Annotated in this window: 46 protein-coding genes and 1 pseudogene (1 of these 47 cut by a window edge); 27 read left to right on the forward strand and 20 right to left on the reverse strand. The window is 57.4% G+C overall.

What is annotated here, in order from left to right; genetic code table 11:
• Positions 1-45 precede the first annotated feature (45 nt).
• The 11 genes from KDX30_RS02565 to KDX30_RS02615 all read left to right on the forward strand — a co-directional run bounded on the left by KDX30_RS02565 (position 46) and on the right by KDX30_RS02615 (position 13,575).
• Positions 46-516 (forward strand): F0F1 ATP synthase subunit B, encoded by a 471-nt coding sequence (locus tag KDX30_RS02565; protein WP_027901592.1) that lies wholly within the window; start codon positions 46-48, stop codon positions 514-516.
• 12 nt (positions 517-528) lie between these two features.
• Positions 529-1,065, forward strand: coding sequence for a F0F1 ATP synthase subunit delta (locus tag KDX30_RS02570; RefSeq protein WP_027901593.1), 537 nt, complete (start codon positions 529-531; stop codon positions 1,063-1,065).
• Between the two features lie 21 nt (positions 1,066-1,086).
• Positions 1,087-2,631: a F0F1 ATP synthase subunit alpha gene (atpA, locus tag KDX30_RS02575; protein ID WP_027901594.1), complete on the forward strand. Its 1,545-nt coding sequence runs from the start codon at positions 1,087-1,089 to the stop codon at positions 2,629-2,631.
• Positions 2,632-2,681: 50 nt separating this feature from the next.
• The gene (atpG, locus tag KDX30_RS02580) at positions 2,682-3,542 is read left to right on the forward strand and encodes a F0F1 ATP synthase subunit gamma (RefSeq protein ID WP_027901595.1); all 861 of its coding nucleotides are present in this window, start codon (positions 2,682-2,684) and stop codon (positions 3,540-3,542) included.
• Between the two features lie 27 nt (positions 3,543-3,569).
• Positions 3,570-4,949 (forward strand): F0F1 ATP synthase subunit beta, encoded by a 1,380-nt coding sequence (atpD, locus tag KDX30_RS02585; RefSeq protein WP_027901596.1) that lies wholly within the window; start codon positions 3,570-3,572, stop codon positions 4,947-4,949.
• 44 nt (positions 4,950-4,993) lie between these two features.
• Positions 4,994-5,419, forward strand: a complete 426-nt coding sequence (locus KDX30_RS02590; RefSeq protein WP_027901597.1) for a F0F1 ATP synthase subunit epsilon — start codon at positions 4,994-4,996, stop codon at positions 5,417-5,419.
• A gap of 116 nt (positions 5,420-5,535) precedes the next feature.
• Positions 5,536-6,903, forward strand: a complete 1,368-nt coding sequence (glmU, locus tag KDX30_RS02595) for a bifunctional UDP-N-acetylglucosamine diphosphorylase/glucosamine-1-phosphate N-acetyltransferase GlmU (RefSeq protein WP_231674879.1) — start codon at positions 5,536-5,538, stop codon at positions 6,901-6,903.
• Positions 6,904-7,150: 247 nt separating this feature from the next.
• Positions 7,151-7,918, forward strand: coding sequence for a DeoR/GlpR family DNA-binding transcription regulator (locus KDX30_RS02600; protein ID WP_231674880.1), 768 nt, complete (start codon positions 7,151-7,153; stop codon positions 7,916-7,918).
• 10 nt (positions 7,919-7,928) lie between these two features.
• A complete protein-coding gene (gene glmS, locus KDX30_RS02605) occupies positions 7,929-9,764 on the forward strand; it encodes a glutamine--fructose-6-phosphate transaminase (isomerizing) (RefSeq protein WP_027901600.1) in 1,836 nt (611 codons plus the stop codon).
• A 305-nt stretch (positions 9,765-10,069) separates the two neighbouring features.
• A complete protein-coding gene (locus KDX30_RS02610) occupies positions 10,070-11,059 on the forward strand; it encodes an AAA family ATPase (protein ID WP_231674881.1) in 990 nt (329 codons plus the stop codon).
• Between the two features lie 188 nt (positions 11,060-11,247).
• The gene (locus KDX30_RS02615) at positions 11,248-13,575 is read left to right on the forward strand and encodes a S8 family peptidase (RefSeq protein ID WP_231674882.1); all 2,328 of its coding nucleotides are present in this window, start codon (positions 11,248-11,250) and stop codon (positions 13,573-13,575) included.
• A gap of 615 nt (positions 13,576-14,190) precedes the next feature.
• Here KDX30_RS02615 and KDX30_RS02620 read toward each other — a convergent pair.
• Positions 14,191-14,649, reverse strand: coding sequence for a hypothetical protein (locus tag KDX30_RS02620; protein ID WP_231674883.1), 459 nt, complete (start codon positions 14,647-14,649; stop codon positions 14,191-14,193).
• A 582-nt stretch (positions 14,650-15,231) separates the two neighbouring features.
• Between KDX30_RS02620 and KDX30_RS02625 the strand changes: the two genes are divergently transcribed.
• The 4 genes from KDX30_RS02625 (at position 15,232) to KDX30_RS02640 (ending at position 18,523) form a co-directional block, all read left to right on the forward strand.
• Positions 15,232-16,224, forward strand: a complete 993-nt coding sequence (locus KDX30_RS02625; protein ID WP_231674884.1) for a DUF2157 domain-containing protein — start codon at positions 15,232-15,234, stop codon at positions 16,222-16,224.
• On the forward strand, positions 16,221-17,249 hold the full coding sequence (locus KDX30_RS02630; protein WP_231674885.1) for a DUF2157 domain-containing protein: 1,029 nt from the start codon (positions 16,221-16,223) through the stop codon (positions 17,247-17,249). The genes KDX30_RS02625 and KDX30_RS02630 overlap by 4 nt, the downstream gene beginning before the upstream one ends.
• Before the next feature lie 248 nt (positions 17,250-17,497).
• On the forward strand, positions 17,498-17,935 hold the full coding sequence (locus KDX30_RS02635; RefSeq protein WP_231674886.1) for a DUF3592 domain-containing protein: 438 nt from the start codon (positions 17,498-17,500) through the stop codon (positions 17,933-17,935).
• Positions 17,936-17,944: 9 nt separating this feature from the next.
• A complete protein-coding gene (locus KDX30_RS02640; protein WP_049826731.1) occupies positions 17,945-18,523 on the forward strand; it encodes a hypothetical protein in 579 nt (192 codons plus the stop codon).
• Between the two features lie 108 nt (positions 18,524-18,631).
• Here KDX30_RS02640 and KDX30_RS29625 read toward each other — a convergent pair whose 3' ends face one another.
• The 3 genes and pseudogenes from KDX30_RS29625 to KDX30_RS02650 form a co-directional block, all read right to left on the reverse strand.
• On the reverse strand, positions 18,632-19,495 hold the full coding sequence (locus tag KDX30_RS29625; RefSeq protein WP_406643711.1) for a methyl-accepting chemotaxis protein: 864 nt from the start codon (positions 19,493-19,495) through the stop codon (positions 18,632-18,634).
• Positions 19,490-20,260, reverse strand: a pseudogene (locus tag KDX30_RS29630) (MCP four helix bundle domain-containing protein); the annotation flags it as partial. The gene KDX30_RS29625 and the pseudogene KDX30_RS29630, both read right to left, overlap by 6 nt.
• Before the next feature lie 222 nt (positions 20,261-20,482).
• Positions 20,483-20,824: a hypothetical protein gene (locus KDX30_RS02650; RefSeq protein WP_099270164.1), complete on the reverse strand. Its 342-nt coding sequence runs from the start codon at positions 20,822-20,824 to the stop codon at positions 20,483-20,485.
• A gap of 405 nt (positions 20,825-21,229) precedes the next feature.
• On the opposite strand from KDX30_RS02650, the gene KDX30_RS02655 reads away from it, so the two are divergent.
• Positions 21,230-22,249, forward strand: a complete 1,020-nt coding sequence (locus KDX30_RS02655) for an AraC family transcriptional regulator (RefSeq protein ID WP_231674888.1) — start codon at positions 21,230-21,232, stop codon at positions 22,247-22,249.
• 45 nt (positions 22,250-22,294) lie between these two features.
• Here the strand turns inward: KDX30_RS02655 and KDX30_RS02660 are convergent, their stop codons facing one another.
• Positions 22,295-22,960, reverse strand: a complete 666-nt coding sequence (locus tag KDX30_RS02660; protein WP_122708575.1) for a GntR family transcriptional regulator — start codon at positions 22,958-22,960, stop codon at positions 22,295-22,297.
• Positions 22,961-23,214: 254 nt separating this feature from the next.
• Here KDX30_RS02660 and KDX30_RS02665 point away from each other — a divergent pair, with 254 nt between their 5' ends.
• From KDX30_RS02665 to KDX30_RS02685, 5 genes are read left to right on the forward strand one after another with little or no spacing between them, the layout of a single operon-like run.
• Positions 23,215-24,447, forward strand: coding sequence for an NRAMP family divalent metal transporter (locus KDX30_RS02665; protein ID WP_099270161.1), 1,233 nt, complete (start codon positions 23,215-23,217; stop codon positions 24,445-24,447).
• 30 nt (positions 24,448-24,477) lie between these two features.
• Entirely contained in the window at positions 24,478-25,236 is a 759-nt protein-coding gene (locus tag KDX30_RS02670) for a LamB/YcsF family protein (RefSeq protein ID WP_231674889.1), read from the forward strand.
• Positions 25,237-25,243: 7 nt separating this feature from the next.
• Positions 25,244-26,038: a putative hydro-lyase gene (locus KDX30_RS02675; protein ID WP_122708577.1), complete on the forward strand. Its 795-nt coding sequence runs from the start codon at positions 25,244-25,246 to the stop codon at positions 26,036-26,038.
• A gap of 9 nt (positions 26,039-26,047) precedes the next feature.
• Entirely contained in the window at positions 26,048-27,652 is a 1,605-nt protein-coding gene (locus KDX30_RS02680; RefSeq protein ID WP_231674890.1) for a 5-oxoprolinase subunit B/C family protein, read from the forward strand.
• Positions 27,649-29,385 carry an ATP-binding protein gene (locus KDX30_RS02685; protein ID WP_231674891.1) on the forward strand — a complete coding sequence of 579 codons (1,737 nt, stop codon included), beginning with the start codon at positions 27,649-27,651 and terminating at the stop codon, positions 29,383-29,385. The genes KDX30_RS02680 and KDX30_RS02685 overlap by 4 nt, the downstream gene beginning before the upstream one ends.
• Before the next feature lie 318 nt (positions 29,386-29,703).
• On the opposite strand, the gene KDX30_RS02690 is transcribed toward KDX30_RS02685, so the two are convergent.
• The 14 genes from KDX30_RS02690 to KDX30_RS02755 all read right to left on the reverse strand — a co-directional run bounded on the left by KDX30_RS02690 (position 29,704) and on the right by KDX30_RS02755 (position 47,631).
• Entirely contained in the window at positions 29,704-30,267 is a 564-nt protein-coding gene (locus tag KDX30_RS02690) for an ankyrin repeat domain-containing protein (protein ID WP_231674892.1), read from the reverse strand.
• Between the two features lie 63 nt (positions 30,268-30,330).
• Positions 30,331-31,857 carry a catalase KatB gene (gene katB, locus KDX30_RS02695; protein ID WP_099270154.1) on the reverse strand — a complete coding sequence of 509 codons (1,527 nt, stop codon included), beginning with the start codon at positions 31,855-31,857 and terminating at the stop codon, positions 30,331-30,333.
• A 141-nt stretch (positions 31,858-31,998) separates the two neighbouring features.
• The gene (locus KDX30_RS02700) at positions 31,999-32,787 is read right to left on the reverse strand and encodes a substrate-binding periplasmic protein (RefSeq protein WP_231674893.1); all 789 of its coding nucleotides are present in this window, start codon (positions 32,785-32,787) and stop codon (positions 31,999-32,001) included.
• A gap of 134 nt (positions 32,788-32,921) precedes the next feature.
• Positions 32,922-34,814: an acyltransferase family protein gene (locus tag KDX30_RS02705; RefSeq protein WP_231674894.1), complete on the reverse strand. Its 1,893-nt coding sequence runs from the start codon at positions 34,812-34,814 to the stop codon at positions 32,922-32,924.
• 37 nt (positions 34,815-34,851) lie between these two features.
• The gene (locus KDX30_RS02710) at positions 34,852-36,165 is read right to left on the reverse strand and encodes a hypothetical protein (RefSeq protein WP_231674895.1); all 1,314 of its coding nucleotides are present in this window, start codon (positions 36,163-36,165) and stop codon (positions 34,852-34,854) included.
• Between the two features lie 2 nt (positions 36,166-36,167).
• Positions 36,168-37,475 (reverse strand): hypothetical protein, encoded by a 1,308-nt coding sequence (locus tag KDX30_RS02715; protein ID WP_231674896.1) that lies wholly within the window; start codon positions 37,473-37,475, stop codon positions 36,168-36,170.
• Positions 37,476-37,961: 486 nt separating this feature from the next.
• Entirely contained in the window at positions 37,962-39,584 is a 1,623-nt protein-coding gene (locus KDX30_RS02720; protein WP_231674897.1) for a glucan biosynthesis protein D, read from the reverse strand.
• Between the two features lie 480 nt (positions 39,585-40,064).
• Complete coding sequence (lpdA, locus tag KDX30_RS02725) at positions 40,065-41,465, reverse strand: dihydrolipoyl dehydrogenase (RefSeq protein ID WP_231674898.1); 1,401 nt, start codon at positions 41,463-41,465, stop codon at positions 40,065-40,067.
• A 278-nt stretch (positions 41,466-41,743) separates the two neighbouring features.
• The gene (locus KDX30_RS02730) at positions 41,744-42,673 is read right to left on the reverse strand and encodes a phosphatidate cytidylyltransferase (protein ID WP_027902502.1); all 930 of its coding nucleotides are present in this window, start codon (positions 42,671-42,673) and stop codon (positions 41,744-41,746) included.
• Complete coding sequence (locus KDX30_RS02735; RefSeq protein ID WP_099270147.1) at positions 42,673-43,293, reverse strand: lysophospholipid acyltransferase family protein; 621 nt, start codon at positions 43,291-43,293, stop codon at positions 42,673-42,675. The genes KDX30_RS02730 and KDX30_RS02735 overlap by 1 nt, the downstream gene beginning before the upstream one ends.
• A 9-nt stretch (positions 43,294-43,302) precedes the next feature.
• Positions 43,303-43,758, reverse strand: coding sequence for a hypothetical protein (locus KDX30_RS02740; protein ID WP_231674899.1), 456 nt, complete (start codon positions 43,756-43,758; stop codon positions 43,303-43,305).
• Between the two features lie 149 nt (positions 43,759-43,907).
• Positions 43,908-45,260 (reverse strand): phosphatase PAP2/dual specificity phosphatase family protein, encoded by a 1,353-nt coding sequence (locus KDX30_RS02745; RefSeq protein ID WP_264760180.1) that lies wholly within the window; start codon positions 45,258-45,260, stop codon positions 43,908-43,910.
• On the reverse strand, positions 45,218-46,975 hold the full coding sequence (locus KDX30_RS02750) for a bifunctional alpha/beta hydrolase/class I SAM-dependent methyltransferase (RefSeq protein ID WP_231674901.1): 1,758 nt from the start codon (positions 46,973-46,975) through the stop codon (positions 45,218-45,220). Before KDX30_RS02750 ends, KDX30_RS02745 begins: the two co-directional genes overlap by 43 nt.
• Before the next feature lie 11 nt (positions 46,976-46,986).
• Positions 46,987-47,631, reverse strand: a complete 645-nt coding sequence (locus KDX30_RS02755) for a CDP-alcohol phosphatidyltransferase family protein (RefSeq protein ID WP_231674902.1) — start codon at positions 47,629-47,631, stop codon at positions 46,987-46,989.
• A gap of 396 nt (positions 47,632-48,027) precedes the next feature.
• Between KDX30_RS02755 and hflK (KDX30_RS02760) the strand changes: the two genes are divergently transcribed.
• From hflK (KDX30_RS02760) to cfaB, 5 genes are all read left to right on the forward strand, one after another.
• The gene (gene hflK, locus KDX30_RS02760) at positions 48,028-49,980 is read left to right on the forward strand and encodes a protease modulator HflK (protein WP_231674903.1); all 1,953 of its coding nucleotides are present in this window, start codon (positions 48,028-48,030) and stop codon (positions 49,978-49,980) included.
• Positions 49,981-49,991: 11 nt separating this feature from the next.
• The gene (gene hflC / locus KDX30_RS02765) at positions 49,992-51,041 is read left to right on the forward strand and encodes a protease modulator HflC (protein ID WP_122398218.1); all 1,050 of its coding nucleotides are present in this window, start codon (positions 49,992-49,994) and stop codon (positions 51,039-51,041) included.
• Positions 51,038-52,105 carry a protease modulator HflK gene (gene hflK, locus KDX30_RS02770; RefSeq protein WP_231674904.1) on the forward strand — a complete coding sequence of 356 codons (1,068 nt, stop codon included), beginning with the start codon at positions 51,038-51,040 and terminating at the stop codon, positions 52,103-52,105. Before hflC ends, hflK (KDX30_RS02770) begins: the two co-directional genes overlap by 4 nt.
• Positions 52,102-54,039 carry a cation-translocating P-type ATPase gene (locus KDX30_RS02775; protein ID WP_231674905.1) on the forward strand — a complete coding sequence of 646 codons (1,938 nt, stop codon included), beginning with the start codon at positions 52,102-52,104 and terminating at the stop codon, positions 54,037-54,039. The genes hflK (KDX30_RS02770) and KDX30_RS02775 overlap by 4 nt, the downstream gene beginning before the upstream one ends.
• 273 nt (positions 54,040-54,312) lie before the next feature.
• Positions 54,313-55,497, forward strand: a complete 1,185-nt coding sequence (gene cfaB / locus KDX30_RS02780) for a C17 cyclopropane fatty acid synthase CfaB (RefSeq protein WP_231674906.1) — start codon at positions 54,313-54,315, stop codon at positions 55,495-55,497.
• Between the two features lie 180 nt (positions 55,498-55,677).
• On the opposite strand, the gene cls is transcribed toward cfaB, so the two are convergent.
• Positions 55,678-57,117 carry a cardiolipin synthase gene (gene cls, locus KDX30_RS02785; protein ID WP_231674907.1) on the reverse strand — a complete coding sequence of 480 codons (1,440 nt, stop codon included), beginning with the start codon at positions 57,115-57,117 and terminating at the stop codon, positions 55,678-55,680.
• A 169-nt stretch (positions 57,118-57,286) separates the two neighbouring features.
• On the opposite strand from cls, the gene KDX30_RS02790 reads away from it, so the two are divergent.
• Positions 57,287-57,671, forward strand: partial view of a DUF3617 domain-containing protein gene (locus KDX30_RS02790; RefSeq protein ID WP_027902491.1) — the 5' portion only. It continues 137 nt past the right edge of the window; only the first 385 of its 522 coding nucleotides appear in the window; it begins with the start codon at positions 57,287-57,289; its stop codon lies beyond the right edge, outside the window.

Here is a 57,671-nt window from a genome sequence, read left to right on the forward strand (position 1 = left end):
TCGAGGTGATTGGTGTGATGGACAACGAACGAGCGAGGTGTTGGCGTGAACATTAATGCAACCCTGATTGGTCAGTCCGTTGCGTTCTTCATTTTTGTGCTGTTCTGCATGAAGTACGTTTGGCCTCCGGTCATTGCGGCTTTGCACGAACGTCAGAAGAAGATCGCTGATGGACTGGACGCTGCCAGCCGAGCAGCTCGCGACCTGGAGTTGGCCCAAGAGAAAGTGGGTCATCAACTGCGTGAAGCTAAAACTCAGGCAGCCGAGATCATTGAGCAAGCCAAGAAACGCGGTACTCAGATTGTCGACGAAGCCCGTGAACAGGCCCGTGTCGAAGCTGACCGTGTGAAGGCTCAGGCTCAGGCCGAGATCGAACAGGAACTGAACGGTGTCAAAGACGCGCTGCGTGCCCAATTGGGTAGCCTGGCAGTCGGCGGTGCTGAGAAGATCCTGGGTGCCACAATCGATCAAAACGCGCACGCGGAGCTGGTTAACAAACTGGCTGCTGAAATTTAAGCGAGGGCGATCATGGCAGAACTGACCACGTTGGCCCGACCTTACGCTAAGGCAGCCTTCGAGCACGCCCAGGCCCACCAGCAACTGGCCAATTGGTCAGCCATGCTCGGCCTGGCTGCAGCGGTGTCGCAAGATGACACCATGCAGCGCGTACTCAAGGCCCCGCGACTGACGAGCGCAGACAAGGCCACCACTTTTATTGAAGTGTGTGGCGACAAGTTCGATGCCAAGGCACAGAATTTCATCCACGTCGTTGCTGAAAACGACCGTCTCCCGCTTCTGCCGGAGATCGCCGAACTGTTCGACCTGTACAAGGCCGAGCAGGAAAAATCGGTCGATGTGGATGTCACCAGTGCTTTTGCATTGAACCAAGAACAGCAAGACAAACTCGCCAAGGTTCTCAGTGCACGGCTCGGCCGGGAAGTGCGCCTGCATGCTGCGGAGGATGCCACCCTTATCGGTGGTGTCGTAATCCGAGCCGGCGACCTGGTTATCGATGGCTCAGTTCGCGGCAAACTCGCGCAACTAGCCGAAGCATTGAAATCTTGAGTTTGAAGGGGCAGCAGAGCAATGCAGCAACTCAATCCTTCCGAAATAAGTGAAATCATCAAGGGTCGCATCGACAAGCTCGATGTAACCTCCCAAGCCCGTAACGAAGGCACTGTCGTCAGCGTATCTGACGGCATCGTGCGGATTCACGGTCTGGCCGACGTAATGTACGGCGAGATGATCGAGTTTCCGGGCGGCGTCTACGGTATGGCGCTGAACCTTGAGCAAGACTCTGTAGGTGCTGTGGTACTGGGCGCTTACACGACTCTGGCTGAAGGCATGAGCGCCAAGTGCACTGGCCGCATCCTCGAAGTTCCGGTTGGTAAGGAACTGCTGGGTCGCGTAGTCGACGCACTGGGTAACCCAGTTGACGGCAAAGGTCCGCTGAACAACACCGAGACCGATGCGGTCGAGAAAGTTGCTCCAGGCGTGATCTGGCGTAAGTCGGTAGACCAGCCTGTACAGACTGGCTACAAGGCTGTCGATGCCATGATTCCTGTCGGCCGTGGCCAGCGTGAGCTGATCATCGGTGACCGTCAGATCGGTAAAACCGCTCTGGCCATCGACGCAATCATCAACCAGAAAGACAGCGGCATCTTCTGCGTATACGTAGCAATCGGTCAGAAACAATCGACCATCGCCAACGTTGTTCGCAAGCTCGAAGAAAACGGCGCACTGGCTAACACCATCGTCGTGGCTGCAAGTGCTTCTGAATCCGCTGCGCTGCAATTCCTTGCACCGTACTCGGGTTGCACCATGGGTGAATTCTTCCGCGACCGCGGTGAAGACGCGCTGATCGTTTATGACGATCTGTCCAAGCAAGCAGTGGCTTACCGCCAGATTTCCCTGCTGCTGCGCCGTCCACCAGGCCGTGAAGCTTACCCAGGCGACGTGTTCTATCTCCACTCCCGTCTGCTGGAGCGCGCATCGCGTGTTTCCGAAGAGTACGTAGAGAAGTTCACCAAAGGCGCAGTGACCGGCAAAACCGGTTCCCTGACCGCATTGCCGATCATCGAAACCCAGGCTGGCGACGTTTCCGCGTTCGTTCCGACCAACGTGATTTCCATCACCGACGGTCAGATCTTCCTGGAATCGGCCATGTTCAACTCTGGCATCCGTCCAGCTGTGAACGCCGGTGTTTCGGTATCCCGTGTGGGTGGTGCCGCTCAGACCAAGATCATCAAGAAGCTCTCCGGTGGTATCCGTACCGCTCTGGCTCAGTACCGTGAACTGGCAGCATTTGCCCAGTTTGCTTCTGACCTGGACGAAGCGACCCGTAAGCAACTTGAGCATGGTCAGCGCGTTACCGAGCTGATGAAGCAGAAGCAATACGCACCAATGTCGATTGCTGACATGGCGCTGTCGCTGTATGCCGCTGAGCGTGGGTTCCTGACCGACATCGAAATCGCCAAGATTGGCAGCTTTGAACAAGCGCTGATTGCTTACTTCAACCGCGATCACGCCGATTTGATGGCGAAGATCAACGTGAAGGGTGACTTCAATGACGAAATCGACGCTGGCATGAAAGCCGGTATCGAGAAGTTCAAGGCCACCCAAACCTGGTAAGCCGCAGCGGGGGCCGAAAGGCTCCCGCTTGCTAACCTGATAGGTGTTACATGGCAGGCGCAAAAGAGATTCGCAGCAAGATTGCGAGCATCAAAAGCACGCAAAAGATCACCAGCGCCATGGAAAAAGTGGCGGTCAGCAAAATGCGCAAGGCTCAAATGCGCATGGCTGCTAGCCGTCCTTATGCGGAGCGCATCCGCCAGGTGATTGGTCATCTGGCCAACGCTAACCCGGAATACCGCCACCCGTTCATGATCGAGCGCGCTGTAAAGCGTGTTGGTTATGTCGTAGTGAGCAGTGACCGTGGTCTGTGCGGTGGCTTGAATACCAACCTGTTCAAGGCTTTGGTCAAGGACATGGCGGTAAACCGTGAAAACGGCGTAGAGATCGATTTGTGCGTGGTTGGCAGCAAAGGTGCGGCATTCTTCCGCAACTTCGGCGGTAACGTCGTCGCTGCGATCAGCCACTTGGGCGAAGAGCCGTCGATCAATGATTTGATCGGCAGCGTCAAGGTGATGCTGGATGCCTACCTGGATGGCCGTATTGATCGCCTGTCCGTGGTATCCAACAAGTTCATCAACACCATGACCCAGCAGCCAACGGTGGAGCAATTGATTCCGCTGGTGGCGACCCCGGATCAGAAACTCAAGCACCACTGGGACTATCTCTACGAACCCGATGCCAAAGAGCTGCTTGACGGCTTGATGGTTCGCTACGTTGAGTCGCAGGTGTACCAGGCGGTGGTCGAGAACAACGCAGCTGAACAAGCAGCGCGGATGATCGCGATGAAGAACGCCACAGACAACGCCGGTGATTTGATCAGTGATTTGCAGCTGATCTACAACAAGGCGCGTCAGGCAGCGATCACCCAAGAGATCTCGGAAATCGTCGGCGGCGCTGCCGCGGTTTAACGGTTCAAATATTAGAGGAACCAGCTAATGAGTAGCGGACGTATCGTTCAAATCATCGGCGCCGTGATCGACGTGGAATTCCCACGCGATAGCGTACCGAGTATCTACAACGCGCTGGAAGTCAAAAGCGCGGCAGGGACCACTCTGGAAGTTCAGCAGCAGCTGGGCGACGGCGTGGTTCGTACCATTGCGATGGGCTCCACCGAGGGCTTGAAGCGTGGTCTGGAAGTTTCAGACTCTGGCAAAGCCATCTCCGTACCGGTCGGTAAAGCGACTCTGGGCCGGATCATGGACGTGCTGGGCAACCCGATCGACGAAGCTGGCCCGATCGACACCGAAGAACGCTGGGGCATTCACCGTCCTGCGCCGTCCTTCGCTGAACAGGCTGGTGGCAACGATCTGCTGGAAACAGGCATCAAGGTTATCGACCTGGTTTGCCCGTTCGCCAAGGGTGGTAAAGTCGGTCTGTTCGGTGGTGCCGGTGTAGGCAAAACCGTAAACATGATGGAACTGATCCGTAACATCGCCATCGAGCACAGCGGTTATTCCGTGTTCGCCGGTGTGGGTGAGCGTACTCGTGAGGGTAACGACTTCTACCACGAGATGAAGGATTCCAACGTTCTGGACAAAGTGGCACTGGTTTACGGTCAGATGAACGAGCCGCCGGGTAACCGTCTGCGCGTAGCACTGACCGGCCTGACCATGGCCGAGAAATTCCGTGACGAAGGTAACGACGTTCTGCTGTTCGTCGACAACATCTACCGTTACACACTGGCCGGTACTGAAGTATCCGCACTGCTGGGCCGTATGCCTTCCGCAGTAGGTTACCAGCCGACCCTGGCTGAAGAGATGGGCACGCTGCAAGAGCGCATCACTTCCACCAAAAACGGTTCGATCACTTCCATCCAGGCCGTATACGTACCAGCGGATGACTTGACTGACCCGTCGCCAGCGACCACGTTTGCCCACTTGGACGCAACCGTCGTACTGTCCCGTGACATCGCTTCCCTGGGTATCTACCCAGCAGTAGATCCACTGGATTCGACTTCGCGCCAGCTGGACCCGAACGTTATCGGCCAGGAACACTACGACACCGCTCGCGGCGTTCAGTACGTGTTGCAGCGCTACAAAGAACTGAAGGACATCATTGCGATCCTGGGTATGGACGAGCTGTCGGAGACCGACAAACAGTTGGTTAACCGTGCTCGTAAGATCCAGCGCTTCCTGTCGCAACCGTTCTTCGTGGCTGAAGTCTTCACTGGTGCATCGGGTAAATACGTTTCCCTGAAAGACACCATTGCTGGCTTCAAAGGCATCCTCAACGGTGACTACGACCACCTGCCAGAACAGGCGTTCTACATGGTCGGCGGCATCGAAGAAGCGATCGAGAAAGCCAAGAAACTGTAATCCCAGCGCCCGGCAACGGGCGCTAATCAGGTCGAGGCAAGCAAATGGCTATAACAGTCCATTGCGATATCGTCAGCGCGGAAGGGGAAATTTTCTCCGGTCTGGTCGAGATGGTGATTGCGCACGGCAACCTGGGTGATATTGGTATCGCTCCAGGCCACGCGCCGCTGATCACTGATCTGAAACCAGGTCCGATCCGCTTGATCAAGCAGGGCGGAGCAGCCGAGGTGTTTTACATCTCGGGCGGTTTCCTCGAGGTTCAACCGAACATGGTCAAGGTGCTTGCCGACACTGTGCAACGTGCTGATGACCTGGACGAAGCCTCTGCTCAGGCAGCCGTAAAGGCAGCCGAGAAGGCCCTGAACGAAAAAGGCGCAGATTTCGATTACGGATCTGCAACTGCTCGTCTGGCCGAGGCCGCAGCCCAGCTGCGTACCGTTCAGCAAATTCGCAAGAAGTTCGGCGGCTAACCCCGTCTTCTTCTGCGCGATTGAGAAAAAGGGTAGCCTCGGCTACCCTTTTTCTTTTTTCAGGATCAGCCGACGCTTGTGGATAAGTGACGCGGCGCGCCTCAGTTGGAAATCTCATGTCTCTCGATATCGTTATTCTCGCGGCAGGCCAAGGCACTCGCATGCGCTCGGCACTGCCCAAGGTTTTGCATCCGGTTGCCGGTGATTCAATGCTCGGCCATGTTATCCACAGCGCCCGGCAATTATCGCCGCAGCGTATCCATGTGGTGATTGGGCATGGTGCGGATATCGTCCGTGAGCGCCTGGCCGCCGATGATTTGAATTTCGTCATGCAGGACAAGCAACTGGGGACCGGACACGCCGTTGCTCAGGCATTGCCGGAACTCACCGCCGAGACCGTGCTGATCCTCTATGGCGATGTACCGCTCATTGAAGTTGAAACCCTTCAGCGTTTGCTGAAACAGGTCACTGCCGAACAACTGGGCCTGCTGACCGTAAACCTCGACGATCCAACCGGTTACGGCCGTATCGTGCGTGACCAGCAGAATCTTGTACGTGCCATTGTTGAACACAAAGATGCGACCGAAGCCCAGAAGGCTATAACCGAAGGCAACACCGGCATTCTTGCGGTCCCGGGCAAGCGCTTGGCGGACTGGCTGGGACGGCTATCTAACAACAACGCTCAAGGCGAGTATTACCTGACTGACGTGATTGCCATGGCCGTCAACGATGGTCTGGTGGTTGCCACTGAGCAGCCCCATGACGCCATGGAAGTTCAGGGCGCCAACGACCGCAAACAACTTGCCGAGCTGGAGCGTCACTATCAACTGCGCGAAGCTCGCCGCCTGATGGCGCTGGGCGTAACGTTGCGCGATCCAGCTCGTTTCGATGTACGCGGTGACGTGACAGTAGGGCGCGATGTGCTGATCGACGTTAACGTCATCCTCGAAGGTCGGGTCGTCATTGAAGACGACGTGGTCATCGGCCCAAACTGCGTGATCAAAGACAGCACCTTGCGCAAAGGTGTGGTGATTAAAGCCCACAGCCATATTGATGGCGCGATCATGGGCGAGGGCAGTGATGCTGGTCCATTCGCGCGTCTGCGTCCGGGCAGTGTGCTGGGGGCCAAAGCGCATGTGGGTAACTTCGTAGAGCTGAAAAATGCTCAGTTGGGCGAAGGCGTCAAAGCCGGTCACCTGACTTACCTGGGTGATACGGTGATTGGCGCACGTACCAACATTGGTGCAGGGACCATTACGGTTAACTACGACGGGGTCAATAAACACAAAACCTTGATTGGTGAGGATGTGTTCATCGGGTCCAACAACTCATTGATCGCGCCTGTGGCTATAGGTGACGGTTCCAATACTGCAGCTGGTTCGACCATCAATTTGAATGTGGATAAGTCGCAGCTGGCTGTTGCCCGCGCCCGCCAGCGTAATATTGATGGCTGGAAACGCCCGGTTAAAATCAAGAAAGACTGAAGTTATCCACAGGACGGCTACTGATTCTCTGTCGCGGTATAGCTGAAATTAAGCTGTCGCGAAGCAAACGGAGACCTGTAGGAGCGCGCTTGCCCGCGATTCAATCTGTCAGTCGATGAATATATCGCCTGTGCTGACGCCATCGCGGGCAAGCGCGCTCCTACACGGATCACATCAAGCTTGACGTCTTCCTTCGAATAGGTTTTGATTGCCTTCGTTATCTTACGAATCGAAACTTAAGTCAGCCATGTCGAAACGCAATACACCTCAAAGACGCCACAATATCCTTGCATTGCTCAGCGAGCAGGGCGAAGTGAGCGTGGACGAGCTGGCTAAGCGCTTCGAAACTTCTGAAGTTACGGTTCGCAAGGATCTGGCTGCACTCGAAAGTAATGGACTGCTCCTGCGTCGCTATGGCGGTGCGGTCACGTTGCCTCAAGAACTGATCAGCGAAAGCTCCCAGCCTGTCTCCAGGTACAAGCAAGCCATCGCCCGTGCCGCCGTGCAGCGCATTCGCGAGCATGCGCGAATCATCGTCGACAGTGGCAGCACCACTGCCGCATTGATTCCCGAACTGGGCCAGCAGCCAGGCCTTGTAGTGATGACCAACTCCCTTCATGTGGCCAGCGCATTGAGCGAACTGGAGCATGAGCCTGTTCTGTTGATGACCGGTGGTACCTGGGACCCGCATTCAGAGTCCTTTCAAGGCCAGGTCGCGGAGCAGGTGCTGCGTTCTTACGACTTTGATCAGTTGTTCATCGGTGCCGACGGCATCGATCTGTCTCGTGGTACCACCACTTTCAACGAGTTACTGGGGCTGAGCCGCGTCATGGCTGAAGTCGCCCGCGAAGTAGTGGTGATGGTCGAGGCGGACAAAGTGGGCCGCAAGATACCCAATCTGGAGCTGCCCTGGAGCAGTATCCACACCCTTATTACTGATGATCGCCTGCCATCCGAGGCGCGCGAACAGATAAAAGCCCGCGGCATAACCTTGATTTGCGCCGCTGTCAGCTAGGAGAAAACTTATGTGTGGAATTGTCGGCGCAGTCGCTGAACGCAACATCACCGCCATCCTGGTCGAAGGCCTCAAGCGTCTGGAATACCGCGGCTACGATAGCGCTGGTGTTGCGGTGTTCAGCAATGCCGGTGTGCTCGATCGCCGCCGTCGTTCCGGCAAGGTCAGCGAACTGGAGCAGGCGCTGGCAGGCGAACCACTGCTGGGCCGTCTGGGTATCGCCCACACCCGTTGGGCAACCCACGGCGCACCCTGCGAGCGTAACGCGCACCCGCATTTTTCCGGCGATGAACTGGCAGTTGTCCACAACGGCATCATCGAGAACCACGAACCGTTGCGCGAGCGCCTCAAAGGCTTGGGCTATGTGTTCGTGTCCGACACCGATACTGAAGTCATCGTCCACTTGCTGCACCACAAGCTCAAGGATACCCCTGACCTGACCGTGGCGCTGAAAGCTGCAGTCAAAGAGCTGCACGGCGCATACGGTCTGGCAGTGATCAGTGCCAAACAGCCTGACCGGCTGGTTGCCGCCCGCAGCGGCAGTCCGCTGGTGGTGGGTCTGGGCCTTGGGGAAAACTTCCTCGCGTCTGACCAAATGGCGCTGCGTCAGGTCACCGACCGCTTCATGTACCTGGAAGAGGGCGATATTGCCGAGATCCGTCGTGAAAGCGTGCAGATCTGGTCGTTGGATGGCTTGCCGGTTGAACGTGAAGTTGTTCAATACCGTGAAGGCGCAGAAGCCGCTGACAAGGGCGAGTTCCGCCACTTCATGCTCAAGGAAATCCACGAGCAACCAAAAGTTGTGCAGCGCACGCTTGAAGGCCGTCTCGGCCAGCAGCAGGTTCTGGTGCAGGCATTCGGTCCGCAAGCAGCCGAGCTGTTTGCCAAAGTACGCAATGTGCAGATCGTAGCCTGTGGTACCAGCTACCACGCGGGCATGGTCGCGCGTTACTGGCTGGAAGGGCTGGCAGGTATTCCATGTCAGGTGGAAGTTGCCAGTGAATTCCGTTATCGCAAGGTAGTGGTACAACCGGACACGCTGTTTGTCTCGATTTCCCAGTCCGGCGAAACCGCTGACACCCTGGCCGCATTGCGTAACGCCAAAGAGCTGGGCTTTCTCGCCAGCCTCGCCATCTGCAACGTGAGCATCAGCTCGCTGGTTCGCGAGTCCGACCTGACATTACTGACCCAGGCCGGTCCTGAAATCGGTGTGGCGTCCACCAAAGCCTTCACCACTCAACTGGTCGCGCTGCTGTTACTGACCCTGTCGCTGGGTCAGGTTCAAGGCACGCTGGCTGAGGGCGTTGAAGCCGAACTGGTCGAAGAGCTGCGTCGTCTGCCGACTCGTCTGGGTGAAGCCCTGGCCATGGATAGCACGGTCGAGAAAGTCGCCGAGCTGTTCGCCGAGAAGAACCACACCCTGTTCCTGGGTCGAGGCGCTCAATTCCCGGTAGCGATGGAAGGTGCACTCAAGCTCAAAGAGATCTCCTACATCCACGCCGAAGCCTATCCGGCGGGTGAGCTCAAGCACGGTCCTTTAGCGCTGGTCGACAGCGACATGCCGGTCGTGACCGTTGCACCCAACAACGAGCTGCTGGAAAAGCTGAAGTCCAACCTGCAGGAAGTCCGCGCACGCGGCGGTGAACTGATCGTCTTCGCCGATGAACAAGCCGGTATGAGCAACGGCGAAGGCACCCACGTCATCGCCATGCCGCACATCATCGATGCGCTGGCACCGATCCTCTACACCATCCCGTTGCAGCTGCTTTCGTATTACGTGGCGGTGTTGAAGGGCACGGACGTTGACCAGCCGCGTAATCTGGCGAAGTCGGTGACTGTGGAATAAGTTATCCACAGCAAGTGGATATGCATCGCCGGTGATGCAGTGAGAGCAATGGCTTGATGGGGCACGGCCAGGCGGATAGCTCCGCCAAGCTTTATGAGCGTCTTTCAACCGTCCAATTGGAGCCTTTGTCATCGGTACGGGCTAGTCTGCCCGGTTGGATGGCTGCTGCTATTGGCAAGGCTCCGCTCTCTATGGGAGCGGTGGCTGGAGCCAGGTCTGACAGATGGCCGTAAATTTGGCTGAGCAAGCCCTGAAATTATTAGGTCACAGCTACTACACTACGCGCATGAAAAAGGTAGAGAACCATGGCTAGCGGCGAGCACTTAAAAGCGCTACTGCGCTCACATATTAAAGGAGATGACAGTCATTTCCTTGCCGTCGCTATGCAATTGGCGGCACACGAAGCCAAGCAAGGTCATGGGAAACTTGCGGAAGATCTGCGCGCGCTAATCGACTCAGCACAGGCCAAGCGTAAGCAGCTGCCCTCTGGCCAGCCAGTGCCCATCGGCCAGCCACGTGGTGAGCTAAGCACCATTCTTTCCGTTTCTCTTCCGCAGACCCGGTTCTCGGAGATGATATTGGATGACGCCACTCATGGTAGGCTCGCGCGGATCATCAGTGAGCAGCGCAACTTCGAAAAAATCCGCGCTCACGGACTCTCTCCTCGCCGTAAAATGTTGCTGGTCGGTCCACCTGGTACCGGCAAGACGATGACCGCCTCGGCGTTAGCTGGCGAACTGGGCATCCCGCTGTACATCGTGCGACTGGACAGCCTCATCACAAAGTTTATGGGTGAAACGGCCGCTAAGCTCCGCCAAGTCTTTGATGCTATAAGCGAGACGCGTGGCATTTATTTCTTCGACGAGTTTGATGCCATTGGTTCTCAGCGAGGGTTGGCGAACGACGTTGGTGAAATACGTCGCGTGCTTAATAGCTTCTTGCAAATGATTGAACAAGATCAGTCAAATAGTCTGATCATTGCGGCCACTAACCATCCCGAAATTCTCGACTATGCCTTGTTCCGACGCTTCGATGATGTTATCGAGTACGGGCTACCAAACGAGGAGCAGATCGAGGCGGTTCTTAAAAATCGACTCGTGAACTTTTCGCAGTCCATCAGTACTTGGGATGGCCTAACTAATGTGGCGAAAGGACTCAGTTACGCCGAGCTAGCGCGGGCAGCTGAGGACTCAATCAAGGATGCAATCATTCATGATCGAGCTGAGGTAGCAGTTAAGGATGTGGCAAAGCACCTTGAAGAGCGCAAGGCTTTCCACGGAAGACAACGACCATGAGTTAGTAGAGTCTTTAAATGACGGAACCGAACGCAGGGCAGCGACGACATTTTCACTTGAAGAAAATAGGGAAACCGGAGCGGTTTCAGTCAACGGCATCATCCACCCGAGAGCCGCACTTCCCTCGCAGAGAGCGCAGAGAGCATGGCGTTGCGCTGCTCAGTCAACTTGGACGCGTCCGGGAGCAGATGACTGAGGCGGTCCGGCTCCAGCAACAATGGGGCAGAGACAGCGGCCTTGGAATACAGATTGAGTTCGTAAGCGAGCCCGGTTTTGATCTGGCCTTTGAAGGCTTGGCTAGAGGTCAGCAGCGGATTGAGCTGTTGAATGTGCGTTACGACAATGCTACTCAAACTCATTTTGCGACGGTGTTCATTCCTGAGGGCAAGCTCAGTGCGTTTGAAACACTGGTTAGGCAATACCTGGAGTCAGACACCAGTAAAGGCAAACCTCGCAACTCCCCTCTGCTTAATCCAATTCTTGAGATTCGTACAGCGACTTTCAGCGCACTCTGGACTGATGATACTGCTGCCCTCCCGGCCAATGTGAATGAACCTATATGGTGGGAGTTCTGGTTACCGACTAGAGAAAACCAAGCAGCGGTTCTTCAGCGATTTCGTACGATTGCAAATGCGCTGAATTTTGAGGTCTCACAAGAGGCACTCATTTTTCCTGAGCGCACCGTGATAAATGTCTACGCAACGCAAGCGGCGATCACTGCGTCGATGGCGCTGCTAAACGAAGTGGCTGAGATCCGAAGAGCTAAAGAAACAGCCGAGTTTTTCGATGCGCTCGCTCCTATTGAACAACGCGAGTGGGTTGATGATCTCCTCCAGCGTACGATTCGTGAGAACGATAACGGCGTCCGGGTCTGTCTGCTCGATACTGGAGTAAACCCAGGTCACCCCCTACTGATTAACCACATCGGTTTGGCAGATTTACATACGGTGGACGCCGATTGGGGAACGCTAGATGACGTCGGGCATGGTACTGGGCTTGCAGGTATAGCCCTGTATGGCGATTTGATTGATCCACTGGAATCTCAAGGCCCGGTTTCCATCAACCATAGAGTTGAGTCCGTAAAGCTGCTTCCTAGTGCTCAAGGCTACCAGCGAGAGCCCTATGGCTCGTTGACGATGAACGCAGTGGCAAGGCCTGAGATCTCTCAGCCCAACAAGCAGCGCATTTTCAGTATGGCCATCACCAGCGTTGATGATCGGGACCGAGGGCGCCCATCGGCTTGGTCCGCTGCCGTGGACATGCTGACATCAGATGCTTTGGGGCAGCGGGAGGAGCCTCGATTAATTGTTGTTTCGGCAGGTAATGCTGACGAACACCAGTACTTGCGTTATCCAAACAGCAATTTGGTGGATGGCATCCATGATCCTGGCCAATCATGGAATGCGATCTGTGTAGGCGCCTACACACAGAAAGTCACCGTGGACCCGCCCGCGCCCGGCCATCAGGCCCTCGCAAGTAATGGCAGTCTGAGCCCTTACAGCACCACATCAAAGACTTGGCAAAAGACTCCTTGGCCGCTTAAGCCCGACGTGGTGTTCGAGGGTGGCAACTTGGTCAAGAGCGCTTTTGGGGTCTTTGGTCACACGTCTCTGTCACTGCTTACGACTTCACATCAGCCGCAAAATCGCCTGTTCTCCACCACTTGGGCCACTAGCGCAGCATCTGCTCTTGCCGCCCGTATGGGGGCTCAGATCACCTCCGCATATCCAGATCTCTGGCCTGAAACTGTCAGAGCCCTGATGGTCCATTCGGCTGAATGGACTGAGCGGATGAAAGCTGAGTTTCTGCCTGCCGTACCTAACAAATCGGACTACGAAGGATTGGTGCGAACCTGTGGGTTTGGGGTGCCAGATGTGGGCCGAGCGTTATGGAGCGCAGCCAACTCGTTGACTCTGCTTGTGGAGGACACACTCCAGCCTTTCACCAGGCAAGGCTCTAAGCCTGCGACCGCACGGGACATGCACTTTCATCTGTTGCCTTGGCCTCATCAGGAGCTGTTGAACTTAGGAAACGAGGATGTCGAGATGCGAGTGACTCTTTCGTATTTCATCGAGCCTAATCCTGGCGTTGCAGAGCGAGGACTTAAGGGACGCTATCGCTATGAATCTCACGGTTTAAGGTTTGAGGTGAGTCGATCTGGTGAGGATGCAAACGTCTTCCGCCAGCGCATCAATAAACGGGCGCGTGAAGAGGATGAGGACAACCCTTATCTCAGCAGTGCTTCAGACTCTCGCTGGCTTATGGGTACGCGTGGCCGACACAAAGGATCGCTGCACTCGGATATTTGGCACGGTCCCGCTTCAGATCTTGCGGGCTTGGGCATGGTCGGCATCTACCCTGCACCGGGGTGGTGGAAAACTTTGGTAAAACAGAAAAGATTTAACGACGAGGTCAGATACAGTCTCGTCGTATCGATCAAAACACAGCAGACCACAGTGGATCTCTACAACGCTGTCGACGTGGCAATTTCTAACCGGGTAGCGATAATAACCTGAGCAGAACAGTTGCCACTGCGTCGGATTGCGGACAGCGCGTATATCGAAATTAGCTAAGGTATCTCCTAGGATAACTCGCTAATTTCGTTGCCGTGCGCTCCAACGCAGAGTTCTGGGTTGGTACAGACGGACCTGTGTTAGCGCGAATGTTGAATTAGCATAGTTGCTGAGTCCGTCCAGACCCAGCCTGCTACTTCCCGAACTTGAAGATATGCGGTTCTGATGGCGGGTAAGTCTGGCGTCCGCGTATGGGTCGATATGGCTTAAGCGCGAACACGAGGCTTGCTGAAGTAACCAAATCCTAAGTTGATAAGAGAGGCTAGGCCCCCGCGGGCCTACCCTCTCCCCCCCTCAGTGTTTTATTACTGGAAGAAGTTGATGATGATTTTCGTTACAAAACCTATTACGGCACTCCGCAATGCAGGCAATACCCACCTCCACTGAAGCTTATTCAAGGGTGGGGTAATATTTATGGTCACGTTATTACGCTGGCCAGACAGCACCAAGATAAAAACTTGGGGCCTAGAATTGCCAATGCCAGTGGAATTCTTGCTCGAATTTCGATCATTGAATTGCATAAAAATGCCTTTGAAAAGTTGAGAGAGGGTCAACAGGTCAAAAGGCAGAGCGGAGCCTATGGCGATCAATGCTCAACTCGGCATCGTAGGCAAAAAGAGGGGTACGCAAAAAAGCGTTCAGTGCAGCTGAAGCGCGTGCACAGTAAATTGCAGAAAGTAGGAACGCAGCGAAAAGAATTACGATTCGGTTGAAAATATCGCGCAGTGCAGATTGGTGGAAATGATCCTGACGAAAATCGTAAAATCCATAAACGCCGTAACTTAGGTCTTCGGTAATGGTAACTACAGTGCCATTTCTACGTATGCAACGGAGGCTCTCCGGTTCCTCCATAATGTCTAGCAGGTCCAAGGCGGCTTTGGCGCGTGCTACCGCTGCTGAATCTCGATTAGGATCAATTGCAAAGTCACGAACATATTTATCCGCTCGGCGATATGTCGCCGAGTAATTTTCAGACTCCTCCTCCAGTTCACGGTCAAACTCATCCCAGCTCAACATAAGTGATCACCCGTAACGGTTGCTCCATCGTGGTTTCAGACTCCCACACCTTACCCTCGTATGGCCTTCACGCCAATCCTACCGATGTAACAAAACGAGTCTTTACTGGTGAAGGCAAATCCGGCTCAAGGGCATCCGCTTTCGACCGTGCCTTACCGAGTGCGGCGCTCCGTAGGCTTCGCTACTCTTATTGCTTTGCATTCACCCTTGATGGGTGGCAGGCGTCCTCGGAGGATTTGTGCGTCACTTGAGGAGTGCAACTGGACGACGTGGTTAGTAACTCACCTACTCAACGCCGTTTTCAGTGCAACAGTAGCCGGTCTCGGAGTTGTGTTTTGCCTAATTATCCAAAGTCGAGTCTGGAAAAGCGACACACAGCCGGTTTGTGTTTTACCCTAATTCGATGGCGGATCTGCACGCATCGCTGAGAGCCCCGAAATTCGCGTAGCACTGTGTTGTACGTTTTTATCCATGAACAGCGTGTAGCAGTCCCTGGCCCAGCCCTGGATGATCAGGGTAAACACCAGCCTATGCCCCCAACTCCCTATATCATCCAGACAATAGAGCGGTGCCTGAACCCCCATGAGAAAAACCACTCAGCAGTTAATGGTTCAGGACATTGCCGACTGGCAGCACCGAGGCTTGATTGACCAGCAAACCCAAGAGCGGCTGAGCGCGCCTTATCGGCGTCCCAACCAACTGTTATCCACAGTGCTGCAATGGCTGGGCATCGGTGCGGTGTTGTTGATTGGTATGGCGATTCTGGGGGGCGTGAGTTATCTCAGCGAGTCGGTCGCCCTCGGCGTTGTGCTGTTCTCTATCGCCGGTGTGACATTGTGGTGGGTCGGGGTACGCCTGGCGCGTGATCCAGCCGGGCGTATGCCGGTGGCTGGTGTTGCTATTTTGACCATCGGCCTGATGCTGATCGGTGGCAGCCTGTTACTCAGTGGAGTGAGCTCCGACGAGGGCCAGTTTGATCGCATCCCTCTGGCACTGCTGGTCACCGCCTTGCTGAGTGTGGCCACGGCCTATCGTTACCACCTGCGCTGGCCATTGTTTCTGGGACTGCTGTGCGCCTTTCACGGCTTTGGCTCCTGGGAAAGTTATGCGGGTGGCGGGTCATATGTGTTCGACATTCAGGACCCGCGAGCCATGGCAGTGGTTGCCGGATTGGCAGCGCTTCTGGGGCTTTGGCACCAGCAGGCGGAAGAAAGGCCGCTCCGCCACTTCAGCGGTTTCGGGCGTTTGTATGTGATTTTCGGACTGCTCTACTTCAACTGCTCGCTGTGGTTCCTCAGCCTCGAAAATTACAGCTATTCCCAATCGGGGCTCTCCATACTGCTATTTACCGTAGGGGCCATCAGCCAGTTGGTGATCGGTGCTCGTTTCAAACACCCTAGCTTCACCGGGTTTGGTGTGGTGTTTCTGGGTATCAACCTCTACACACGCTTTTACGAACACGCCTGGGACCGCCTGAGTGTCGCGGCTTTTTTCGCGGCGGCCGGTGTTGTGGGTATTTTGCTGGGCTGGTTGTTTGAGCGCGCGGCGCTTCGTGCAAAGGAGGATCGGTCATGAGCCAGGATCGTCGCAATCGACAGGTCCGCGATGCCCTTGATCAATGGCTACGCGAGGGGCAGATCGATCCCGTCGCCCACAGTCGCATCGGTGAACTGTATCCCTTGACCCGATGGGACTGGCGCTCACTTGGGCGTTGGTTCCTGACATTCGGTGCCATCAGCCTGGCGGCCGGTCTGGTGTTATTTATGCGTGAGCACCTGACGTTTACCCTGCCCAAATTTGCGATCAGCTTGTCAGTGCTGACATTGGGCTTGTTCGTCGTCGGGCGCTGGTTGCACGGTAAAGGCTTGAGGATGCTTGGCAGCACCGCCGAACTGCTCGGCGGCTTTGCCCTGATCGGCGTGAGTTTTGTGGTGGGGATGATCTATTCGGACGGCTCGGGCAACTGGCCGGCGCTGCTCCTGATCGACCTCCTGATCCTGCTGGTGCTCAGCTACGCCTTGGGCAATGTGTTACTGCTGACATTGTGCAGTGTGTTGTTCTTTGTCTGGTTTGGTGGTCGAAGTGGATATGTGTCCGGCTGGGGCGCTTACTGGTTTGGCATGAACTATCCGCTGCGGTTTCTCGGTGCTGCGGCGGTGCTTGTGGCTGCGGGGGGGTTGCATCTGCGCTGTGAGGCCGGATTGCTTGCCCGCTACAACGGGTTTGCCAAGGTATGGATTTCCTGTGGCCTGTTTGTTGGCGAAATGTCCTTGTGGCTGTTGTCCCTGTTTGGCAGCTACGACTTGATCGACGGACCGTGGCATCTTGCCGAGGAGGGTGAGTTGCTGATGTTCAACGTGCTTTGGGCACTGGTTAGCCTCGGCGTGTTGACGGTGGGACTGCGCCAGCGATTCGGCATGTTGGTGGGGTATGGCTCAACGTTTTTGATCATCCAGTTGTACACCCTGTTCTTTACCCAACTGGCCGAAAGCCTGGGTTGGCTGCTCAGCTTGCTGATCGCCGGCGGTAGTTTGCTGTTCCTGGTGATCTGGCTGGAGTCGCAGCGCCAGAAGCTTCGCGCGGTGATTTCAGAAGCCTGAGCCTGGCCCTAAAGGCTTTGGATGTAGCGGCGTCCATCAGTCATGCGTTACGAATAGATGGGCCCTTCAGGCAGCGCGAGCATGGCCTGCTCCGGCGATGAGCCCATGAGTACCGATTGGTGTATTGAGGAAAAAAGCGAGCCCGGTGCGCTGGACAGCGCCAGGCGCAATTCTTCCCTGTCCGATTGACAGACTCCCGACGGATCATTGTAATGACCGGCGTTTACGGACGGTGCAAGGGACCTGCCATGACCAAGACGTCATCTTCCGGCCGGGGCGATCTGCTCCGCGCGCTGATTTTTATTCCGCTGGGCCTGTGTCTCCTGTGCCTGACTGTGTGGCTGGTCGAAGATCGGCTTGGCTTTCTGGCCCAGGCACAACGTGCGCAAGGGCATGTCAGCGCCCTGAACTCCGGCGGCAGTCACCCACAAATTGATTTCACCGATGCTACGGGCAAGGCCTTCAGCTACCCCGAGAGCGGGTTTATATTCGGCTACGTGGTGGGCGACTCAGTGACGGTGTTCTACCGCGCCGAAGCGCCCTCCAGTACCGCGATCATTGAAGACCAGGGCGCGCTTTGGGGCGCGAGCCTGTTCTCGGGTCTGTTGGCAATCGTATTCATCGCAGGGGGCGGCTGCCACGCGGCTGCATGGCTTCGTCGGCGCCGCATGACGCGGCCCATATAGGATATTCAAATGCAAATCCCGTTACCTGTGACTGTAAGTGACTGGCGCTACAAGACTGCCAGCGGCGGTGGATTGACCGTAGTGTTCGCGGCCGCCGCTGGCGGCGCACTGACCCTGACCGACCCCAAGGGGGTCGACCAGCAGTTTCGCTATGGCTCGGTTGGGGTCGGCCTGGGCGTCGGCGCGCGCCTGCCGCGGTTCGGCAAGGTCAACTTGCACGTGCGGGGCAAGAGCGTCGGTGCAGCGGGAGCAAGCGAAGATTTTCCGGCGTTCGGTCAGGTGCTGGTTGCAGACTCGATCGCTGCCCGCGGTCTGCTCCGTGAGGACTTCCTGGGGCCTTGCGTGTTCATTGAAGCGGGCGTGGGTCTGGTCGGTGGGGCCAGCGGCTCTGCCATGCTGTTCGGTCTGGACCCCGGGCTGCTGGCCATGGTCGCCGCCAGGATGACACCGATGGGCAGCATTCTCCTGCCTCACGACAGCACGGTGCGCCTGCTGCGCTCGGCCAAAGGCGTGATCACCGCCGCTGGCCTTAACGTGGGGCTGCAGGCTGGAGGTGGCGCGACGATTTCTCTGGGTGGGCTGTTCTGATCATCAGCCTCCGGGCGCGCCATTTTCAGTTTGAACGGGGTGTCGGGATTCGGGGCAGTGGCTCAGAAAGTTTTAGCCTCTCATCATCTTTCTGAGCCGCTTGAGTCATCAAAACCTGAATTGCGCCACCAGCGCATTGAAGGACGTTGCCAGGCGCGACAGTTCCTGACTGGACGCGCTGGTTTGATTGGCGCCGGCCGAAGACTGGGTTGAAAGATCCTGGATATTAAGGAGGTTGCGATCGACCTCACGCGCTACTTGAGCCTGCTCCTCTGACGCAGAAGCAATGACCATATTTCGCTCGTTGATCTGCGCGACGCCGTTGGTAATTTTCTCAAGGGCCGTACCGGCGCTCTCAGCCAGCTTCTGGGTTCCATTCGCCATGGCCAGACTTTTACTCATGGCTTCTACAGCGCCATCGGCCCCTGATTGAACGGTTCCAATCATGCCCTCAATCTCAACAGTCGATGCCTGGGTGCGATGCGCCAGCGCCCTGACTTCATCGGCTACCACCGCGAACCCGCGGCCTTGTTCGCCCGCTCGTGCGGCTTCGATTGCAGCGTTGAGGGCCAGCAGATTGGTCTGGTCGGCAATGCTTCGGATGACCTCAAGCACCTTGCTGATATCCCTGACGTTGGTCGCCAACTCGGATACAGAGTCAGTGGATTTGGTGATTTCCCTGACCATCGTGCCAATACCCTTGACGGTATCGTTTACTTGCTCGCGACCATCAACCGCGTCTTGTGCTGCGGTTTTTGAGACCTCTGAGGTGGACACTGCGTTGCGTGCAACTTCTTCCACCGCTGCGGTCATCTGATTCACGGCGGTTGCCGCTTGCTGAATCTCACTGTCCTGGCGTATCAGGCTGCGGGTGCTTTCTTCTGTTACCGCACTCAACTCTTCGGCGGCTGACGCGAGTTGATCGGAAGCGCTGGCGATCTCACGAATAGTGGTTCTCAAGCTGCCCTGCATCAGGCTGATTGCCTTGAGGAGCTGCCCGGCTTCATCGGTACGGTCCGTGGAAATCGTCTCAGTCAAATCCCCCTTGGCGATACGCTGTGCACTGTTTACCGCTTGCGCCAGTGGGCGAGTGATCATGCGGATAATCATGACGCCCAGGATAATTGCCACCAGGAATGCAATGATAATTCCGCTGGACAGCAACAGCGTGGAAGTGGATTTGAGTTCCTTCGCTGCCTCAGAGCCTTCTTTGACTTGTCGTTTATTCGAGTCAATCATGATCTGAAGGAGTTTTCGGGCACTGTTAAAGTCGCCTTCAGATAACTGGTTGAGCTGAGCGCGTGCTTCTACCGACTTACCTTGTTGCTGCAGATCAAATATCTTCTGAGTTTCGGAAGTATAGGACGGCATCACCTTGTCGTACTGATCCCCAGCAGCCTTTTCATCATCTTCCAACGGTGTATTGCGATACAGCGCATAAACCTTTTGCGCTCGTTCCAGTTCCGCCGAAATACTGGAACGCATTTTCTCTGCTGTCGCGCTGTCTTTGGCATCCAGCAGTCTATAGAGGCCACGATTGTGGGTGGTCAGCGCCGACATCGTCTCGTTAGTATTGGCTACGGAGAGCAAGTTGTTTGAAAAGGTAGACTCCAAGGCGTCGGATAACTTGCTCACCGCACTCATGCCGAGCCCTCCCACCGCCAAGGTGATAACAGCACATGCACCAAAGGCAATCGCCAATTTTCCGGAAAAGTTGGCGTGTTTTAAAAAATTCATAAATGTCCTATAAGAGGGGAGGCCGGTACGCCAGCGTTTTGTCGAGGTTAAAAAACAATGAGTGTCGAGAAAACTTATGCGTTGCCCAATGGAAGTGCAAAAACGGGCCTATATTCGGTTGCGGTGAATAAGTGCCCTAATATGGTGCCAGCCTTGATCGCTGGATCAGTGCCGCATTACAAGATAATAGGCTTCTCAAACGAAAGGCTCGAGCAGGTGCCGTCATTTTACCAAGTGTAGATGTCGACGCGGCTTGGCGTTCGTTATGTTGTGAGCATTCAAGGCACGTAGCTGGACATTTAATCCTTCTGTGGCGGACAGAAGTGCTGTGAGAGCATCCAGTACGTCAAGCTGTTGTACGATATCCAAACCTTCAGCTCGCTCACTGATCTCGTCCAGCAGATATAGAATGTTGCTCGTCAGATCCTCGCCCAACATAAGCCCGCCCCCGCTTCTCAAGAAAATGCTTGTCCTGCCGCGCCATTCGTAATGTATATAGTCCCGCCGCTCAAAAAATGCGCCAGGACAGTTAAAAAATATCGCGTCAGGTTTTTTGAGAAGCACTGAGATGTTTACCTTTTTAAAAGAAAAACTTACAGCGCTTGAACGGTGAGGATAAGAATTTCCCCTCTGAGGATAAGAAAACAAAGGCGTGATGCTTTATATGATCAGGTGCCTGATGTCATGCGATCCTTAATAGTACCGTCGGTGTGCACAGGGTCGAAACGGTGGAGGAGTGTCATATTGATATCGTCATGAAATGATATTGCCAATGTCGTGACGGAGTTTTATTCGGGAGAATCTCATGGTCTGGCATTCTCAGTATGAAAGGCTCTAGAATCGCCGGTGGGCCGGGCATGCGATGCAGAGGTCGCCACCCGCGCGGCGATAAAGGCGTTACTGGCCAGCCACAGGTAATAATGGATTATGGAAAATACGCAGGAAAAACCCATTCGACGATGAGCAGTTATGCAGTTTATTTCCTCTTCTTTGGCTCAAGCATTTGCTGAAGCCGTCTTTGCCTCAATCAACGACAGTGAAAGTGCACGGGAGCGTCCAGATCTTCAACTGTCAGGTATTGATCTCGAAGGACGACAGGTTCCAGTAAAAGAGTTAAGCAAGTTATTTATGCTGGCGCAAAAGATGGGTGCCAGTGATGACATCGGACTTCTCGCTTACGACAACGCGCATCCAGGCAATCTGGATTTTCTGGGATACGCGATTATGTCGAGTTCGACAATAAGCGATGCCTTGAAATATATCGTGGATTTCCACTCTGTCGTGAGTTCGGGTTTTTGCATGTACCTGGACAGGCAGGGCAGTACCCTCAAGCTCATAGGCTTTGCGGAAAACTCCAGAGAGCCGGAGTTGCCGAGACCATTCATTGATGCGGCGGCGTCCATAACCCTTGGACTGCTTCACTGGTTGGCACCCCGTAAAAAAATCATACCTTTATGTGCCGAGTTTACTTACGACGAGCCCAGCGATACTACGCAACTCAAAAAGCTGTTCGGGCCGAATTTGAAATTCAGGTCCGAGGTGAACGCGCTCACCTTCAAGCGTGAGGATGGCGACTTGCCGATAGCCACCGGCAATGTGCTGCTTCAGGCTATCCATAATGATTATCTGGCGATGCAGCAGAACACGATCAACATCGACAATGTGAGCGCGCGCACCAAGAGCACAGTGCTTCAACACCTGAGCCAGAATCGCCCCGTGACCATCGAAGATATCGCGCACACCATGCAGTTGACGCCTTATCAACTCACCAAGGCGCTGGAACCGGAAGGGCAAAATGTCAAGAAGCTGGTAGATCAAGTCAAGATGCAGCAGAGCCATCAACTGCTGACCACCAGTATTTTGTCGCTTAAACAAATTAGCTACCGGGTCGCGTTTAAAAATCAGAGTGCGTTTAATAAAGCCTGTGAGCGATGGTTCGGAATGTCTCCTGGCCGGTATCGGGCCAGCAAGAGTCAGGACGAGGAGTGACCCTGGTTTACTCAGCCTTTGATTTAAAGCTGTAAGTCTATCTACCTACCGGCTCATCGTCCGTTCATAAGCCGCCAGCACCACTCGTTCCGACTGATCCAGATATGCCCCGAGCATGGTAGACGCCTCGTCTGCACGGCCTTCTTCAAGGCATCGCAGAATCGAGGCGTTCATGTCGAGAAACGGCAGGTGCAACAGCTGCGGGTTATTGAGCAGCCCGAAAGCCAGTCTCAATTCAGCCGAGATCTGTCCGTAGAACACCACCAGACGAGGGCTGTCTGCCAGTTCGATGATGGCCCGGTGGAACATCATGTTGGCGGTGCCGACTGCTTTCCAGTCTTTGGCTTCCCGGGCCTGTATGCCGGCCTCAACTGCTTCGCGCATGTGCAGCGTTCCGGGATGCAGTGGATAACCTTGCGCGATGGCTTTGCACTCGATGAAGCGCCGCACACGGTAGATGTCGATGATGGATGCCATGTCGGGTTCCGCAACCGTTACTCCACGGTTGGGTTCGTGCTTGAGCAGCCCTTCACGGGTCAGCACCCTGAAGGCTTCTCTCAGGGTATTGCGAGAGATGTTCAGGCTTTCTGCCAGCGCAGCCTCGGAGAGACGTTGACCGGGGATTAACTCACCCTCGACCAGCATTCTTCGGACTTCCTGGGTAATGGACTCTCCCAGGGTGCGGTTGGGAAGAGCAGGCGCATCTTTCATAAGGGTTCCATGATGATAAAAGCCGCGCCGATATTCCATGAGACCTGACGGTGTGGCAAGGAAGAAGCTCGTTACGCGCTTCATTAAGTAGCATTCATGAGTGATCGCGTAACGAAGTGGTGCATATCGTCCACTCATTAATGATGGATTGTTCAACAATGTTTCGTTGTTAAACCTACACTTAAGCGGCATTTGTTGAGTGTTGGCACACACATTGCTCTGTTGGCAACATCTCTCACTGTAGGAATGATGCCGTGACACAGACCACGCTAGAGTTCACAAAGACGCGGCGGGCGTCGTTAGTCGCCGCGATCTTCATGATGGCAACCTCCGCTATCGGGCCCGGGTTCATCACCCAGACCGCTACCTTCACGGCAAAAATGGGTGCCGCATTTGCGTTCGGTATCCTCGCGTCGATCCTGATCGACTTCGTCGTACAGCTTAATATCTGGCGAATAGTCACCCTGACTCGCATGCGCGCCGCTGAGCTGGCCAATAAGGCGATTCCTGGCAGTGGTTATCTGCTGGCGGTACTGGTGATCTTCGGTGGCCTGGTGTTCAACGTCGGTAATATCGCGGGTGCCGGGCTGGGTCTGAATGCGCTGCTCGGCCTTGATGCCAAGTGGGGCGGTGGCTTGAGCGCACTGCTGGCCATCGGAATATTTTCCTCCCATCGCGCCGGCCTTGCTGTTGATCGCATGATTGTCTGGCTAGGCGTGATAATGATTGGTCTGACGGTGTTCGTTGCGTTCGCCTCTAACCCTCCGCTGGGTGAAGCGCTATACCAGACCGTACTCCCTGATCAGATCAATTTCGCCACGATCACAACCATTGTCGGCGGCACTGTCGGTGGTTACATCACCTATGCTGGGGCACACCGCCTGCTGGACCGGGGCACAACCGGCGAAGAAAACCTTGAGGCGGTTACGAGAGCAGCCTTGAGTGGCATCCTGGTCACAGGTCTCATGCGTTACGTGCTGTTTCTGGCCATCCTCGGTGTGGTTGCCAGTGGTGTGGTCATCGACACTTCGGGTCAAGGTGCCAACCCGGCAGCCCAAGCCTTTCAGGCTGCGGCTGGCCAGTTCGGCCTGCGTGCATTTGGATTGATACTCTGGGCCGCAGCAATCACCAGCGTAATCGGTGCCGCTTACACTTCCATCTCCTTTATCTCGGTATTCAAGCCGGACATCACTGAACAGGGTCGTAACCGCGCCACGACGGTATTCATTGCCGTATCGCTGCTGGTCTACGTGCTGATGGGTACTGCACCAGCCGCACTTCTGCTATTCGCGGGCGGTTTCAACGGCCTGATTCTGCCAATTGGATTGAGCCTCTTTATCTACGTGGGCTGGCGCCGGTCGGACATGATGGGCGGCTACCATTACCCGCGCTGGCTGCTGCTACTCGGTGCCCTGACCTGCCTGCTGACCTGGTATATGGCGATCAAGTCCATCGGGCCGGTCTTCGCCTTCCTCAATGTGGTCTGATTCCGATATCAGAGGCCAAGGAGTCAAGAAATGCCAAACATAGATATTAACAGCGACCTTGGAGAGAGCTTCGGTGCCTGGAGCATGGGCGACGATGCGGCGATCCTTGAAGTGGTCACCAGTGCCAACGTGGCGTGTGGATTTCACGCGGGTGATCCAGCTGGAATACTGCGCACCCTAGAGGCGGCTGCCGCTCGTGGGGTTGCGGTCGGGGCTCATGTGGCCTACCCGGACCTTGTCGGGTTCGGGCGGCGCAACATGGACGTGCCTGCCGAGCAACTGACTGCCGATGTGATTTATCAGATAGGGGCGCTTCAAGGCCTGGCCCGTAGCGCCGGTACCCAAGTGAGCTATGTGAAACCCCACGGCGCGCTCTACAACACCATTGCAGGTGATGCGAAGCAGGCGGCGGCAGTCATTCAGGCGATTCTGCGCATTGATCCGACGCTGAAACTGGTCTGTCTGGCCAACTCCAGCCTGCTGGGATGGGCCCGCGATGCCGGTCTTTCCTGTGTGTCTGAGGCGTTCGCGGATCGTGCATACACCAGCGCAGGTACGCTGGTATCCCGCTCGAAAGCCGGTGCGGTGTTGCATGATCCCGAGCTAATCGCCAAGCGTATGCTGCGCCTGGTGCATGAAGGCGTCATCGAAACCGAGAACGGCGAGCTGATTCACCTTGAGGCTGATTCGATCTGTGTGCATGGCGACAGTCCTGACGCTGTAGGCATCGCGCGCGCCCTGAGAAAGCATCTGCTTGAGGCAGATATCACCATTCGCGCATTCACCTGAGGCTGACATGAACTCGATTAAAGAAGCCCGTGAAGCCGCCGTTGCCGCCCGTGCCCTTTACCGCGAAGGGACGGTTTCACCCACTGCCGGGCACGCGCCGGGGATGACGCAAGCCAACATGATTTCGTTACCCCGGGAATGGGCGTATGACTTCCTGCTGTTCGCCCAGCGCAACCCGCAGGCCTGCCCGATCCTCGACGTGACCGAACCGGGTAGCCACAGCACCTTTCTGGCCGATCAGGCCGACTTGCGCACCGACCTGCCGTTGTACCGGGTCTGGCGCGACGGGCAACTGGCTGAAGAGGTGACTGATGTCCGTGATATCTGGGCGCAACACACCGATCTGGTGACCTTCCTCATCGGCTGCAGCTTCACGTTCGAAACCGATCTGTTGAATGCGGGCATCGACATCAGGCACATCAGCGAGAACTGCAACGTGCCGATGTATCGCACCAATCGTATCTGCCGACCCGCTGGCCGTCTGCAAGGCGAGATGGTGGTTTCGATGCGGCCCATCGCCGCCGACCGCGTTGCCGATGCCGTGAAAATCACTGCGCGCTATCCCGGCGTGCACGGTGCGCCCGTGCATGTCGGCGAGCCTGCGTTGCTGGGTATCAAGGACATTTCCCGTCCGGATTTCGGAGACGCAGTGACCATCAAGCCCGGCGAGATTCCGGTGTTCTGGGCCTGCGGTGTGACGCCTCAGGCCGTGGTCATGGCCTCTCGGGTGCCTTTTGCCGTATCCCATGCGCCGGGCCATATGTTCATCACTGATGTCCCTGACGGCCATTACCACGTATAGGAGTTGATCATGCGTTTCTACCCGGCCAGCCTGGACGCGCTTCTGGTTGAATTGGAGAATCTGGACGAGACCCTCGCCCTGTTCGACTCCTTGCAGCAGGAGCCCATTTTTGGTGTACAGGAGCTCGTTCCGGCAGCCCGGACAGTGCTTGTGCATTTTCGTCCGAGCGCGATCAGCAGTCAGGCGTTGGCGGCGCAAATTGCTGTGCGCGACGTCCACGGCAAAGTTCGCGAGGCTGGCAAGCTGATCGACATCGCAGTGCATTACAACGGCGAGGATCTGGATGATGTCGCCCGCGAGCTCGGTATCAGTACCGAAGAAGTGATTCAGCGACATACCGGCAGCGATTACAAAGTGGCCTTCTGTGGTTTCGCCCCAGGTTTTGCTTACCTGAGCGGCGGCGCTGAATTCGTGGTGCCGCGCCGCAGCACGCCGCGAACCCGTATTCCAGCCGGTGCGGTTGCGCTTGCAGGTGGCTTCAGCGGTATTTATCCACAGGCCAGCCCTGGTGGATGGCAGATCATCGGTGTTACCGAAGCCAAAATGTGGGACCTGGAACGTGACGAACCGGCGCTTCTTCAGCCGGGCTATCGCGTTCGGTTTCACGACGCCGGTCCGTTGGTGAACAAGACGGTTTCTGTGGCGGCACCGAACCGTGTGCAGGCGTCGCCGTTGACCGGGGATTATCTTGAAGTGGTTTCGCCGGGGCTGCAGACCTTGCTTCAGGATCTCGGACGTCCCGGCCGTGCTGGGCAGGGCGTATCGGCCTCCGGGGCGATGGACCGCGGCGCATTGCGTGCGGCCAACCGGGCAGTGGGTAACGATCCGGCCAGTGCTTGTCTTGAAGTGCTGATGGGCGGCCTGACGTTTACCTGCCATGGCCAGGCCGTGGCGGCGGTTACGGGTGCAACGGCAGCGCTGGAAGTGCGTACTGCCGAAGGTCGTCTGCTGCACCCGGCGCTCTATGCGCCGTTTATGTTGCAGGACGGTGATCAGGTCAGCATCGGTTCGCTAACAGCCGGGCTGCGCAACTACGTGGCGGTTCGCGGTGGCTTTGCCCGTGAGCCCGTGCTGGGCAGTCTGTCCACCGACACCCTCGCTCATGTGGGGCCGGCACCGCTGGCCGCGGGTGAGTGCCTGGCAATTCAGCAACGATCAGGTGGAGAGGCTGTGTCGGTGGGCGAGCAACAGGCATTCGAGATGCCGAGCGCTGATCAGATCATTACCCTGGACGTGGTCATGGGCCCGCGCAGTGACTGGTTCACTGCCGACGCTCAAGCCTTGCTAGGCCAACAGACCTGGCGCGTGACGCCACAATCGAACCGAATTGGTATTCGATTGGCGGGCGATACCGCACTTGAACGGACCATCACCGGCGAGCTGCCCAGCGAGGGCACCACCGTCGGCGCGATTCAGGTCCCGCCGAGTGGCCAGCCGGTGCTGTTTCTGGCGGACCATCCGCTGACGGGCGGCTACCCGGTCATCGCCGTTGTTGCGCCTTATCACCTGGACCTTGCCGGTCAGATTCCGGTCAATTCCCGCATTCGCTTCAACCCGCTGGGTGCTTTCGAGCCCGTGTGCCCGGCTCTTTCAGACGAGACTGATAACTCATGAAAAAGGTTCTGATTGCCAACCGTGGCGAAATTGCTGTCCGCATCGTACGCGCCTGCCGTGACTACGGGGTCGCCTCAGTGGCGGTGTATGCCAATGCCGATATCGACGCATTGCACGTGCGCCAGGCTGATGAGGCCTATGCGTTGCACGGTGAGCGAGGTGCCGATACCTACCTGAACATCGAGAAGCTGCTGGCCGTCGCTGCACGGGCCGGCGCTGACGCGGTTCACCCGGGGTATGGCTTTCTTTCGGAGCGGGCGGATTTTGCCCGCGCCGTGATTGATGCCGGTCTGACCTGGATCGGTCCTGATCCGAGCACCATCGACGCATTGGGTGACAAGGTGCAAGCGCGGCGTATTGCCCTGAAAGTCGGTGCACCTTTGGTGGCGGGGACTGAAGGTCCGGTGAAGGATGCCAGCGAAGTGGTCGCGTTTGCCGAGCAGTACGGGCTGCCGATTGCGATCAAGGCAGCGTTTGGCGGCGGCGGGCGCGGTCTGAAGGTGGCGTGGAAGCTGGAAGAAGTCAGCGAGTTGTATGAGTCGGCGGTGCGTGAGGCGGTTACTGCATTCGGGCGTGGTGAATGCTTCCTGGAGCGCTTTCTGGACCGACCTCGGCACATCGAAGCGCAGATCATCGCGGATCGCCACGGTCGAGTCGTCGTAGTCGGCACGCGTGATTGCTCGCTGCAACGGCGCAATCAGAAGCTCATTGAAGAGGCGCCTGCACCTTATCTCGATGACGCCCTTCGCCAGCGTATCCATGACTCGGCGCGCAATATCTGCGCTGAGGCCGGTTATGTCGGTGCCGGGACTGTGGAGTTCCTGCTCAGCGCCGATGGCACGTTGTCGTTCCTTGAGGTGAATACCCGTCTGCAGGTCGAGCATCCGGTCACCGAAGAAACCAGCGGTATCGACCTGGTGATCGAGCAACTGCGGGTGGCTGATGGCTTGCCGCTGTCCTTCGAAGGCACGCCAATACCTCGCGGTCACAGCTTCGAATTTCGTATCAACGCTGAAGATGCCGGTAATGGTTTCCTGCCGACACCGGGCACCATCGAGCTGTTCCAGCCGCCGTCGGGTCCGGGTGTTCGCCTTGAGACCGGTGTCGAGCAAGGCTCGCGGGTGTCGCCTAACTTCGACTCGATGATTGCCAAGCTGATCGTCACCGGCGCGACCCGCGAACAGGCTATTCGTCGTGCGCGCCGTGCCCTGGCCGAGTTTCGTGTGGAAGGCGTAGCCACCGTGTTGCCTTTCCATCAAGCCGTGATGGCGCATGACGATTTTACGGCGCCCGATACGTTCGCCGTTCACACGCGCTGGATCGAGACTGACTTTGCTGAACACGTCACGATTGCGCCGCGCAGTGCTGCGTCGGCCGATCCAGGGGTGCTGCGCACATTTGTCGAAATCGACGGCAAGCGCCACGAACTGGGCCTGCCCGCTGCGCTTTTGCGTGGGGTCAGCATGAACTCCGCAGAGCCTGCTCCTGAAGCGGTGGCTGTGGAAAAAGCCGACCCGGAGGCAGTCGTGACGCCGGTTGCGGGCAACCTGCACAGCTGGGTCGTCGAAGATGGCGAGTCGGTAGAGGCGGGGCAGGTCGTTGCGGTGATAGAAGCGATGAAAATGGAAACGTCGATTCTCGCGCCATGCGCCGGTCGGTTGCAGATCGGTGAGCAGCCGGGTGGTTATTTTGAGGCGAAGTTCAAGATCGGACGTATCAATACGGCGGTTTGAAGTGGGGCGGGCTTTAGCCGGGAGGACGGTGTTTTCGGCGAAGAAGATTCGTCGGAGGCTCCGAAGTCCTCGCGGCTGAAGCCGCTCTCATCAAACAACACGTAACTATCTGAATTCACAAAGAACCGGTGGGACCGAATTTATTCGGGAAGAGGCCATTATATCCGCAGCATTTTTATCGCCAGGAATGCCGTCTTCCCGGATAAATCCAGTCCCACCAGCCCTCTGTTTGCTGCGCGACAGCGTGGTGTCAGGGACACAGGGGCGACTCCTACGGGTCTGTGTTTGCTGCGCATGTCATCCGCTCCAGCGCGGGTATCACCGCGACGGCTGCAACGGCTGAAACTCGCCTCGTTCAAGGTTCTGCACCTGATTCCCCATGGAATCTGTGGCGTTGAGGTCTGCACCTTTGGCGGCGAGGGAGTCGAGGATGTCTTTGCGGTGGAACAGGGCGGCGTACATCGCTGCGGTCTGGCCAGCGTTGTTGCGTTGGTCTGGCGCGCAATTGGCGGCAACCAGTTGGTGAGCAATGCTCAGTTCACCCTTGAAGATGGCACCCATCAGCGCGGTATTGCCTCTGAGGTCCTTGGCGCAAGGGTCAGCACCTGCATTCAGAAGTTGCGTCACCGTTTCCTGGTGGCCGTGATAGGCCGCGAGAATCAGTGCGGTGTAACCCTTTTCGTCCTGAACGTTCAGGTCAAATTTAGCGTTGATGAATTCGTTGAGCATGTCCTGTCGGCCGTCACGTGCGGCCTGGAAAAACAGTTCACGCAATTGCGCCTGAGTGTCGGTGGTAGTTGCTTCGTTTGTTGCTTCGTTCGTGGCGGCACTGGCAGTGCCGGCGGTGAGGCACAGCAGCAACGCGAACAGGGTTCTGCGCATGGTGGAATCCTCTGGAAGGCCCGGCTCGCTCCAGCCAGACAGCTGAAGCGAGCGAGGTGTTGATCAGTCCTTCAGTGCGGCAGCGAGTTGCTTGACCTTGTCCAAGTCGCCCTTGGCAACTTTGGTCACGCCAGTGCCGTATTCCGGATCAGCCTTGTAGAGGAACGAAAGCATGATGTTTTTGCTTTCGGTATCGGTGGTGGCCAGCGACTCACCAAAACTCTGGATCAAGTCCTGCTGGTCTTTTTTGCTGTACGAACGATACAGGTCGCCCGCTTGCTTGAAGTTCTGCTCGCGCTGAATCTTCGCTTGTTGCGTGGTGCCTGACAGCGGTAGCTGGCTGTAGCGAGCGGCCTCAACAGCAGGGCGCGGGTTGAGGCGGCTTGGCTCATAGTTGACGCCGGTTGTGGTGTTGCCGCTGTTCAGCGAACCGTCCTGATTGCCGTTGTTGACCTTAACCTTTGGCGCGTTGATCGGCAGGCTGAAGACGTTAGTGCCGACGCGGTAGAGCTGAGTATCTGCATAGGAGAACACGCGGCCCTGCAGCAGGCGGTCTTCCGAAGGCTCAATGCCCGGCACGACGTTGGCTGGAGCCATTGCGACCTGTTCGGTTTCCTGGAAGAAGTTATCCACATTCTTGTTCAGGACCATTTGACCAATTTTGCGTTCTGGAACGTCCGGCCAGATTTTGGTGGCATCCAGTGGGTCAAAATCAAACTTGGCCAGGTCTTCAGGTTTGATCACCTGAACGTAGAGGTCCCATTTCGGGAAATCCCCTTTTTTGATCGCATCCACCAGATCATTGGTGAGGTGGCTGTAATCTTTGGACTGGACTTCGGCAACCTGTTTTGGATCAAGGTTTTTCAGGCCTTGCAGGCTTTTCCAGTGAAACTTCACGTAGTTCACTTCGCCTTTGGCATTCACCAGTTTGTAAGCGTGAACGCCGTTGCCATCCATGGTGCGATAGCTGGCGGGAGTGCCTTCGTTGGAGTACAGCAAGGTCAGAGTGCGAGTAGCTTCCGGCACGTGGGAGAAGAAATCGAAACGGCGCGAGTCGTCATCCAGGTTGGTGCGCGGGTCAGGTTTGAACGCATGCACCATGTCCGGGAACTTGATGGCATCACGAATGAAGAACGTCGGGAAGTTGTTGCCGACCAGGTCCCAGTTGCCGTCTGCGGTGTAGAACTTGGTTGCAAAACCGCGCGGGTCACGCAGGGTTTCCGGCGAGTGATTGCCGTGTACCACCGAGGAGAACCGCACGAATACCGGTGTGTGTTCACCTTTGCTGAAGACTTTGGCTTTGCTCAGGTCAGATGCACCTTCTGACGCAACGAACTCCCCGTGGACACCAGTGCCGCGCGCGTGCACAACGCGCTCAGGGATGCGTTCGCGATCAAAGCGCTGGAGTTTTTGCAGCAGTTGTACGTCCTGCAACAGGACCGGGCCGGTCGCACCCGCGGTTTGGGAATTCTGATTGTCGCCAACAGGGGCGCCATTATCACGGGTCAGGTTGTCAGCGTAGGCTGCGGAGCTTGCCATCAGGCTTGCTCCGATCAGACTCACTGCGACGTGGAAGCGAGGTATGGGCATCACAGGTCTCTCTCTGTTTTTGGTTGTTCTGAGAGCCTTAGCGTAAAGACGAGTCTTGCCGTTCATGAATTGTTTAAAGCTATGTCCTTGATAAATTTGGACATTTGAACTTAATTCGGATTTGGTGATCGTTTCGGAATTTCAACAGGTTACGGCTTCAGAATGGCAGCCGTCTGCTGCACGAGAAGAGAGGTATGACGTGCGAATCCGAGTCACTTCGCCGCTCTTGATCATTGCTTGAATTGCTTTATTTATACCCGGAAGCAGGGTGACAAGTTCCGGCTGTAACTTGATGCTGATCGCAGAATCGCTGAGGCTCGCGCCACGCTCGAACAGATTCGGGTCCATGCCTTGTTCTGCGACGAGGTAATCGAACAGATCATCGACCATTGCGATGGCGTCAACGCGTCTTGCCAGTAGCAGTTTAAGCAGAGCAGGGTCTTCCGAGGTTTCCAGTTCGACCAGGTGCTTGTCCGCAAAGGACGGGTCCATGGTCAGGTAGGTATAGCCCCGGACGGTGCCGATAGTCAGGCCACGTAACTTATCCACAGGGACTTTGGCGGCGGGGCTCCCTTTGAGCACGTAGAGGTGTTCCTTGACGCGCAGGTAGGGTTCGGAAAACACAAAATGTTGAAGTTCTTCGGGGCTGTTCCACTGCACCGAGTCGGCGTAGTTCATATCAAGTTCGTCCCTGCCGAGCATGGCTTGCAGCCGATTGACCGGGTAAGAAACGAACTGCGCCTCGATATTGGCTTGCTGCAGAACGCGGCGGACGATGTCGGTGGATATGCCGCGCAGATTGCCTTGCTTGTCTTCATAGCTGAATGGCCGCCATTGGGTGCCTCCAGCCTGGTAAACCTCTGCGTGCGCTGCATTGGTCAGGACTAACGCCGTCAGTAATATTCCATGACACAGGTTGCGTAAAAACATGCTCGACTCTGCCTCCGTGCAAAATGGCCTGAGCCCAAGTTAGCAGCCAAACGTGGCGGTCACGTGAAGATTTTCGTAACACGCAAAAAAGCCCGCGCTGATCGGGGTCAGGCGGGCTGGTTTTGCACAGGCGGCTATTGAGTAATCTGCTTGCTCAGCTCCGGCAGAACAAAGTTTTTCACGATGTATAGCGAGCCTTCTTCACTGAGGTGCCCGGAGTCGATTTGCAGCAGCGAATCATCCTGCAGCCGCACCAGACAAGCGTTAGCGATACAGAGTTTGTCGATCAGTGATACAAAGTCGATCGCCTCAGGATCAATCTGGCCGTGGGTTGCCCGGTCAGCGGCCATGACGCTCTGATCCAGAGCCGGGTCGCTGATGTGCGATTCGTTCTGCTTCCAGTGCCGGTTGGCGATGACACTTGGCAGGGAAGGGCTCCATTGCGGTAACGGGCCCAGCAGGACGATGTGTTTGACCCCGTAACGCTTGAGGCGAGTGGCGATGTCATTCCAGCGGGTTTTGTCGTGCTGATCCTTCTGGGCGATCACCACGACATCCGGGCGCAGCTCGCGAATACTTTGCAGCGCGGTCCGGTTGGAATAGTTGCAGGTCAGGCGTGGCGCGGTGGCGCGTCCATTGTCCTGAGTCAGGCTGGGTTTGCAGCCGGCCGAAGCGACCTGATAGAACGGTATGTCGTGTGCCAGCAAGGTTCGTAAACCCAGGGACAATGCCTGGGCATGAGAGTCGCCCCACAGAAAGACCCCACCGTGCCCGCGTTTCTCTGTGCAGGACGGATCAATGGCGGACAGGCCGCGCTCGGTGAATGCTGAAAAGGCGTCGCATTTGAGCCAGTAGGTTTCATACAGATTCTTCTGCCGATTGGCGTAATCCTGAACAAAGCGCGCCTTGTCGGAAATGCTCACCGAGCGCAGTGCCGAAACCGCACCTTCCGTAGCATTTACCGCCCCTGCGGCGACAAATACCGAGCCGATCAACGCGCTGACAGTGGCGAACCTCCAGCGTCGTTTTCCGAAAACTGCTGAGGGGGATTTTTCAATCAGATGATAAGACGCCATGCCCAGGCCAAAGGCGCAGAGTATGCCCAGCACCAGGCTGGACGTTTCGCCCAGATAACCCGAGTAACTCATGAACACCACCACCGGCCAGTGCCAGAGGTACAGCGAATAAGACAGTTTGCCGGTCCATTGTGAGAATCGGTTGGCGGTCAGGAACGAGTCTTGTCGCGCCGCAATGATCACGGCCAGGGTACCCAGCACCGGTAGCAACGCCAGATAACCCGGCCATACGTCCTTTTCGGAGAGGACAAGGAAACTCGCCAGCATCAGCCCCAGCCCAACGAGCTCCAGAGCGCGTTGATGCGATGTCTGGAGCTTGATGGGGAACGCACAGGCGGCAGCGCCGACCAGCAGCTCCCAGGCGCGTGTCGGCAGCAGATAGAACGACGGCTCTGGCCATTTGAATGACGCGAAGACACAAAAGCCAAACCCGCCCATACAGGCGATCAGGATCAGCCAGCGCAGACGGTGCAAGGCAATCACTCGGCTCAACGCCAGCAATACCAGCGGGTAGATCATGTAGAACTGCCACTCCACCGACAGCGACCACGTGTGCAGCAACCATTTCTCGTGGGCGCCCGGAGTGAAGTATCCGGCTTCGAACCAGTAAATGAAGTTCGATACGAAACCCAGGCTGGCAGCGATGTGTTTGCCCAGTTCGCTGTAGTCCTGCGGCAGCAAGTAGAACCAGCCCGCCAACAGGAGCACGAAGCACAGCGCCGCAAGCGCGGGGACTATCCGTCGGGCTCGGGATGCATAGAACGTCAGCAGGCCGAAGTTTCCCGCATGCAGGCTGCGCAGGATGATGCCCGTGATCAGGTAGCCGGAGATCACGAAGAAGATATCCACACCCGCAAACCCGCCGGGTAACCAGTCGGGATTGAAGTGGTAAAGCAGCACGGCGATCACCGCGATGGCGCGCAGTCCATTGATGTCTTTTCTGAAGTCCATTGCGTTACGTCATCCGGTCTGGGGGCAGGACGTGAGATCAGGGGCGTTGGGGCGCTACTGTCTCGGAGTTCAGGCTGATGATTTTCGGAAAGCGGGTGAGGGTGACGGGAACAGCACAACTGCCGTCCTGACAGTGCCAGAAGGCCTCGCCGGATACTTGCCCTTTGGCCGGGTCCGCCGTGTCGACGAACATGACCGGGCCTCTCAGTGGGCGCTGGGTGGTGATCTGCTCCAGGCGTGGCCCGCCGACATTCCAGGCGGCAATGACATGTTCATCACCCCTGTCGAAGTGCAGTTGGTAGGCGTCGGCAGATTGAGTGCTGGCCTGCGCGTCCCAGGTGAAATGCCTGATCACGTCGGCGATGGCTTTGACCATCCCATAAGCTGGCTTGGGTGACAGGTCCTGATTGAGCAGGCCGAAGTTATGCTCTTGGTCGGTTCTGTCTGGCCCGTCGTTGATCAGGTCATACCACCAAAGGCCTTTGATGTTCGGGACGGTGCGGGTGAAAAACAGAATCTGCGCCAAATATGCCGCCTGGGTTTGTTGGGTATTCCCGCATGGACCCTTATGGCTGGGCCAGGCCATTTCCGTGATGTAGATCGGCACGATGCGCCCGGCCCTGGTGCGAACGTGTTGTTCATAATCGCGCAGCCATTGCACCCAGCTTTCCGGGTTGTTGCGCCCGTCGGCGGCGCAGTGGGCATAAGGATGAATCGATAACCCGTCAACGAGGTCTAGCATGCCTGCGTCGATCAGCCGATCAGCGAAGCCACCGTCCATGCCTTCAGGTGTCACCGAGCCCGCGAGGATTTTGGCCGGAGTGCCGTTAACCTGAGTGGTGTTCTTGCGGATCACCGGTACGGCTTCACGGACCAGCGTGGCGTAATCCGCACTGAGTTGCGGGTCTTTGGGGGCTTCAAGGTCCCACTCGTTCCAGATCTCGTAGAAATCGACTTTGTTGCCCAGTTGGCCGGTGACGTAATTCACGTAGTCCAGGTAACCCGCCTTGACCGTCGGCGTGCGCGGTTTGGCGTTGTCATGAAAGGCCGTGCTGTAGTCCAGAATCGTCAGCCTGTTCAGATTCAAGTGGGTGGCCGTGCTCAGGTAGTCCCGCCACGGCGCGATGATGCGCCACTGATTGGGCTTAGGCTCTGCGGTCGACCAGAAAACGTCGTCTTTGACGGCGCTGAATCCAGCCTTGGCAGCCAGTTCCAATGCGGGCTTCGACGAGGCGTCGAAGTTCATCAGGTGGGTGCTGATGCCCAGAATAAAAGCCTCTTGGGCCTGCATCGCAGTGCAGGTCAGCCAGGTCATACAGGCCAGTGCGGCGGCAAATCCTTTGCCCGCCATGGTCAGTACACCGTCGGTGAGGGCGACAGGTAAAACTCCTGCAGTCTCGGGGTTCGTCGACTATCGAGAAGTTTGTCAGACAGTGCATGACCTATCGCCAGGCCCAGGAACAGATTGGCAACGGTCACTTCAAACATGTCGGTGGTCCAGCCGATCATGCAGCAGCAGAAGGTGATCGCCAGCAATGCTCTACCGACATGGCTGGCGTCATCGGTCAGCTTGAAAAACAAGGGAATCTGCATCAGGTACAGCAGCACGCCGCCCAGCCCGAGCATCGCCCACAGGTACATGGCGCTGCTGTCCGAACCGGCCAGCATCTCGCCACCGGGAACCGGGAACATTGAAGCGGCGCCACCGAACATGCCGAAGCCTGCACCGGTGAGGCTCCAGCCTTCTTTGCTGACGGCGTAAGCGACATTGGGCCAGGTGTTGATCAAGCGGTCATACAAGGTGCCCAGTGCCGAGTTGCTACTGCTGATGGTGTGCAGATCAAAGTCATAGAGCATGCCCAGCACCGGCAGCAGCATCCCCGCAAATACCGTCATGACGCAGGCAATTCGCGTCGTCCAGCGCATGCGGCTGATCAGCAATAACACCAGGGTCAACGCGAAGGCTGCGGCGGGCGCTTTGCTGGTGGTCAAGACGATGGCGTACAGCGCCACCGGGCTCAACAGCAGCCACAGAAGCCGTGAGCGCAGCAGCATGAGCAGGTATAGCGTGTAGATGGCGATCAGGATCGACAGGATGTTGGATACCCGGGCGAACCCGGCGATGCGGTCTTCGGTATCCGTAGTCCATGAGGTGTTAGCGCTCAGCTCGGCGTCGCCGATGCTGTAGCTGTAGCCCTTCCACGGCACCGAGGTGAATTTGTCCAGCGCGATGCCCACCAGCGATGCCCCCAGACACAGGCCAATCACCCATAAAAACAATCTGCGTCGATGGACCAGATGTTCGCTGCAGACCATCCCGAACAGCAGCGGACTGATGCCAAACAAAGCGAAAGCCACATTGTTCAAGCTGGCTCCGTGAAGCATCGCCAGTACGCTGGAAACCACCAACAGCAGCAAGCTCAGCCAGACCACCCTTCCGGCTTTGTAATCACGCAGCTCCAGGGCAAACATCACCAGGCAGGCAATTTTCGGCACATACAACAGAGGCCCGATGCCTGCCTTGTCGAAGTAAAAGCGCAGCGCACCGGAAAAGGTCTCGATCAGGATCAGGCTGATGGCAATCCATACCACTGCCGTCGATTTGTTGAAGGCCAGAATCGACGAGCGAGCGTCGCGGCCTTTCGCAGAGTTCAACATCATGTTTTCTGCCTCGGGAATGCTGATTGAGAATTGGGTTGCCACGTAAGAAGCTTGCGAACACCGGCCCGTGGGAGCGAATTCATTCGCGAAAGGGTAGTGCCAGGCACAGCTGCTTTTCAGGTCGGGCCCCTTCGCGAATGAATTCGCTCCCACGGGAAATCGCATTTCAATTCAGTGGGGATGCAGTAGTTAAAGGGAGAGCACTTGGGGAAAAGCATCATCCACGCTACCGCTTATCAACCATGGGGAATGGTCAACGCGACAGGAAAACAGGGAGGGGGAAATCAGAAAGGACAGGGGCTATATCAGCCTGAGTTCGCAGAACTGTCAATCAATTCGTCAATATTTGAGCGCGATCCGACAGGCAGGTATTTTAACCATCGGTAACGTAATGAATTTAATGGACATTAAATATTGGCGTATTCGCCGATCGTGATGCGGAGGTGCATGCAGCATTGCTGCAATGCACCTCTTCATCAGTTCAGGCTACGCCGGGTACTTACGCTTGTCAGGCGCGGGCGGGAAATACTGGTACAGCCAGGTTTCGCTGAGCGTTCGGTCCTGAGTCTTGATGTACATACGCATCTGCACAGGTTCGACCGAGTCGCTGTCTGGCAGCCAGTCGAAAATGATCCGATAGCCTTTGATGTCCGGCAGCACGAGGATGTTGAATTCCTGCAGCTTGCCGTGCGAGACGGTCACGATAGGCTCGATAGCGGTGCCTTCCGGCAGGTTTTCCAGGCCGCCGCCGTTGAAGTCCACAGCGAAACGTCGGGCCCAGAACTTCGGGTAATGCTCGCCCGGTGCCCAGCCTTCGGTGAAACCGCCCATGCCGGAACGAGTGGCATGCACTTGCGCCAATGGCGTGCGCACTGGTGGCAGCGGTGCCCAATACAGCTTGTAGCCGTAATTGACCGATTGCCCGGCTTTGATTTTGTCCTTCGGCGTCCAGAACACAACGATGTTGTCCATGGTCTCGCCGGTGGTGACGATTTCCACCAGATTGACCGCGCCTTCGCCCCACTGGGTCGTGGGTTCTACCCAGAGGCTTGGACGGCGGTGATACCAGTCAACGGTGTCCTGATAGCTGGCAAATTCGTGGTCGGTCTGCACCAGGCCGAAACCTTTCGGGTCTTTGTCAGCAAAGGCATTGAATTGCAGGCTGGGCGGGTTGTTCAGGGGGCGGCAGATCCACTCACCATTACCACGCCACATGGCCAGGCGATCCGAGTCATGGATTTGCGGGTGAATCGTGTCGCACATCCGGCGCTCGTGAGTACCGCAACTGAACATGCTGGTCATCGGCGAGATGCCCATCTGATCGATGTCAGTGCGCGCGTTGATGTTCGCATCGATCTCCATGACCACCTGGCCGGACTGGCAATCGATATCAAAACGGTAGGCACCCGTGCAGCTCGGTGAGTCCAGCAGCGCGTAGACCACAAAGCGCGTGGCGTTCTTGTCCGGAGTTTCGAACCAGAACTTGGTGAAGTCGGGGAATTCTTCCTGGCGCTTGGCGTAGGTATCAATGGCCAGGCCGCGTGCTGACAGGCCGTATTGCCTGTTGCTGTCCACTGCGCGGAAATAGCTGGCACCGAGGAACGAGACCACATCGTTGATGGCGATTTCGGGTGCCTTGAACAGCTTGAAGCCGGCAAAGCCCAGGTCACCTTTGACCAGCGATTTGTCGATGCCGCTGGACTCGTAGTTGAACAGTTCGTGACGGAAGTGCACTTCCCGGGACTCTTTGGTCTTCGGGTTGACGCTGTACATGCGCACCGGCGTTTTGAAGCCCATGCCGACGTGGAAGAAATGCACGTCCAGTTGGCCATGAAGCTCGTTCCACAAGGAGTGGCCAGCGTCGTATTTGATCGCGTTGAACTGTTGCGGTGTCATGTTTGCCAATACAGGAGGCAGTACTTGCTTGTTGCTGACGTAACCCCGACCAGCCAATTGCTTGGCATGGGCTTTCAGTGCATCGAAGTCGAAGTGTTCGATTTCGCCGTCGGCCGTGGCGGCCATCGCGCGTGCAGCAAAAAGCCCTGAGGCCGGAACGCTGCTATAGGCCGCCAGCGCCATGGATGCTTTCAGGAGAGTCCTGCGATTCATAAGGTGAAGCCCCTAACGAGTACTGTGCATCCTGCACAAGAAAATTTGCGCGCTACGACTCCTTGCTGAACGCCAAAGTACCGACAACAGATAACAAACACAGCATCTGGTTCGAAAAAAACATAAATAATTACGATTTAGATGTGCCGGAATTGTTTCTGGATGGCGCATTCCTCCTGTGGGAGCCGGGCTTGCCCGCGATAAAGACACCGCAGATATCTGACCCATCGCATCAAGCCCATCGCGGGCAAGCCCAGCTCCCACAGGTTCTGCGTAAATCCGTCGGACCGGCTTCAGCCGGGAAAGCGTCGAAACATTCGCTAAACGTCCTTTGCCAGAAATCCCGCTTCCCCGGTTGAAGCCGGTCCGACGTCATCAATTCCTCCTGTGGGAGCCGGGCTTGCCCGCGATAAGAACAACGCGGATATCTGACCCATCGCGGGCAAGCCCAGCTCCCACAGGGGCATGCGTATCACCAGACTACGACTGCGTCGGCAACCCGATCACGCTCATCGCCGCCTGGCGCAGGGCTTCGGAGCGGGTAGGGTGGGCGTGGCTGATCAGCCCGATGTCTTCGGACGATGCAGCGAACTCCATGGCGACACAGAACTCGGCGATCATTTCGCTAACGCTTGGCCCCACAAGATGCACGCCGAGAATTTCGTCGGTGCGTTCATCGGCCAGGACTTTCGCGAAGCCATCCGTTTCGTGGTTGACCTTGGAGCGGCTGTTGGCGCTGAACGGGAACTTGCCGATCTTGTAAGCGCGGCCATCCGCCTTGAGTTGTTCTTCGGTCTTGCCGACGCTGGCCAGCTCCGGGCGGGTATAGATCACGTTGGGGATCAGGTTGTAATTCACTTCACCGGCCTTGCCGACGATGCGCTCCAGACACACCGTTGCTTCGTCTTCGGCCTTGTGCGCAAGCATCGGACCTGAGGTGACGTCGCCGATCACCCAGACATGCTCGGCAGCGGTTCGATGGCCTTTGTTTTCAAGCATGCCGCGCTTGTCGACCTCAAGGCCGACCGTCTCCAGCCCCAGGCCTTTGGTGAAAGGCCGCCGACCAATGGAGACCAGCACGTAATCGGCCTCGATCAACTCGGCTTCGCCACCGGCGGCGGGCTCCACGCTGAGATTCACCCCATTATCCGTCGTGGTTGCGGTCGTGACTTTTGAGCTGAGCTTGAAGGTGATGCCCTGACGCGACAGTGAACGTTGCAGTGTCTTGCCCGCTTCCAGATCCGTGCCGTGGGCAACGTGATCAAGATATTCCACCACCGTGACTTTCGCGCCGAGACGTCGCCACACTGATCCCAGCTCCAGGCCGATGACCCCCGCGCCTATCACGACCAGATGCCTGGGCACTTCAGCCAGAGACAGCGCGCCGGTGGAATCCAGAATGCGCTTGTTGTCGATCTCTACACCGGGCAGCGGTGTTGGCTCGGACCCGGTGGCGATGATGATGTCCCTGGCTTGCAGCTCGGTTTCCACGCCCTGTGCATCGGTCACGATCACTTTGCCCGGACCTGCAATGCGCCCCCAGCCTCTGATCCATTCTGCCTTGTACTTGCGAAACAGAAACTCGATGCCCTTGGTCAGGGCCGCCACGCTGTCGCCTTTCTGTTTCATCATCTGCGCAAGATTGAGCGTAGGTGTGACCTCGATACCGAGCTTGGCGAACTCCTCGCCCGCGGCCGACTCGTACAGCTCCGACGCATGCAGCAGTGCCTTGGAAGGAATGCAGCCAACGTTCAGGCATGTGCCACCCAACGTCTCACGGCCCTCGACGCAAGCCACGCTCAGCCCCAACTGACCGGCCCGAATGGCTGCGTTATAGCCACCCGGACCGCCACCGATAATCACAACGTCATAACTGCTCATAGCCTTTGCTCCTGAGTCGAGATGCGGGAAGTAAAGCCCAGAAGATAGCGGGCTTTTAAATTATGGTTGTAATTTTTAGGGGGGTAAGCGTCAAGCGGCAGCTTTTTTGTAGGCGCAGCTCCCGGCCGTCGCGCAGCAATAAACGGATCTGTAGGAGCGCACGAGCACCGCGAGGCCGCGATAGCGGTGTATCAGACAGGCCGCCATCGCTGCCTGGCGGTGCTCGTGAGCTCCTACAGAAAAGCATTAAAAATCAGTTAGTTGCCTGACATGCCACGTCACGTCCACCAGTACCGCACGAGGTGGAAGAAGATCGGCGCGGCAAAACACACGGAGTCGAGGCGATCGAGCATGCCGCCGTGACCTTCGATCATGTGCCCCCAGTCCTTGACGCCACGGTCGCGCTTGATCGCGGACATGACGATGCCACCGGCAAAACCCAACAAGTTGATCAGCAGCGCGATCAGAATCGACTGCCACGGGTTGAATGGAGTAATCCAGAACAATGCTCCGCCAATCAGCGAGGCAAGTGCGATGCCTCCGACAAAACCTTCAACGGTCTTGGAGGGCGACAGATTGGGCGCAATCTTGCGCTTACCGAAGAGCTTGCCGCAGACGTACTGCAACACATCCGACAGTTGCACCACGATCACCAGCCAGGCGATCAGCAACAGATTACGGCCTTCGTACCCGGCGATATCCAGCGTTAGCAGGGCAGGAACGTAGGACACGCAGAACACTGCGATCATCAGCCCCCACTGGACCTTCGATGCACGCTCGAGGAAATGTTTGCTGTCGCCCCCCAGCGAGGCAAGGATCGGCAACAGCAAGAACACGTAAACCGGAATAAAGATCGAGAACAGCCCGTACCAATCCATCCAGATCAGGATGTATTGCAATGGCAAGGCTACGTAGAAAGCTGCCACTAAGGCCGGGTAGTCGCTTTTGCGGGTCGGCGTCAGGGTCAGGAACTCCCTCAGGGCATAGAACGACACCGCGTAGAACAGCAGGATGACAGCGGTGTATCCCAGCGAAAAGGCGATGCCGATGACGATCACCATCACCCACCACGCGTTGATCCGCGCGTTCAGGTTGTCGATGACCGAATTAGGGCCGCCAGCCTTGCGTTTGAGGATGTAGCCGATCAACGAGGCCAGCAGCAGAATCGCGCCAATCCCCATGAACAACATTTGGGTCTGCTTATCCATCAAAGCTGCTCCGGAGCCAAGGCCAGCAGCGCTTCACGGCTGCGCGACAGAAACTGTTCTTTGCTTTCTTCACTGCCCAACTGCAATGGCGCGCCGAAACTGGTGGTACACAACAACGGCAGTGGCAGTATTCGCCCTTTTGGCATTACACGATTGAGGTTGGCGATCCACACTGGCACCAGCTCAGCCTGTGGATAACTTTTAGCCAAGTGGTACAACCCACTTTTGAACGGCAGCAGACCCTCTTCAGGGTTACGGGTGCCCTCCGGAAAGATGATCAGCGAATCACCGTTTTCCAGCGCTTCCAGCATGGGCTGTAACGGGTTGCTTTCCGGCGTCTTGCGCTGCCGGTCCACCAGCACGCCATTGAACACACCGTTGATGATGTAGCGGCGCAGAGGACTGCTCTGCCAGTAATCCGCGCCCGCAACGGGGCGAGTCAACTTGCGCAGCGCTGGAGGCAGCGAAGCCCAGAGCAAGACGAAATCGCCGTGGCTGCTGTGGTTGGCGAAGTAGATGCGCTGTGTCGGCTCTGGAGAGCTGCCGAGCCACAGGCTGCGGGCACCGGTGATGCTGCGCGCGCCTGCTGTAATCAGCGTCGCGACCAAGGGTTCAAACATGGCGTTTCCTCAAGAGGTGAAGGACAACCAAGGGAAAATAACGACGGCACTCAGCAATACCAATAACTGAATGGCCAAAAACAAAAGCTGCTGGCGCAGAAGCCGCAACGCACCCTGACTGCGGACTGACCACGCTCGGCCAGCTTTATCCACAGGCTGCAGGCCTAGCTTGATCAAGGCATCATCCAGCGCGGCAGTGCGATCTGTTGGCCACTGAGGATCGCTGGCTATGACGTGGAACAGATCAGCGTCAAATGCCACGCGCATGGCGTAGTACTTTTCCAGCAGACCCAGAATCACTCCCGATACAGCGAGTATCAACAGGAACGGTTGAGCCCCGGTTATCAACAGCTGAATCAGGCCGAAGGCCAGACTGAGCAGCGTCAGCCCTGTGGACAAATTATCAAGTGCCGTACCCCGACGCAGCAGGCTGGCAACCACGTGGAGCTGCATTTCATGGGACATCTCTGTTTGCCTTCAGGTGAGTCTGCGCCGGTTTGACGCCATCGCGAGCTAGCTCGCTCTTCTCAAAAAAACTGCAACTATCTGATTTTGAAAACGTTTCTGTAGGATCTTACGAGCACCTACAGGTCTCAGTTCGCAACAGCGCAGTGTCAGGGAAGCGTGGTGCTGTGCAAAACCGCTGTATGCCCGGCACCCAAAACAATTCTTGGCGCTGCAGCGCGGAGCATGGCCACTGCGTTATCCACAGACTCGGCGCGTCCAGTGTGTAGAAGCCATGCCGCGACGGCTGTGGCGCTACGAGAGTAGCCCAGCGCACAACAGACCAGTACGGGGCCACGCTGACGCAAGCGTTCAATTGCTCTAGCCGCTGTCAGACATTGCTCAAGAGTGGGGACGGTCAGGTCCAGCACCGGCACCGCCTGATAACCAAGAGAACCGGTATTCAGCGGCAATTCGGCACACATATCCACAACCGCTGTGAACGGCAAAAGCTGGGATTGAGCAGGTAATCGACCCAGCCAGACGTTATCCACAATCGAACTGGGGTCTGGACGTGATCTTGTCCACAACCTTGAATTTATCCACGCCCCTGCAAGGTAAGGCGCGAATAGCCAGCGTGCTGCTGGGGATAAGCTCCCGCTCTCGCGCTTCTGAAAGCCATTGGCGCCCAGCAGCAGGTAATTGATCGCCACCAACAGTAACGAAACCGCTGGCCAGATCAGCCACAGCCAGCCACCAGCAAGCACCAAGGCCAAGGCTGCGCAGGACAGGGCACCCACGGCGTAATACGCGCTGAGTCTTAACCGTTGCGGATCATGGCTCAGCCTCGTGGACAACGCTGGGCTGCGGCCCTGATCAGGCCATAGCCAGACACAGAACCATCCGGCCAATGCGCCTGTGGGTAAGTCGATGAAGTGGTGTTGCCAAGTGGTCAGCACTGACAGGCCAATTAGCGCAAACCAACCGTGCAGCAGCCATCGCCATCCTGCGTGGAAGTTACGCAGATAGCGGTCGTAGCAGACCCATAACACCACCAGCAGCGCGATGTGCAGCGAAGGTGCTTGATTGAACGGCTTGTCAAAACCTGCCAAGACGGCGAACAGCCAGCCAAACAGCCCGTCCAGCTCCGGACGCTCGAAAGTGAAGCGCAGAGGCCAGAGCAGGAAGCAACTGACTGCAATCAGTTGCGCGCTGAACAGGCGCAGCGCATGGGTATCCAGCTCGCGTCGTGTCAGACAGGCCAGCAATGAAAACCCGTAAAGCAGGTCAATGGACCAGTAGGGGATGATGGTCCACGCCCAAAACGGCATATCCCTTTCCCAGCCAAACACCAACGTGCCGACATCAGCACGTTGGGCGGTGTACCAGGTGGCAAAGCCGTAGCTGGCGAAGAAAAATGGTGCAAGAAATATCAGCCACACCACGGCCCGCTTCCATAGGCCTGGCTCGCGCAGGGGCTTCACTGGATGCGCTGCGCTACGGACACAGTGAAAATCCCCCATTCATCCACACGCTGGGTGATCTTGCGAAAGCCTGCCGCTTCAACCAGTTGATCCATCTCCGATTGGCTGCGACGACGCATCACCCAGGCTTGTCCCTCCCGATGGCTGGTCAGGGCGCGCGCGATCAACTCCAGTTGCGGGTGCCATGGCTGACCGGTGTACACCAGATAACCGCCGGGCTCTACGGCCGCTGCCAGACCAGCCAATGAGTCGCCGACCATCTGATTGCTGGCAAACAACTCATACAAACCGGAAACCACGGCCAGTGTCGGCTTTGGGTCCAGTGCGGCCAGGTCATTGCGGTCGAACGCATCCGCCTTGATGAAGCGGGCGATATGGCCAAGGCCCTTTTGCTCGATCAACGCGCTGCCGTCACGCACGTTGATGTCGCTGTAATCGCGAAGCAGGATTGATTCCGGCAGCGGATCAACCCCTTGCAGCGATTCCAGGATGTAACGCCCGTGTCCGGCGGCGATGTCCACAATACGCACCGGCTTGCCTTGGTTGCGCAGTTGCGACATGGCCAGCCGTAGCAGTTCTTCCACGTTAAGCTTGCGTTGGCGAATACCGCGCCAGCCGATGGAGTTCAGGTAGTTCTGGTCAATCACCTTGCCCAGTGCAGAGGTGCCACTCGGCTGATTGCGATAAACATAATCCAGCGTACTGCCGGAGTCGAAGCCGGTATCGAAGCCCAGTTTTACCCCTGTGGATAACTTCGCCCCCAGCCCCATGCTGGCGCGTGTCATTCGCCAATAAAGGTCACGCAACGAGTTGTGGGGCAAAGGTGCGGCCAGCGCTTCGGATTCAGCGCAGGTGGCGCCTATCCGGTCTGCGTCCAGCAGTGAGGGTCGTGAGATCGGCTCTTCGAAGTTTTGCAGGATGAAACGTCGCGCCCGGCTAATAGCCAGGTGACGATCGCGTTCCCCCAATGTGTCGTGGAAGAAGCCCGGCAGGATGTGTTTCTCTTTGCGCAGGCTGCCCAGTCGTTCGAAGAAGCGCTCCTGCGGGCCGCGATGAACCACGAAGTCTGCGCCGGAGATCAGCAGTTGCGTCGGTATCGATATCGCCTCGGCGTCGGCAACGACTCGATCAGCCGCTTCGTAAAGTCCCAGCAGAACGTTGACCGATATCGCCTTGGTGATCAGCGGATCACTGTCATAGGACGCGATACGCTGAGGGTCATGGCTCAGGAAGCGTGCCTTGACGTAGCTGTTGACGAAGAAGTTGCCCTTGAATTTGCGCAGCAATGCCAGGCCCGGACGGGCGAAGGGCACGTACAACTTGACCTTGAAGGCCGGGGACGCAAGCACCAGTGCACGAATTTTCGGTGCATAGTCATGAGCCCAGGTGGCTGCGATCACGGCCCCTACGCTCTGGGCGACAACTGCCATGTTTTCTTCAGCAATGTCGAAGGTGCTGCTCAAGTGATCAACGAAGGTTTGCACGTCGCGCACACTGGTGGCGAAGCTCGGGCTGTCACCCCGTGCGCCCGGCGATTGCCCATGACCACGTGAGTCCCAGGCGAAGAAATCGAAACCTGGCAGATCCAGTTCATCTACCAGATGAGCGATGCGTCCGGAATGCTCGTGACCGCGATGAAACAGCAGCACTGCCTGACGCGGAACCGATGGGTCCTGCTCGGTGGCTGGCCAATGGCGATAGAAAAGTTCGACGCCATCATGAGTGCTGAAGCGCTGATCCTGAGCAACACGCATGTCCTAGATCCTTATGCTTGTGAGTTGTTGACGACATCTTCCGGACTGGACGCAGCAACTTCCGCCAGTCCGCGACGAACACGATTGACCAGGGTGTAAACCAGCAGTGCGCCGACGACCGCCAGGATGATGTTTATCCACAGGGCCGAGAGCCAGCCCACGGCAACGCCTGCACCGATTACACCGAACACGAATGCACGATCACTCTTGCCCATTGGGCCGTCATAGCGACGGGACGCGCCGATCATGGGCCCGAGCACGCCTGCATATTCGCTGAAGATCGCTCCCAACGTCACCACCAGCACCAGCCCGAGGCTGACGTCCGGGATCAAGGCGAATGGCAGGAATAGCGCACTGTCAGCGATGACGTCGGTCAGTTCATTGAGGTAAGCGCCGAGTCGCGATTGCTGGCCGAACTCCCGGGCAAGCATCCCGTCGATGGCGTTTAACGCCATGCGCACAATCATCCACAAGGGGATTAGCGCGAACACCCACAGGTGTTCGGAGAATACGGCTACCAGCCCGCCGATCAACAAAGAAACGATGCAAGCGCTCAAGGTGACTTGATTGGCAGTAACGCCCCGGTCATAGAGACGCTGAACTGATGGGCGCAGCAGATTTTGAAAACGGGGTTTGAGCTGATAGATCGAAATCAACGTGAAGCTATCCTTGTCGGCAGGTCAATTGTGCGCCTGTGGATAACCCGACGGCGCGCCCGGCTCTAGTGAACCACAACGCGATAATCATGGCCCGCTGATCTTTGCGCGAAAAGTCTCATCTGAGGGACTTTTCCACAGCGACCGACCAGTTTGGCGATCTTCTGTAAGCGCGACATCGTGAGACCGGCTTTAGCCAGAAAGAGAACAGTACGGTCGCCAACGTCAGACCTTCGCATACCGCAATCTGGCTGAAGCCGATCCCACATTGAAGATCAGCGTCCTATCTAACAAAAATTTCATTGTTGCTGTTATATCGTAACGCCATATCCTGTGGGTCAGCCCGCCGCAAATGCCGGGCTATGGCAGCAACATTCAGTAAGTTCTGGGGCGTCGATGCGGGTTGATCTGGATGTTGAGCACGGCGGCTTGAATGGCCTGCCCAGGTTTCAAAGGGCTGCGGTGCATGCGGCGCGGTTAAAACGCCTGACCTGGATAACGGGTGGGGCTGGCATTTTCGGTTTGATGCTGGCGCTGTTCGCCGACTTGTTTGCGGCGAATACTTTGTGGCCAGCAGTGCTGGTCAACGCTGCCGCCGCGTTGTTGCTGTTGGCGTCCGCATTGCAGTCAGCCCAAGGCGTCGCGCAATGGCGCGCTTTGGCGTTCAAGGGCGGCGAGCCTCACGTCGCCCCGCAGACTCTGGAGCCAGAGGACAGCGGCTGGTACGACCGGCTTCTTGGGCGCATCAGTCGGTTAGGTCACTCGACGTTGACGCAGATTGGCGCACCGACGCTTTGGCTGGCCGGTTGGTCGTTGCTGGCGCTGATTTGTCTCGACGCCGTGTGGGACCTGTCGCTACCGGGCAGCGACTTTTCCCGGATGGGCAGCGTCGCTGGCAGCGCGGCGGTGTTATTGGCGTTCGGCCTGCTGGTCCTTGAGCGCCAGTTCAGCGGTGAGCAGGCCGAGTGGCCGGAAGCGGCACAACTGGCGCAGATGACTCGCGTGGCGATTGCCGTGTTGCTGATTGGTGCGGTGTGTCTGTTTTTCTCAAGTGTCGAACGTCCATGGACGGCCCGGCTGGCGGTGTTGAGCGGATTATTGCCGGGCCTCGTAGCCATTGAACTGCTGATCCGCGCGGCGCTGTCGCTCTTCAATCCACGTAATCCCCGTGTCGAGCCGCGGCTGACGGCCAGCAGTTTCGTGGCAGGCTTGCTGCGCTGGCCGCCGCAACCTCTGCAGGCCTTGCAGCACGAATTACATAACCGCTTTGGTATCGACCTGCGGCAGATCTGGGCCTTCACCTACATGCGCCGGGCGTTTCTGCCCGTGCTGGCGGTGGTCATGGCGCTGGGTTGGGCACTCAGCGGTGTGCATGAAATCCCCATGCAAGGGCGGGGCATCTACGAGCGGTTCGGCAAGCCGGTAGAGGTGCTCGGGCCTGGACTGCACGGTGGTCTGCCCTGGCCATTTGGCCGGGTATTGAGGGTGGAAAACGGCGTGGTTCACGAACTGGCCACCAGCGTTGCGCAGGCAAGCGGCGTCACCTCTGCTCCGGTGCCTGATTCAGCAGAAGGACCTGCACCGGCCAGCACTAACCGTTTGTGGGACGCCAGCCATATCAATGAAAAGTCTCAGGTGATCGCCAGCAGCGCGGGCGACAAGCAGGGCTTTCAGATCGTCAATATGGATGTGCGTCTGGTGTATCGCATCGGTTTGACTGACGAAGCGGCCATGGCCGCCACTTATAACAGCGCTGATGTGCCGATGTTGATTCGCAGCACAGCCAGCAGAGTGCTGGTGCACGATTTTGCTTCGCGGACGCTGGACGAGTTGTTGGGTGAACAGCGCGCCGATCTGGCACGTGAAATCGGCAACGCGATCCAGGCTGATTTGCAGCGACTCAACAGCGGCGTTGAGATTCTCGCCACGGTGATTGAGGCGATTCACCCGCCTGCCGGAGCCGCCAACGCTTACCACGCGGTTCAGGCCGCTCAGATTGGTGCTCAGGCGCTTATCGCCCGGGAGCGGGGCGCTGCCAGCAGCACGTCGAATATGGCGCAACTCAACGCGACCCAAACCCATGACAAAGCCACCGCCAGCGCGCGGGAAGTCATGGCTGACGCCCAGGCGGCGCAGTTGCGTTTCAGTGCCGAACAGCAGGGCTACGCCAAGGCGGGTCAGGCGTTCTTGCTGGAGCAGTACCTGACGCAACTCAGCCAAGGGCTGGCTCATTCGAAACTGCTCGTGCTCGATCACCGTCTGGGCGGCGCCAACAACGCGCCGACCATTGACCTGCGTACTTTCACCCTACCGGCAGACCCAACGGCGCCGCGTAAAGCCGTCCAGTAAGGAGTCGACCCTTGAGTCTGTTTCATAACCACGATCACGCCGGTCACGATCACAGCGGCCACGGCCATGACGGTCATCATCACGGTCACCACCATCACGGCGAATCATCCGGGGCCGCCTTTCCGTGGCGTCGAGGGATGCTCGCTGCATTGCTGATCGCATTTGCCGTGGCTGCGGCCAGTCTGGTGCAAGTGCGCTCAGGCGAGGCGACGGTGATTACGCGCTTCGGTAACCCTTCACGGGTGCTGCTGGAACCGGGTTTGAGCTGGCGCTGGCCTGCGCCTTTCGAGGCGGCAATACCAGTGGACTTGCGTTTGCGCACCACGTCCAGCGGTTTGCAGGACGTCGGCACCCGTGACGGGCTTAGGATCATCGTTCAGGCCTACGTCGCCTGGCAGGTTCAGGGTGATGCGGATAACGTGCAACGCTTCATGCGAGCTGTACAAAATCAGCCGGACGAAGCCGCGCGGCAAATCCGCACCTTCGTCGGCTCTGCGCTGGAAACCACGGCCAGCAGCTTTGATCTGTCGAGTCTGGTGAACACTGATGCCAGCCAGGTGCGGATCAGCGAATTCGAAAACCAGCTGCGTCAGCAGATTGATCAACAATTGCTCACCACCTATGGCGTGCGTGTGCTGCAGGTCGGGGTTGAGCGTTTGACCCTGCCATCGGTGACGCTCAACGCAACCGTGGACCGGATGCGTGCCGAGCGCGAAACCATTGCGACTGAGCGTACTGCTGTGGGCAAGCGTGAAGCGGCGCAGATTCGCTCCGCAGCGGAGCGTGATGCGCGGATCGTTGAAGCAGACGCCACGGTCAAGGCCGCCGATATCGAAGCTCAATCCCGGGTCGAAGCTGCGCAAATCTATGGCCGTGCCTACGCCGGTTCGCCACAGCTCTATAACCTGTTGCGCTCACTGGATACGCTCGGGACCATCGTTACCCCGGGCACCAAACTGATTCTGCGCACCGATGCCGCTCCGTTCCGGGTGCTGGTCGATGGCCCGCCCAAGCTGGATGGCTCCTCAGCGCCGAGTGGCAAAGCCGGGTCGCAACCATGAGTGAGCACGACGCGTCAGGCAATCAACGACCGGTCGTGAATAATCCATGGATGCAGGCCAGCCGTCTGGCGTTCCTGGCTCTGTATGGCGTAACGATTCTGGCCGCGCTGACCTGGGCAGTGTCCAACGTGCGGCAGATTGATCCGCAGAACCGTGCCGTGGTGCTACGCATGGGCGCATTGGAGCGGATTCAGAACGCCGGACTGCTGACCGCCTGGCCGCAACCGTTTGAGCAGGTGGTGTTGCTGCCGTCTGCGGACCGGGTGATTGAGCGCCGTGTGGAAACCCTGCTGCGTTCTTTCGCGGCTGTGCAGGCCGACAAGGCTGCGAGCTTTGCTGCACCGATGAGCGATGCGCTGGCCGGTTCGGGTTATCTGCTGACCGGGGACGCCGGGGTGGTGCAACTGGACGTCACCGTTTACTACAAAGTCAGCGATCCGTATGCCTTCATTCTGCAGGGCGATCATGTGGCGCCAGCGCTGGACCGACTCGTCAACCGCAGTGCCGTGGCCCTGACGGCGGCGCGGGATCTGGACACGATTCTGGTCGCGCGCCCTGAACTGATTTCGGCCGACAGCCAGTCAGCCGAAAGACGTGAGCGCCTGCGTGGCGATCTGGTGCGCGGTATCAACCAGAGGCTTGCAGAGCTGAGTGCGACTGGCGTCGGCATTGGCGTCGAAGTGACCCGCGTCGATGTGCAATCGAGTTTGCCCGGCGCAGCTATCAACGCTTTCAACTCGGTTCTGACTGCCAGCCAGCTCGCTGATCAGGCCGTGGCAAATGCGCGAAACGACGCGGAAAAGTCTATTCAAGCGGCCAATCAGCAGGCAGACCGCACCCTGCAAGTGGCGCATGCCCAGGCATCTGAACGTCTGGCCAAAGCCCGCACCGATACGGCGACGGTAGCCAGCCTCAGCGAGTCGATGCACGCCGGGAGCGATCCCGGTCTGTTGCAGCGCCTCTATCGCGAACGCGTGCCAAAGATCCTCGGCCAGGCCGGTTCCGTGACCACCGTCGATCCCCGTGACGATTCCCGCCTGATCATTCAGGGAGCAGAACAATGAGTGGCGAAGCCGTTCACGAAGCCGTAGCAGCGTCCTCGGCGCAAAGCATGCTCAGCCCCCCCGAACAACGCAGCGCTGCGCGACAGTTGACCCTGGCGATGCTGGCCCTGGGGCTGCTGGGGTTGGGCTTGATCTGGCGTTTTGTCGCGCCGGATCAGAATGGCGTCAGTCAGCTTTTGTTGGGCGCGGCATCCCTGCTGGTGGCAATTCCGGTGGTCAGTGCCGGTTGGCACAGCCTGCGTTACCCCAGCCTGCATGGCGTCACCGATCAATTGATCGCGTTGGCGATGCTGGGTGCCTGGGCCACCGGAGACCTGATGACGGCCGCGTTGCTGCCGATCATCATGATCTTTGGCCATGTGCTGGAAGAGCGCAGCGTCATCGGTTCTCAGGAAGCCATTCAGGCATTGGGCCGCCTGACTCGCAGCCATGCACGGTTGATCAAGGCCGATGGCAGCGTGGAGGAAGTAGACAACTCGACGCTTGTCGCTGGCGATCAGGTCGAAGTGCGTGCGGGCGATCGTGTGCCTGCTGATGGGCGGGTAATCTCGGGTCAGGCCAGTCTGGACACTGCGCCGATCACCGGCGAGTCAGTGCCGCTGGAGGCAAGGGCCGGGATTGAGGTCTTCGGCGGGGCGATCAACCTCGACGGTTTGCTGCGTATCGAGGTGACGCGCACCGGCCAGGATTCCACGTTGGGCAAGGTGATCGCGCTGATGCAAAGCGCTGAACGATCCAAGCCACCGATCACCCGCTTGCTGGAGCGTTATGCGGGCAGCTACATGGTGCTGGTGTTGCTGATCGCCGCAGTCACCTGGTTCATCACGAATAATGCCCAGGCCATGCTCGCCGTGCTGGTTGCCGCTTGTCCCTGCGCGCTGGTGCTATCGGCTCCGGCTACCGCCATTGCAGGCATTGCCGTGGCGGCCAGGCACGGGATTCTGATTCGCAGCTCGGCCTTTCTGGAAGAGCTGGCCGACCTTACGTCGCTGGTCGTCGACAAGACCGGCACCCTGACTTTCGGCACGTTACGTATCGATTCTGTGCAGAGCGTTGGCCCGGAGTCGCCGCACCTACTTCCGTTGGCGGCAAGCCTGGGGAGCGCGAGCAGTCACCCGGTCAGCCGCGCGCTGGCCAGTCTGATTGCCAAGGATCAGCAGTTGGCGCTCAGCGATATCCGCGAGCTTCAGGGCTTGGGTGTCATCGCGACGAGTGAGCTGGGCATTGCTGCACTGGGCCGTCCGGAGTTGTTCGAGCGATTAGGTATTACCACTGCTGCTGTCCCGATTCACGATGGTCCGATTGCCGGTCTGGCACTAGACGGCGTGTTTCTCGGTTGGCTTTTACTGGCCGATACGCTTAAGCCAGAAGCCCGTGCCGCGCTGGCTGAATTACGCGAACTGGGCCTGGGTAGACAGTTGCTGTTGACGGGCGACCGGCACGCCGTGGCGAACACACTGGCACTGGAAGTCGGCATCACCGACGTGCAGTCCCAAGCCTTGCCCGAGGACAAACTGACCCGGGTACGGGCCGAAATCAGCCGCGGCTTCCGGCCTATGGTGGTGGGCGACGGCATCAACGACTCCCTTGCCCTCAAAGCGGGCGTAGTAGGCGTGGCCATGGGCGCAGGTGGTGCCGATATCGCGCTGGCGTCGGCAGACATCGTGCTGATTGGCAGTGATCTTCGAAGGCTGGGGACCTGTGTTCGATTGAGCCGACAGTGCCGCCGCACGCTGCAGGTCAACGTCATCATCGGCCTGGGTTGGACGCTTGCGATTGTGGCCCTGGCTGCGTTTGGCTGGCTAGGCGCGGCGGGGGCGATGGTCGCTGCGATTCTGCATAACCTGAGCACGCTGTTGGTCTTGGGTAACGCTGGCAGATTACTGCGTTTGCATGAGCCGTTGGGCGAGCTTTCAGCCACGGCGCAACGTTGAGTCAGTTATAGCTGGCATAAACGGCGAACCAGAGCGGTTCGTTAAGTATAAAAATTTGCTTGAGGTTTGAAGAACTCTGTTACAAATTAACAGTCAGTCATGAAGAGTGCTGCATTTCAGCCTCCATGTCTGGCTCGGATCAGGTGGGGTATAAGTCGTTCCCGGAAGTCGATTCGTAGTTATTGGCTATAGCGCCTATAGCGGGTTGGTTCTAATTCAGAACTGATCCTCAACTACGCTTTTCAAGTTCTTGATCATTGGGGGTTTACTCAAATGCTCGCGCAACTTCCACCGGCCTTACAGAATCTGCACCTTCCGCTGCGTCTCAAGCTCTGGGACGGTCATGAACTCGACCTCGGGCCCACGCCGAGCGTGACGATTTTCGTCAAAGACCCCCAACTGGTTTCCGATTTTTCCCACCCAAGCCTCGACCTTCTTGGCAGTGCCTTCGTGGAAGGCCGGCTGGACATGGAAGGCTCCATCAGTGAAGTCATGCGGGTTTGCGATGAGCTGACCCAGGCGCTGGGTGACGAAGATCAGGAGGGTGGCCCGACTCGCTGCCCCCATGACAAAGCCACCGATGCGGCGTCGATTTCCTACCATTACGATGTCTCCAATGAGTTCTATCAGCTCTGGCTGGACAAGGAGATGGTGTATTCCTGCGCCTATTTCAAAACCGGCAATGAAAGCCTCGAGCAGGCGCAGCAGGACAAATTCCATCACCTGTGCCGCAAGTTGCGGCTCAAACCGGGCGAGTATTTGCTGGATGTCGGCTGTGGCTGGGGTGGATTGGCCCGCTTTGCCGCCCGTGAATATGGCGTGAAAGTGCTCGGCATTACCTTGAGTCGCGAGCAACTGAAGCTGGCCAGAGACCGGGTCATGGCTGAAGGTCTGGAGAAGTTGGTTGACCTGCAGTTGCTGGACTATCGAGATCTGCCTCAGGACGGTCGCTTCGACAAAGTAGTCAGCGTCGGAATGTTCGAGCACGTCGGCCACGCCAACCTGGCGCTTTACGCCCAGCGTCTGTTTGGCGCGGTGAAGGAGGGCGGGCTGGTGATGAATCACGGTATTACCGCCAAGCATATCGACGGTCGCCCGGTGGGGCGTGGGGCGGGTGAGTTCATTGGCCGCTATGTTTTCCCGAACGGCGAGTTACCCCACGTATCGCGAATCAGCGCTGACATCAGCGAGGCTGGGCTGGAAGTGGTCGATGTCGAAAGCCTTCGCCTGCATTACGCGAAAACCCTGGAGCACTGGAGCTCCCGGCTGGAAACGCATCTGGAGCAGGCCGCTGCCATGGTCCCGGAACAGACGTTACGGATCTGGCGCTTGTACCTGGCTGGCTGCGCTTACGGGTTTGCCCACGGCTGGATCAACCTGCATCAGATTCTGGCAGTCAAACCTCGTGCGGATGGCAGTCATGATCTGCCGTGGACGCGGGCCGACATCTATCGTTAATTGATCAACGCGCAGTAGTTTTCACTCAGTCTCTGTAGACGCGCACGAGCACGGGGAGCCGCGATGGCGGTGCATCAGACGGAGCGCGATCGCTGAATCGCGGTGCTCCTGAGCGACTACAGAAAAGCATTACATATTAGATAGTTATTTTTTGTTGATAGGAGCAGGTCTCTTGTCACCTCACAGGATCGGGGATATCAAACGCGCCACGCGCATGCCCAGTTGTTGCAAGTGGTGCGTCTCTCTACTTTCCTCGATTGAAACCTCATGCGCCAACGCGAAATCATCGTTGAGCATTTGCTCCACCTCGCTGGCGAAATCGCTGTCGACCGTGAGCAACATCAGTTCGAAATTCAGGCGGAACGAGCGGTTGTCGAGGTTGGCGCTGCCGATCGCAGTGATCTCGTTATCCACTAGCACGACCTTCTGGTGCATGAAGCCTGGCCCGTAACGGAACACCCGTACGCCGGCGCGTACCGCTTCGAAGGCGAACAGCGTTGAGGCCGCATACACCACGTAATGATCCGGGCGCGACGGCAATAGAAGACGGACATCAACGCCGCGCAACACTGCAAGGTGCAAGGCTGCCGACACCGCTTCATCGGGCACGAAGTACGGACTGGTTATCCATACCCGCTCTGTCGCCGCGTGAATCGCTTCGACGAAAAACAACGAGCATGTTTCCTGTTTGTCTGCGGGCCCACTGGTCAGCAGTTGGCAGAGCAGGCCGTCTTCCGGAAAACTGTCCGGCAGGCTCAAAGGCGGCAACTCGCGTGTCGCCCAGAACCAGTCCTCGGCAAACGACTCCTGCAGGCAAGCAACTACAGGCCCGATCACTTGCACATGGGTGTCACGCCACGGCGCGAGAGGTGGCTTGAGCCCGACGTATTCGTCGCCGACGTTATGCCCGCCGAGGAAGCCTTTCGTACCGTCAACGACTACGATCTTGCGGTGGTTGCGGAAGTTGATCTGGAACCTGTTGAGCCAGCCGCCACGGGTTGCGAATGCCTTGATCTGCACGCCACCTTTGCGCAGTTTTTCGCTGTAGCTGCCCGGCAGTGCGTGACTGCCAATGCCGTCGAAAAGCACGTACACGGCCACGCCTTCTGCGGCCTTCTCCAACAGCAGGTCCTGCAAACGGCGGCCCAGTGCGTCGTCATGGATGATGAAGAACTGAATCAGGACTGTCTGTTTCGCCTCGCGGATGGCATCGAAGATTGCACTGAATGTCGCCTCGCCATTGATCAGCAGCTTCACTTCGTTGTTGGCGAGTGCCGGGGTGTTGCCCAGTTTTGGCATAGCGCGTAGTGACGCATACACTTCTGAGCGTCTGGCGGCGACCGCCTCTTCAATCCAGGGCCGCCAGTTCATGTCGCTGATGGCGGTGCGCATTTCCTGGTTGGCCTGACGTCGCGCCTTGATATACGCATCGAAGGAGCTACGGCCAAACACCAGGTAGGGAATCAGGGTGAAGTAGGGAATAAATACCAGCGGCATTGCCCAGGCGATCGAGCCTTGTGCCGTCCGCACTGTCAGCAATGCGTGAATCGCGGCGACAATCCCGAGCAGATGAATGAATCCAATGACATAGCCGAAGAAATACGGGCTGTGGTAATCCATTCGTGATCTTTCCTTACGCACTATTGCTGCTTAACAGACCACAGTGGGTGCGGATTGTCGCTATTTTATTCGCGGTGCAACTGGCTGCATGATCTGCCGTCTAAGCCTCATCGTCCGGCGACCACGTTCGGTTGCTCCTGTCCCTTATGGGTTGAACAAGGATCCAGTAATGAAGAAGTCCACCTTGGCATTGATGTGCTGTCTGGTCGCGCCATTGGCTCAGGCGCAAATGCTGCAACCCGGCTTGTGGGAGCTGACGTCCAGTAACATGCAAGTGGACGGACAGGCCATGCCTGACCTGCAAATGATTCTGGGGCAGCTGAAAAACCTGCCGCCAGAACAGCGTGCCATGGTCGAGCGCAATCTTGAAAACCAAGGCGTAACGCTCGCGGGTAAAGGCGTGCGCTTTTGTCTGACCGATGCTCAGGTCAAAGGCGATGACATCCCGCTGACTGATCCGAAGTCCGGCTGCACGCAGCGCATCACCGAACGCAACGGCAAAAACTGGAAATTCACCTTCAGTTGCCCGAAAGCCCAAGGCAACGGCCAGGCTC

Source organism: Pseudomonas quasicaspiana, assembly GCF_021147825.1.
Classification (GTDB): Bacteria; Pseudomonadota; Gammaproteobacteria; order Pseudomonadales; family Pseudomonadaceae; genus Aquipseudomonas; species Aquipseudomonas quasicaspiana.

What these genes read in the sequence shown, in the direction of transcription:
- KDX30_RS02570 (WP_027901593.1), top strand. Translation starts at nt 529, where the DNA reads ATGGCAGAACTGACCACGTTGGCCCGACCTTACGCTAAGGCAGCCTTC.
- atpA (WP_027901594.1), top strand. Translation starts at nt 1,087, where the DNA reads ATGCAGCAACTCAATCCTTCCGAAATAAGTGAAATCATCAAGGGTCGC.
- atpG (WP_027901595.1), top strand. Translation starts at nt 2,682, where the DNA reads ATGGCAGGCGCAAAAGAGATTCGCAGCAAGATTGCGAGCATCAAAAGC.
- atpD (WP_027901596.1), top strand. Translation starts at nt 3,570, where the DNA reads ATGAGTAGCGGACGTATCGTTCAAATCATCGGCGCCGTGATCGACGTG.
- KDX30_RS02590 (WP_027901597.1), top strand. Translation starts at nt 4,994, where the DNA reads ATGGCTATAACAGTCCATTGCGATATCGTCAGCGCGGAAGGGGAAATT.
- glmU (WP_231674879.1), top strand. Translation starts at nt 5,536, where the DNA reads ATGTCTCTCGATATCGTTATTCTCGCGGCAGGCCAAGGCACTCGCATG.
- KDX30_RS02600 (WP_231674880.1), top strand. Translation starts at nt 7,151, where the DNA reads ATGTCGAAACGCAATACACCTCAAAGACGCCACAATATCCTTGCATTG.
- glmS (WP_027901600.1), top strand. Translation starts at nt 7,929, where the DNA reads ATGTGTGGAATTGTCGGCGCAGTCGCTGAACGCAACATCACCGCCATC.
- KDX30_RS02610 (WP_231674881.1), top strand. Translation starts at nt 10,070, where the DNA reads ATGGCTAGCGGCGAGCACTTAAAAGCGCTACTGCGCTCACATATTAAA.
- KDX30_RS02615 (WP_231674882.1), top strand. Translation starts at nt 11,248, where the DNA reads ATGACTGAGGCGGTCCGGCTCCAGCAACAATGGGGCAGAGACAGCGGC.
- KDX30_RS02620 (WP_231674883.1), bottom strand. Translation starts at nt 14,649, where the DNA reads ATGTTGAGCTGGGATGAGTTTGACCGTGAACTGGAGGAGGAGTCTGAA.
- KDX30_RS02625 (WP_231674884.1), top strand. Translation starts at nt 15,232, where the DNA reads ATGAGAAAAACCACTCAGCAGTTAATGGTTCAGGACATTGCCGACTGG.
- KDX30_RS02630 (WP_231674885.1), top strand. Translation starts at nt 16,221, where the DNA reads ATGAGCCAGGATCGTCGCAATCGACAGGTCCGCGATGCCCTTGATCAA.
- KDX30_RS02635 (WP_231674886.1), top strand. Translation starts at nt 17,498, where the DNA reads ATGACCAAGACGTCATCTTCCGGCCGGGGCGATCTGCTCCGCGCGCTG.
- KDX30_RS02640 (WP_049826731.1), top strand. Translation starts at nt 17,945, where the DNA reads ATGCAAATCCCGTTACCTGTGACTGTAAGTGACTGGCGCTACAAGACT.
- KDX30_RS29625 (WP_406643711.1), bottom strand. Translation starts at nt 19,495, where the DNA reads ATGCAGGGCAGCTTGAGAACCACTATTCGTGAGATCGCCAGCGCTTCC.
- KDX30_RS02655 (WP_231674888.1), top strand. Translation starts at nt 21,230, where the DNA reads ATGCAGTTTATTTCCTCTTCTTTGGCTCAAGCATTTGCTGAAGCCGTC.
- KDX30_RS02660 (WP_122708575.1), bottom strand. Translation starts at nt 22,960, where the DNA reads ATGAAAGATGCGCCTGCTCTTCCCAACCGCACCCTGGGAGAGTCCATT.
- KDX30_RS02670 (WP_231674889.1), top strand. Translation starts at nt 24,478, where the DNA reads ATGCCAAACATAGATATTAACAGCGACCTTGGAGAGAGCTTCGGTGCC.
- KDX30_RS02675 (WP_122708577.1), top strand. Translation starts at nt 25,244, where the DNA reads ATGAACTCGATTAAAGAAGCCCGTGAAGCCGCCGTTGCCGCCCGTGCC.
- KDX30_RS02680 (WP_231674890.1), top strand. Translation starts at nt 26,048, where the DNA reads ATGCGTTTCTACCCGGCCAGCCTGGACGCGCTTCTGGTTGAATTGGAG.
- KDX30_RS02685 (WP_231674891.1), top strand. Translation starts at nt 27,649, where the DNA reads ATGAAAAAGGTTCTGATTGCCAACCGTGGCGAAATTGCTGTCCGCATC.
- KDX30_RS02690 (WP_231674892.1), bottom strand. Translation starts at nt 30,267, where the DNA reads ATGCGCAGAACCCTGTTCGCGTTGCTGCTGTGCCTCACCGCCGGCACT.
- katB (WP_099270154.1), bottom strand. Translation starts at nt 31,857, where the DNA reads ATGCCCATACCTCGCTTCCACGTCGCAGTGAGTCTGATCGGAGCAAGC.
- KDX30_RS02700 (WP_231674893.1), bottom strand. Translation starts at nt 32,787, where the DNA reads ATGTTTTTACGCAACCTGTGTCATGGAATATTACTGACGGCGTTAGTC.
- KDX30_RS02705 (WP_231674894.1), bottom strand. Translation starts at nt 34,814, where the DNA reads ATGGACTTCAGAAAAGACATCAATGGACTGCGCGCCATCGCGGTGATC.
- KDX30_RS02710 (WP_231674895.1), bottom strand. Translation starts at nt 36,165, where the DNA reads ATGGCGGGCAAAGGATTTGCCGCCGCACTGGCCTGTATGACCTGGCTG.
- KDX30_RS02715 (WP_231674896.1), bottom strand. Translation starts at nt 37,475, where the DNA reads ATGATGTTGAACTCTGCGAAAGGCCGCGACGCTCGCTCGTCGATTCTG.
- KDX30_RS02720 (WP_231674897.1), bottom strand. Translation starts at nt 39,584, where the DNA reads ATGAATCGCAGGACTCTCCTGAAAGCATCCATGGCGCTGGCGGCCTAT.
- lpdA (WP_231674898.1), bottom strand. Translation starts at nt 41,465, where the DNA reads ATGAGCAGTTATGACGTTGTGATTATCGGTGGCGGTCCGGGTGGCTAT.
- KDX30_RS02730 (WP_027902502.1), bottom strand. Translation starts at nt 42,673, where the DNA reads ATGGATAAGCAGACCCAAATGTTGTTCATGGGGATTGGCGCGATTCTG.
- KDX30_RS02735 (WP_099270147.1), bottom strand. Translation starts at nt 43,293, where the DNA reads ATGTTTGAACCCTTGGTCGCGACGCTGATTACAGCAGGCGCGCGCAGC.
- KDX30_RS02740 (WP_231674899.1), bottom strand. Translation starts at nt 43,758, where the DNA reads ATGTCCCATGAAATGCAGCTCCACGTGGTTGCCAGCCTGCTGCGTCGG.
- KDX30_RS02745 (WP_264760180.1), bottom strand. Translation starts at nt 45,260, where the DNA reads ATGGGGGATTTTCACTGTGTCCGTAGCGCAGCGCATCCAGTGAAGCCC.
- KDX30_RS02750 (WP_231674901.1), bottom strand. Translation starts at nt 46,975, where the DNA reads ATGCGTGTTGCTCAGGATCAGCGCTTCAGCACTCATGATGGCGTCGAA.
- hflK (WP_231674903.1), top strand. Translation starts at nt 48,028, where the DNA reads ATGCGGGTTGATCTGGATGTTGAGCACGGCGGCTTGAATGGCCTGCCC.
- hflK (WP_231674904.1), top strand. Translation starts at nt 51,038, where the DNA reads ATGAGTGAGCACGACGCGTCAGGCAATCAACGACCGGTCGTGAATAAT.
- KDX30_RS02775 (WP_231674905.1), top strand. Translation starts at nt 52,102, where the DNA reads ATGAGTGGCGAAGCCGTTCACGAAGCCGTAGCAGCGTCCTCGGCGCAA.
- cfaB (WP_231674906.1), top strand. Translation starts at nt 54,313, where the DNA reads ATGCTCGCGCAACTTCCACCGGCCTTACAGAATCTGCACCTTCCGCTG.
- cls (WP_231674907.1), bottom strand. Translation starts at nt 57,117, where the DNA reads ATGGATTACCACAGCCCGTATTTCTTCGGCTATGTCATTGGATTCATT.